The following is a 56,328-nucleotide window of genomic DNA, read 5'->3' as shown; positions in this document are numbered from 1 at the left end:
GTGATCGGCACGATCTCGGCGGCCAGGGAGCCGTCGGCGATGGCGGCCTGGGCACGCTTGAGGGATTCGATGGCGTAGGCGTCCATCTCCTCGCGGGTGACCTGGTAGGTGTCGGCGGTCTCCTGGGCGAAGGAGCCCATCAGGCGGCCAGTGCGAGCGTCTTCGAGGCCGTCGAGGAACATGTGGTCCTTGATCTCGCCGTGGCCCATGCGCAGGCCGGTGCGGGCCTTCTCCAGCACGTAGGGCGCGTTGGACATACTCTCCATGCCGCCGGCGACCATCACGCTGTTACTGCCGGCCTTGAGCAGGTCGTGGGCCAGCATCACGGCCTTCATCCCGGAGCCGCACAGCTTGTTGATGGTGGTGCAGCCGGTGGCGGCGGGCAGGCCGGCGTTCAGCGAGGCTTGGCGGGCCGGGCCCTGCTTGAGACCGGCGGGCAGTACGCAGCCCATGATCACTTCCTGCACGTCCGTGGCGTCGATGCCGGCACGGGCCACCGCTTCGCGGATCGCCGCCGCGCCCAGGTCCACGGCGGAAACGCCGGAAAGGCTACCCTGGAAACCGCCCATCGGGGTGCGGGCGCCGCTGACGATTACGATCTCAGACATCTTGTTCCTACCTCTTCGGGTGATGGGCCGAGACTGGCCGATGGGGCGGATTCTATCTCGTGACCGAAAGTGGCCAAAGGGTCACGTGCAAATCATTCTTTTGACTGATTTATGCCTGGACGCAGGGCCCTAGAGTGCGGAGAAATCAATAACTACATCCCTCGCGCGCAGGTGCATTTCCATGGTGCAGACCCGAGTCATCAAACCGGCCGACAACGCCTACCAGTACCCCTTGCTGATCAAAGGCCTGCTGCTCTCCGGCAGCCGCTACGAGAAGACCCGGGAAATCGTCTACCGCGATCTGGTGCGCTACAACTACGCCACCTTCAACGAGCGCGTCGCGCGCCTGGCCAACCTGCTGACCGATGCCGGCGTAAAGGCGGGTGACACCGTGGCGGTGATGGATTGGGACAGCCACCGTTACCTGGAATGCATGTTCGCCATCCCGATGATCGGCGCGGTGCTGCACACCATCAACATCCGCCTCTCGCCGGACCAGATCCTCTACACCATGAACCACGCCGAGGACCGCTTCGTGCTGGTCAACAGCGAGTTCGTGCCGATCTACAAGGCCATCGAGGGCCAGCTGACCACGGTCGAGAAGACCCTTCTGCTGACCGACGCCGCCGACAAGAGCGCCGACCTGCCGAACCTCGTCGGCGAATACGAAACCCTGATGGCCGCCGCCTCCACCCGCTACGACTTCCCCGACTTCGACGAGAACTCCCTCGCCACCACCTTCTATACGACCGGCACCACCGGCAACCCCAAGGGCGTGTACTTCACCCACCGCCAGCTGGTGCTGCACACCATGGCCATGGCCAGCATGATGGGCTCGGTGCACAGCCCCAGCCTGATGGCCAACGACGACGTGTACATGCCCATCACCCCGATGTTCCACGTGCATGCCTGGGGCGTGCCTTACGTGGCCACCATGCTGGGGGTCAAGCAGGTCTACCCCGGGCGTTACGATCCGGAACTGCTGGTGGAGCTGTGGCGTCGCGAGAAGGTCACCTTCTCCCACTGCGTGCCGACCATCCTGCAGATGGTGATGAACGCCAAGGCCGCCCAGGGCGTGGATTTCAACGGCTGGAAGCTGATCATCGGCGGCAGTTCGCTGAACCGCTCGCTGTACGACGCCGCCAAGGCACGTGGCATCCATCTGACGGCGGCCTACGGCATGTCAGAGACCTGCCCGATGATTTCCTGCGCGCACATGAACGACGAGCTGCTGGCCGGCAGCGAAGACGAGCGCACCACCTACCGCATCAAGGCCGGCGTGCCGGTGCCCCTGGTGGATGCGGCGATCATCGACGCCGAGGGCAAGTTCCTGCCGGCGGATGGCGAGTCCCAGGGCGAGCTGGTGCTGCGTTCGCCCTGGCTGACCCAGGGTTACTTCCGCGAACCGGAGAAGAGCCAGGAGCTGTGGGAGGGTGGCTGGCTGCACACCGGCGACGTCGCCACCATCGACGGCATGGGCTTCATCGATATCCGCGACCGCATCAAGGACGTGATCAAGACCGGCGGCGAGTGGATCTCCTCCCTGGAGCTGGAGGACCTGGTCAGCCGCCACCCGGCGGTGCGCGAAGTGGCGGTGGTCGGGGTGCCCGATCCGCAGTGGGGGGAGCGGCCTTTCGCCCTGCTGGTGCTGCGTGACGGGCAGGCCCTGGATGCCAAGACGCTGAAGGAGCACCTCAAGCCTTTCGTAGAGCAAGGTCACATCAATAAGTGGGCTATTCCCAGCCAGATCGCCGTTGTTACTGAAATTCCCAAGACCAGCGTCGGCAAGCTGGACAAGAAACGCATCCGCGTCGATATCGCCCAGTGGCAGGCCACGGGCAGCACCTTCCTCTCCGCTCTCTGAGCCGCTTTAGGCCGGGTCCCGCAAGGCCCGGCCTGTCTACCAAGCAAACGCTTGGCTTGTTATTTGCTGGCTCCGCGCCAGCTCACCCCGGCTTTACCAATCGCCAGATCGGGCTAGTCTGCAAACCTGCGAGCCAGAGTGCTCGCCGGACTGCAAATCACACTTTAGAGGGATCAAGCACTACTACCTCCTGGCTATAGTCCGCACCAATCCATAACAAAAAAACACACATGGAGTAGCGTCGATGACAACAAGAAAACCGTTCTGGCGCCTGGCACGACTGCCACTGGCCGTCAGCCTCGCATCCACTCTCGCCGCCCCGGCATTCGGCGTAACGTTCAATATCGGCGAGATCGAGGGGCAGTTCGATTCCTCGTTGTCGGTCGGTGCAAGCTGGTCCATGCGCGGTGCAGACAAGGACCTGATCGGTGTGAACAACGGCGGTGATGGCCTGTCGCAGACCTCTGATGACTCCCACCTGAACTTCAAGAAGGGCGAAACCTTCTCGAAGATCTTCAAGGGCATCCATGACCTCGAGCTGAAGTACGGTGATACCGGCGTCTTCGTCCGTGGCAAGTACTGGTACGACTTCGAGCTGAAAGACGAAAGCCGCCTGTTCAAGGACATCGACGATCACAACCGCAAGGAAGGCGCTCAGTCCTCCGGTGCGCAAATTCTCGACGCCTTCGTCTACCACAACTACGCCATTGCAGACATGCCCGGCTCGGTGCGTCTCGGCAAACAGGTCGTTAGCTGGGGTGAGAGCACCTTCATTCAGAACGGCATCAACGCGATCAACCCGATCGACGTCTCCGCCTTCCGTCGCCCCGGCGCGGAGGTGAAGGAGGGCCTGATCCCGGTCAACATGTTCTACGTGTCGCAGAGCCTGACGGACAATCTTTCAGCCGAAGCCTTCTATCAGTTGGAGTGGGACCAGACTGTCACTGACAACTGCGGCACCTTCTTCGCACAGCCAGACATCGTTGCCGATGGCTGTGATGGAAACCTCCGTGTACTGAGAAGTGCCGCTTCCCTCGGGCCGGCACTGGCTGCTCTAACTGGTCGTGGAATCGATGTGAACCAAGAGGGCGTGCTGGTGCGCCGTGGTGGGGATCGTGATGCTCGAGACGGCGGCCAATGGGGGACCGCGCTGCGTTACTTCTTCGAACCGCTGGACACCGAGTTCGGTGCTTATTTCATCAATTACCACAGCCGTACGCCGATCTTCAGTGGCTCGGCACCGTCGCAAGCCGTGTTTATCGACTCTGCTGGCCTGGGCGCTCTGGCCCCCCTCGCCGTTGCTGGGCGGTCGAACTACTTCATGGAATATCCTGAGGATATCCGCCTCTACGGGCTGAGCTTCTCTACCACGCTGCCCACCGGCACCGCTTGGAGTGGTGAGGTGAGCTACCGTCCCAACGCGCCGGTTCAACTGAACTCCACCGATATCCTGTTCGCAGGTGTGGGCCCGCTGGCCGCGCTCAACCCGGCTTTCGCTGCCTACGGCAACGCTTCGGTTCTGGATGGTGTGCCTGGTCAGGATCTCCACGGCTATCGCCGCAAGGAAATCACCCAGTTCCAAACCACCTTCACTCACTTCTTCGACCAGGTCATGGGCGCAAGTCGTCTGACGCTGGTGGGTGAAGTTGGCGTGGTTCATACCGGCGGACTGGAAAGCACAAGTGAGGCCCGCTATGGCCGTGATCCGATCTATGGTCCCGGCCCATTGCCGGCTACTGGTCCTGTGAATACCTGCGTTGCTCTTAATACCAGTACGTTGGGAAGCGCTACCGCAGAGAACGTCAGCCGATACTGCGAAAACGACGGCTTCACCACCAGCACTGCCTGGGGCTATCGCGCTCGCGCTATCTGGGACTACAACGATGCAATTGCGGGTGTGAACCTGAAGCCGAGCATCGCTTGGTCCCATGACGTCAATGGTTACGGTCCCAACGGCTTGTTCACCGAAGGCGCCAAGGCCATCAGCCTGGGCCTGGATGCCGAGTACCAGAACACCTACACCGCCAGCCTGTCCTACACCGATTTCTTCGGTGGCGACTACAACACCCTGATCGATCGCGACTTCCTCGCGCTCAGCTTTGGCGTGAACTTCTAAGCGGCCCGGAACTAAGGAATCACCTATGAAAACAACAAAGAACCTGCTGCAAACCGGTGCGCTGGCGCTGTCCCTGCTGGCCACCGCCGTCATGGCGGCGGCGCCGGCCGACCAGGTGGCCAAGATCGGCACCACCCTGACCCCGCTGGGCGCCGAGAAGGCCGGTAACGCCGATGGCAGCATCCCCGAGTGGACCGGCGGCCTGCCGCAGAACGCCGGCCCGGTGGACGACAAGGGCTTCGTTTCCGATCCCTTCGCCAGTGAGCAACCGCTGTTCACCATCACCGCGCAGAACGTCGAGCAGTACAAGGACAAGCTGACCCCCGGCCAGTACGCGATGTTCAAGCGCTACCCGGAAACCTACAAGATGCCGGTGTTCACCACCCACCGTACGGCCACCGTACCGGCGAACGTGATCGCGGCAGCCAAGGAAAACGCGGCCAACACCAAGCTGGTGGAGGGCGGTAACGGTCTGGAGAACTTCAAGACCGCCAACCCCTTCCCGATCCCGCAGAACGGCCTGGAAGCGATCTGGAACCACATCACCCGCTACCGCGGTGGCAGCGTGCGCCGTCTGGTGACCCAGGCGACCCCGCAGCCCAACGGCTCCTACAGCCTGGTGTACTTCCAGGACGAGTTCACCTTCCGCGACAAGCTGAAGGACTACGACCCGAGCAAGCCGAGCAACGTGCTGTTCTACTTCAAGCAGCGTGTGACCGCTCCTTCGCGCCTGGCCGGTAACGTGCTGCTGGTGCACGAGACCCTCAACCAGGTGAAGGAACCGCGCCTGGCGTGGCTGTACAACGCCGGTCAGCGCCGCGTACGCCGCGCCCCGCAGGTGTCCTACGACGGCCCGGGTACCGCCGCCGACGGCCTGCGTACCTCCGACAACTTCGACATGTACAACGGTGCGCCGGACCGCTACGACTGGAAGCTGGAAGGCAAGAAGGAGATCTACATCCCCTACAACAGCTACCGCCTGGACTCGCCCAAGTTGAAGTACGCCGACATCATCAAGGCCGGCCACATCAACCAGGACCTGACCCGCTACGAGCTGCACCGCGTGTGGCATGTCGTCGCGACCCTCAAGTCCGGCGAGCGCCACATCTACGCCAAGCGTGACTTCTACATCGACGAAGACACCTGGCAAGCCGCCGCCATCGACCACTACGACGGCCGTGGCACCCTGTGGCGCGTAGCCGAGGCCCACTCGGAGTACTACTACGACAAGCAAGTACCCTGGTACGCCGTGGAAACCCTGTACGACCTGCTGTCCGGTCGCTACCTGGCCCTGGGCATGAAGAACGAGGAGAAACAATCCTACGACTTCAACTACAGCGCTTCGGAAAGCGACTACACCCCGGCCGCTCTGCGTCAGGCTGGCGTGCGTTGATCCTGTAATACCGCGTAAACAAGCCGGCCTTCGGGCCGGCTTTTTCTTGTCTGTACTTTCCCAAGGGACTACAAATGGGCGGACCGAAAGGCTAGGCTGCCTCAGCGCTCACGCCCCCGCGGCATAACCATTCCTAGAAGCCGGGTTGATGACCGATCTATCCAGTTCGCGTTCCTTCGCGCCCGCTGCCGTACCGGTAGCCGGCGAACGCTTTTTCCGCCCCCCGCTGCCGGCCGGGCACCTTTCGCGCCCGCGCCTGTGCGACCGCCTGGCCGCCGGCCTGGGCGGCCGCCTGCTGCTGGTCAGCGCCCCCGCCGGTTTCGGCAAGAGCTCGCTCGCCATCGAATTCTGCGAAGGCCTGCCGGAGGGCTGGCAGGCGCTCTGGCTCGGGCTCGGGCGTCGTGACAACGACCCCGGGCGCTTCCTCGAACGCCTGCTGGAAGGGCTGCGCCAGTTCTTCCCAGGGATGGGCGAGGAGGCCATGGGCCTGCTGAAGATGCGCCAGCGCCACCAGCCCTTCGCCTTCGAGGAGTGGATCGACGGCCTGCTCGACGAGCTTGGCCAGCGCCTGGACCGCCAGCAGCCACTGTTGCTGGTGCTCGACGACTACCACCTGGCCCAGGGCGCGGTGCTCGACCGCTGCCTGCAGTTCTTCCTCAACCACCTGCCGGAAGGCCTGGTGCTGCTGGTCACCAGCCGTCAGCGCCCCGACTGGCACCTGGCGCGCCTGCGCCTGTCGCGGCAACTGGTGGAACTCAACGAACATGACCTGCGCCTGACCGACGCCGAAAGCACCGCGTTGCTCCAGGCCCAGGGCGCGCGCCTGGATGGCGCCCACCTGGAGAACCTGCTGCAACGCAGCGAGGGCTGGGCCGCCGGCCTGCGCCTGTGGCTGCTGGCGAGCCAGGACGAGGGCGACGCCCATGCCCTGGCGCGTGGCCCCCATGGCGACGAGGGGCTGATCCGCGAATACCTGCTGGAGGAGGTGATCGACCGGCAGAGTGCCGAGGTGCAGGCCTTCCTTTATGAAACGGCCTGCCTCGACCGCTTCTGCGCCGAGCTGTGCGATGCGGTGCGCGATGGCCACGGCAGCGCCGGCATCCTCCAGCACCTGCAGGCCCACCAGGTGTTCCTGGTACCGCTGGACGAGCACGGCCACTGGTTCCGCTATCACCACCTGTTTTCCGACCTGCTGCGGGCCCGCCCGGCCCACGCCGCGACCATTCCCCTGGCCAGCCTGCACCTGCGTGCCTGTCGCTGGTTCAGCGCCCAGGGCCTGCTGGACGAAGCCATCGAGCAGGCCCTGCGCGCCGGCCAGCCGGACGTGGCCGCCAGCCTGGTGCAGAACCTCTCCGAGGAACAACTGCTGGCCGAGCAGAACATCGCCATGTTGCTGCGCTGGAAGATGGACCTGCCCGACAGCCTGCTGGTGAGCACGCCACGCCTGATCATGCTCTACAGCATGGCCCTGGCCCTGGCCTGCCAACTGGACGCCGCCGAGGAGCTGGGGGCCCAGCTCGCGCGCTTCCTGCCGGCGCCCAACGCCCAGGCCCAACAGGGGCTGATCGCCCAGTGGCTGGCCCTGAGCGGCGTCATCGCCCGGGGCCGTGGCGACATCGTCCTCGCCGAACGGCATTGCGCCGAGGCGCTCACCGTCCTGTCCCAGGAGCGCTATGGCCAGCGCCTGCTGTGCCTGTCCACCCTGGCCAACATCGCCGTCGCCCGGGGCGACCTGTGGCGCGCCCGTGGTCTCAATCGCGAGGCGCTGGAGCTGGCGCAGCGCATCGGCAACCCGCTGTTCGAGGCCCTGGCCCACTACGACCGCGCGCGGGTGCTGCAGGCCCGTGGCGAAATCCTTCGCGCGCTGGAGGAAGTACGCCAGGGGCAGGAGCGCCTGCGTGGCCTGCCGTCCCAGCGCTTCTACGCCGCCCGTGCGCGGCTGATGATCTACGAGGGCTACCTGCTCTGCGTACGCCTGCAACCCCAGGCCGCGCGCAGCCGCCTGCTGGCCGGGATCGCCGAGGCGCGTGCCTGCCGCGACATCAGCCTGCTGATCGGCTACAGCGTGCTGGCCAGCCTGGAGGGCCGTGAAGGGCGCCTGTCGGCGGCCTTCGCCCTGCTCGCCGAGGCGGAGCGGCTGATGCACATCTGGGATGTGCCGCCGGTGTACTACCTGGCCATGGTCACCCTGGTGAAGTGCGAACTCTGGCTGGTGCAGGGGCAGGTCGAGCTGGCCTCGGCCTGGCTTTCGCGCCTGGCGGAAACCTACAGCGGCGAGCAGGCCGCCGCTGCCCCCGAATTCCATCCGCAGTTGCCGCTGCACATCGAATTGCAGCAGGCCGCCCTGGCCCGGATCGAAGGGCGCAGCGGCGAAGCCGAACGGCGTTTACGTGCGCTGGTGCAGCGGGCCAAGGAAAGTGGCGGCGCGCTCATGGCGCAGGTGGCACAGCTGCACCTGGCGCAATTGCTGCGTGTCGGAGGGCGCGACAAGGACGCGCTCGCATTGCTGGGCAGTGCCCTGGAATCCCTGCCCGGTGGCGCGTTGCTGCCCTTCCATGAGCTGTTGTCGCACCAAGGCCCCTGGCTGCGTGAGCAACTGCTGGTGCGCTCGGCCCCTGAGGCCGCGGCATTGCTGGCATTGTTGCCGGAAGCGCAAGCGCCGGCTGCCAGCGAGGCGCCACTGGCCGGGAGCGATGCGTTGAGTACGCGTGAGCTGGCGGTGCTGCAACTGATCGCCCAGGGCTGCTCCAACCAGGAAATCAGCGAGCGGCTGTTCATCTCCCTGCACACGGTCAAGACCCACGCCCGCCACATCAACGGCAAGCTCGGCGTGGAGCGGCGCACCCAGGCGGTGGCGCGGGCCAAGGCCCTCGGCCTGTTGCGCTGAGGGCTACTGCGGCGCAGCCGGTGCCGAGAGATCGAGCGCCGGCTTGGGCTTGCCGGCCGGCAGCGGTTGGGCCAGCTGTCGCTCCACATCCTGCTGGATGGCCGCCAGCATCGGCAGCAGGTCGGCCATGCTGCTGCGCACCTCCGCGTAGGGGTGCTTTTCCGCCAACTCGCCCACCCGAGCCATCAGTTGCGCGCGCACGTCGCTGCGCAGGTGGATGAACAGCTCCGGCATCTGCTTGCCCAGTTCGGCGGCGTAGAGCACCAGGTCCTCACGGTTGAACTGCTTGGTCAGCCCCAGGTAGTCCAGCGCGCTGGAGGTCAGCATCGCCGCGGCGTCCTTGGTTTCCTGCAGGCCCTGCAAGCGCACCGGCTTGCCCTGCTCGCTCTCCGACAGGGTCATCCAGAACTCCACCGTGAGGGTGAAGAGGATCGCCTGCTGGCGCATCGAATAGCTCATCAGCCCCAGGGCTTCGGCGCCGTAGGGCTGCTGCGCGGCCTTGAAGTCGAAGTACAGGCGCATCAGTTCCTTGAGGCGGAACAGCACTTCGCGTGCCTCGTTCTGGCGCAGCTCCAGGGGCGCGTAGATGTTCAGCTGCGGCTTGAAGTTCTCCTCGCTGATCATCCGCGTGTAGATGGGCCCGGTGAACTCGCCGCTGCGCCGGGGCAGGGCGTTGACCTGGGTGCGGTCGACCTTGTCCAGGGCATCGATCAATTGCTGGTAGTCGTGGCTGTTCCACGGGCGCTGGATGTCGGGAATCTTCTGCCCCAGGTAGAACAGTTCGGCGGCCGGGGCAGGCAGCGCCAGGACCAGCAAAAGGATGGCCAGCGGCCAGGGCAGGCGGCGTGATAGCTTCATCGACACGGAAGATTCCAGCGGGAAGGGGCGCGCCAAGAGTAACGGGGCGGTGGCGCCCCGTCACCCGCGCCTTGGTTGGGGTGAGGGTGATGGACGAGAGCGAGCGCGTGGCGATCTTCGCGGTATTCGAAGACCTCGGTGGCTACGGTGCCGTGGCGCGCCAGCAGGCCGAGGCGGAAGGCCCGCTGGTGGGGCACCTGCTGCGTACCAACATCCAGTTGGCGGCCATCCCGGTGTTCGCCCGCAAGGGCATCGGCGAGACCACGGTGAATGACCTGCTGGAAGCGGCCCAGGTCTCGCGGCGCACCTTCTACAAGCACTTCTCCAACAAGATGGATGTGCTGGAAAGCATCTACCAGACCGCCGTGGTGCTGCTGCTCAATCGCTTCCGCGGCATGCGCGCCGCCGCTGGCAGCGACGAAGCCTGGCTGCGCGACATGGTGCGCTGCTTCTTCGACTATCACCTGGCCGTGGGGCCCATCATCCGCCTGATGCAGGAAGAGGCCATGCGCACCGACTCGCCCCTGGCCGCCCACCGCCAGCGCGCCCACCTGGAGATGGCCGCGCTGCTCGCTGAACGCCTCCAGGCCACCGGCCAGGTGGTGGACCCGCTGACCTTCCGCGCGCTGATCTGGGCCCTGGAGGCGGCGTCCATGGACCTGCTCGGCGGTGCCGCCAGCCGCCAGCGCATCGAGCACGCCCGCGCGGTACTGGGCGACCTGCTGATCGCCGCCCTGCGTCCACGCTCTACCTAGGTTGGGGCGCATGGCCAGCAACCCCGTGATCTGATAAGGGCCTCGACAATAACAATCACGAGGTGCCTGCATGTCCGCTACCAGCCTGCCGATGTCGCCGCCGCTCGCGGCCGGCTTTTCCCGCCTGGGCTTCGGCTCCCTGCCACTGGATCGCCTCAAGGCGCGCTACGCCAGCGCCGACAGCGGCTCGCGCTTCATCGAGCTGGACGGCTTCAACGTCCACTATCGTGACGAAGGCAGCCGCGACAAGCCGGTGCTGGTGATGATTCACGGCGTGGTTGCCTCCCTGCACACCTGGGACGACTGGGTACCGGCCTTCGCCCCGCACTACCGCATCATCCGCTTCGACGTGCCCGGCTTCGGCCTTACTGGCCCCAAGCGCAGCGGTGACTATTCCGGCGAGCGGATGATCCGCATCTTCGGCCTGCTGCTGGACCACCTGCGCATCGACAAGGTCTCCATCGCCGGCAACTCCCTGGGTGGCTACATCGCCTGGAACTTCGCCCTGGCCCAGCCCGCGCGCGTCGAGAAGCTGGTGCTGATCGACCCGGCCGGCTACCAGATGCGCAAGGTGCCCTGGATGATCGCCTCTGCCGCGCTGCCCGGCTCCACCGTGGCCATGCCCATGTGGATGCCGCGCGCACTCATCGCCCAGGGCATCAAAGAAGTCTACGGCGAGCCCGGGCGCATCAAGTCCGGCGTGGTGGACCGCTACTACGACCTGAGCCGCCGCCCGGGCAACCGCCGCGCGATGATGGAAATCTTCCGCGTGCTGCTCAAGGTCAACAAGGACGAGCTGGAAGGCACCGGCCAGCGCGTCGCCGCCATCAAGGCCCCGACCCTGCTGATGTGGGGCGAGCGCGACCGCTGGATCTCGCCCAAGCACGTGCCGCTGTGGAAGCGCGACCTGCCGGGCATCCAGGTGCGCACCTACCCCGGCGTGGGGCACATCCCCATGGAAGAGATTCCCGAGCAGACGGCAGCGGATGCGCTGCGCTTCCTGCAGGGCTGACGCCCGCTAGCTAAGGCTCGACCGAGCGCTGCTCCCGGCTGTGGATAACTTCCCGGTGAGCAGCGTTTTTGCGTGGGCGCAGAATCGCAGGATGGTGTGGGGTGGCATGGGGTGGGCGGGGAGGGCGTTGGTGGGCGTAGGCCCACCGTTCTTTTGGCAGTTCGTTCGGAGGGTTTTCGCGAGCAGAGCTCGCTCCTACGGGAGGGACACTCCTGCGCGGAGCTCGAAGCCCCGTCGTAGGGTGTGCTGCGCGCACCGGGAAATTGGAGCGCACACCCATCCAGAACCAGGCGAAGACGTTGGAGCAGAGAGAGTGAACGGTGGGCTGAAGCCCACCCTACGCCCACCCTTCGATTCCCTTCCACCCTAGAAACGACAACGGCCCCGAAGGGCCGTTGCGTATCTCTACCGGAGAATCACGCCGTCGCAGGCACGCCGTCGAACTCCTCGCGGGTCTTGTGCAGCAGTTCGAGGTTGTCGTGCTGCCAGGGATGGAATCCCTTCTTGAAGAAGTCCATGTACGCCGGGATCAGCTGGCGGAACATGCCGTTCTTGCCCCACATCCAGCTCAGGCCGTCGCGCCAGACGCGCCAGTTCCACAGCAGGCCGTCGCGCTTGAGCATGTGGATGAGGCCACGGTGGGTGTCGAGCATGAAGAAGAAGGTGCCCATGATCATCGCTCGGCGCAGCAGGGTGCGGCTGCCGCAGACCTGGTTGTAGACGTCGAAGGCCACCGCCTTGTGCTCGGTTTCCTCCAGCGCGTGCCAGCGCCACAGGCGGGCCAGGGTCGGGTGGGCGCCGGCGATGTGCTCGGGGTTCTTCAGCAGGCCGTCGGCCATGATCGCGGTGATGTGCTCCAGGGCGGCGGTGGCGGCCAGTTGGCGGCGCTTGGAGAACTTCTTCTGGGTGTAGCGGATGCGCGCCTGGGCGCGGCGCTCGATGCGGCCGATGTCGTAGCCGAGGTCGCGCAGCCGGTTGCTGTATTCCAGGTGCTCACGGCTGTGATGGCCTTCCTGGCCGATGAAGCCGCGGATCTGCTCCTTCAGCACCGGATCGGTGATCTCCTCGCGGAAGTTGCGCACCGAGTCGATGAAGAAGCGCTCGCCGTCGGGGAAGAGCACCGACATGGCGTCGAACAGATGGGTCTTGAAGGCGTTGCCACTGTGCCAGTGGCGCGGCAGCGGATTGGGCAGGTCGAAATCCATGTGACGCGGGCGGATTACCAATCCTTCTGGGGTCGTGCTGGTCATGGGGACTCCCTGAGTCTATGCAGAAACCACGCTCCAACTTTGGCTTGCCGGGTTTTGTCGGACAAGGTTATCTTCTGCCAATAACCGGGTCATATCCGGCCACCGCTGATCCAGCTGACCAATAAGAAGAACGATGAAACAGCCACTGACCTTCTCCGCCGAACTGGTGCCCGTCGCCTATGCCGAGGCCCTGCTGAGCCTGGCCGAAGAGCTGGGTGTGCCCCGTGAAACGCTGTTCGCCCAGGCCCGGGTGCGCCCGGAAATCCTCCAGAGCCCCAACGGCCGCCTGTCCTTCATCGACTTCAACCTGCTGGCCAGCGCGGCCCTGGTGCTGTGCAACGAGCCGGCGCTGGGCCTGGTGCTGGGCCAGCGGCTGAATGTGTCCACCCACGGCATCCTCGGCTACGCGGTGCTCTCCAGCGCCAACCTGGGCCGTGCCCTGCAATTCGCCATGAAGTACTACCGGGTGCTCGGTCTCGCCTATGAGCTGGAGCTGGTGGAGCAGGGCGACTGCCTGCAGCTGCGCGCCGCCGAATCCTTTCCCATGGGCCCCCTGGGGCGCTTTGCCGGCGAGGGGCTGATGACCAGCTTCTACACCATCGCCCGCTTCCTCCTGGGCGAGGAGCTGCGCGGCCTCGCGGTGGGCTTCGCGCACCCGGCGCCGGCCCATGCGGCGCGGTATGCCGAAGTGTTCGGCGGCGGCGTGGAGTTCGAGCAGCCCTACCACTGGATGAGCCTGCCCAAGCACTACCTCGACCGCCCCATGGCCCTGGCCAACCCGGCCACGGTGCAGATGTGCGAGCAGCAGTGCGAAGCCCTGCTGGCCACCCTCGACGTGCAGGACGCCCTGCTCACCCGCGTGCGCCGCCTGCTGCTGGCGCGCCCCGGCGACTTCCCCGATCTCGACAGCGCCGCGCGCTCGCTGCACACCAGCGGCCGCAGCCTGCGCCGCCACCTGGCGTCCATGGGCACCAGCTACCAGCAGGTGCAGGACGAGGTGCGCAAGGGCCTGGCCCTGCAGTACCTCACCACCACCCACCTGCCGTTGTTCGAAATCGCCAACCTGCTGGGGTTCAGCGATCCCTCCAACTTCCGTCGCGCGTTCAAGAAATGGACGGGCAAGCTGCCCAGCGATTATCGTGCTGACCCCTGATCCGACCGGCCCGCACAGAGGCCGGCGACCTGGCCTGGAGGACCGGCAATGACCGCAGCGCACCCCACCCTGATCCGCGAGACCTTCCCCGTCGGGCCGTTGCAGTGCAACTGCACGCTGATCGGCGACCCCATCAGCAAGAAGGCCATCGTCGTCGACCCGGGCGGCAACCACGAGCAGATCATCGCGCGGCTGGAGGCCCATGGCCTGAAGCTGGTGAGCATCATCCACACCCACGCGCACCTGGATCACTTCCTCGCCTCCGGCGAGCTGAAGAAAGCCACCGGCGCCACCCTGCACCTGCACAAGGAAGACCAGTTCCTCTGGGACAACCTGGAGATGCAGTGCCGCATGTTCGGCGTGCCCTACAAGCCGCTGCCGGCACCCGACCAGTGGCTGGCCGACGATGAAGAACTGGCCTGTGGCTGCGGCGTGGCCCTGCACACCCCCGGGCACACGCCGGGTTCCATGAGCTTCTGGTTCCCCGAGGCGCGCCTACTGATCGCCGGTGACACGCTGTTCCGCCGTGGCATCGGCCGCACCGACCTGTGGGGCGGCGACTACGCCACCATCGAGCGCTCCATCCGCCAGCGCCTCTACAGCCTGGACGAGGAGGCCACCGTGGTCACCGGCCATGGCCCGGATACCCGGCTGGGCGACGAGATGCGCGAAAACCCGTTCATCCGTGCCTGAGGCCACGGAATTTCCAGCATGGGCCATGCTCTAATCGTCGTCAGTCCATCGGGGCTGTCGATCATTCAGGAGTAGAAAGTCCATGTTCACCACGCGTCGCCTGATCATCGCCGCTACCGCCGTCGCCCTGCTGTCGGGCTGTGCTTCGCAGAACCCCTACGAGAACCAGGGCCAGGCGCCCCGCCAGGGCATGAGCAAGACCGCCACCTACGGCGGCCTGGGCGCGTTGGCCGGCGCCGTCGCCGGTGCTGCCATCAACCACGACAAGCGTGGCAAGGGGGCGCTGATCGGCGCCGCTGTGGCCGGCGCCGCTGGCGCGGGCTACGGCTACTACGTGGACCGGCAGGAGGCGGAGCTGCGTCGCAGCATGGAAGGCACCGGCGTGCAGGTGCAGCGCCAGGGCGACAACATCAACCTGGTGATGCCCGGCAACATCACCTTCGCCACCAACTCGGCAGACATCGCCAGCAACTTCTATACGCCGCTGAACAACCTGGCCAACTCGTTCAAGCAGTACGACCAGAACAACATCGAGATCGTCGGCCACACCGACAGCACCGGCAGCCACCAGTACAACGTCAACCTCTCGCAGTTGCGCGCGCAGAGCGTGGCCAACTACCTGATGGCCCAGGGCGTCAACGGTGCGCGCCTGAGCTCCCGTGGCATGGGCCCGGACCAGCCGGTGGCGAGCAACGCCACCGATGCGGGCCGCTCCCAGAACCGTCGCGTGGAGATCAAGCTCACCCCGCTGCCCAACGCCCAGGTGCCCCAGCAACAGGGCTACTGATTCCCCCGCTCCAGCACAGGGCCCCCATTCGGGGGCCTTGTCGTTTCATGCCGTCCGTCGTCTCCCTGCTGGCGCAAGGCCATGGTGCCGATTCCTGACTAGACTGCCGACATGGTTCCCGCGAACCATGATTTGCCGGTCGGATGCCCCTCCAAGGCGGGCTCCCGGACAAGGAACGGACAGGAGCATTCATGGACGAGCGTACCGGCACCTCCGCGAGGAAACCCTGGTTGCCCCTGGTGGTGGCGCTGGCCTTGCTGGTGGGGCTTGGCGGCCTGGTGCTGTGGCAGTGGCTGGCGCTGGAAAACCGCAACCAGGCGGAGTACCAGCGGCGTTTCGGCCTGGAAAGCGAAGAGATCGCCGAGCGTCTCGCGACCCGCATGCGCGCCTACGAAATGGTGCTGCGAGGCATGTCCGGCCTGCTGGTGGGCAGCTCCGACGTGCTTCCGGATGAATGGGCCAAGGCGGCCGACCAACTGCACCTGCAGGACCGCTACCCGGGCATCCAGGCGCTGGCCTGGGGCCGCTATCTCAAGCGTGACCAGCTCAACGACTTCGTCGGCACCACCCAGGCCGATGGACGCCGCGACTTCCGCGTCTTCCCGCCCGGCCCGCGCGACGAGTATGTGGTGGTGGACTACACCAGCCCGCTGGACTGGCGCAACCGCCGCACCCTGGGCTTCGACATGCTCAGCGAGCCGGTGCGGGCGCAGGCCATCGAGCAGGCCCGGGAAAGCGGCGAGGCACGCCTCACCGGTCCCCTGAGGTTGAAGCAGGAGACCGACCAGGACCTGCAGAGCGGTGTGCTGCTCTACATGCCCGTGTACCGTTCGAACGCCCCGGCGACCACCGCCGACGAGCGGCGCGAGGCCTTCATCGGTGCGGTGGCCGGGGCCTTCCGCCTGCATGACCTGATGAGCGGCATCCTCGGCAACCGGGTGCGCCTGTACCGAGTCGACGTCAGCGACCTGGAGGCCGGAGCCGTGCTGCTCGACGATGCCATCGACAACGGCCTTCCACCGCGCTTCGAAGAGCAGCGCCAGATCAAGCTGTTCGGCCGCACCTGGGCACTGAAGGTGAGCAGCACTGCCGAATATGAAGCGTTGCTGGTGGATGATCGCCTCAGCTACAGCCTGTGGACCGGCCTGGCCGCCGCGCTGCTGTTGTCGCTGCTGGTGGGCGGTTACCTGCACCTGCGCGAGCGCCAACTCGCCGCCAGCGACCAGGCATCCTCGTTGCTGCGCGAGCGCGAGGAGCGCTTGCGCATCCTGGTCGAGCGCCTGCCCGTGGCGACCCTGCTATGCGATGCCCAGGGCCGCATCGAGATGGCCAATCGCAGCGCCGCCGAGCTGCTCGGCTGCGAATCCGACCTGCTTTCCGGCCAGCGTGTGCGTCGCTACCTGCCACGCCTGCTGGACCTCGACGAAGAGCGGCTGCGCAGTGGCGAGGAAGAGTTCCAGATCCAGCGCGACGATGGCGGCGATGGCCTCGCCTCCCTGAGCCTGACCTCCCTGAACCAGCGCGACGGCACGCGCTACCTGATCAACCTGGTGGACCTGCAGGCGCGGCGTGCCGCCGAGGAGCGTTTCCGCCTGGTGGTGGAGGCCTCGCCCAACGCCATCATCCTGGTGGACCTGCGCGGCAGCATCGTCATGGTCAACCGCCAGGCCGAGCAGATGTTCGGCTACAGCCGCCAGGAGCTGCTCGGCGCCACCGTCGAGCGCCTGCTGCCGGAAGCCCTGCGCGAGGCCCATGTGGGGCTGCGCGAAGGCTTCCAGAAGAACCCCGAGCCCCGGCGCATGGGCAACAACCGCGAGCTGTTCGGCCAGCACCGCGACGGCCGCATGATTCCCCTGGAAGTGGGCCTGTCGCCGATCCGCAGCGGCCGCGAGACCTGGGTCCAGGCGGTGGTCATCGACATCAGCGAGCGCAAGGCCGCCGAGCAGCGCCTGCGTGACCAGGCCGAGCAACTGATCCTGGCCAACCGCTACAAGTCGGAATTCCTCGCCAACATGTCCCACGAGCTGCGCACGCCGCTCAACAGCATCCTCATTCTCAGCGACCAGTTGCGCCAGAACAGCGCCGGCAACCTCACCGAGAAGCAGTCGCGCCATGCCGACATCGTCCACCGCGCCGGCAGTGACCTGCTGCAGTTGATCAACGACGTGCTCGACCTGGCCAAGGTCGAGGCCGGGCGCATGCAGCTCAAGCTGGAGCCGCTCAATGTGCAGGATGTGCTGGTGGAACTGGACGCCAGCCTGCGCCCCATGGCCGAGATCAAGGCCCTGCGCCTGATCACCGGGGTGGAGCCCGGCGTGCCCCGGGTCATCCACAGCGACCGCGTGCGCCTGCACCAGATCCTGCGCAACCTGCTCTCCAATGCCCTGAAGTTCACCGAGCAGGGCGAGGTGGAGCTGAGTGTCGGGGTCATCGACCGCACCGATGGCGATGGCCGCGAGATCATCCGCTTCACCGTGCGTGATACCGGCATCGGCATCCCTGCCGAGCAGCACGAGCGTATCTTCCAGGCCTTCCAGCAGATCGACGGCTCCACCAGCCGGCGCTTCGGTGGCACCGGCCTGGGCCTGGCCATCACCCGCCAGCTGGTGCTGGCCCTGGATGGCCAGATCCGTATCACCAGCACGCCGGGGCAGGGCTCCAGCTTCATCGTCGAACTGCCGGTGGCGGTGGGCTTCGAGGCGGAGAAAGAGGCTGACGGCGAGGCCCTGCCTGTACGCAACGGCACCGGGCCGGCGGTGCTCATCGTCGAAGACGACGGTGATTTCGCCAGCGTCATCGCCGAAGCCGCGCAGAGCCATGGCTATGCCACCGTGCTCTGCGGCAGTGGCCGACAGGCGGTCGGCCTGCTGCAGCAGGAGCGCTTCGCGGCGGTGATCCTCGACATCCTCCTGCCGGACGTCAGCGGCTGGCAGATCTACCGGCGCCTGCGCAGCCAGGCCCTGCACCGCGGCACGCCGGTGCACATCATCTCCTGCGTGCCGCAGCCGACAGATTGGTTGGACGATTCCACCCGTTACCTGGTCAAACCCATCGCCCGGGAAGATCTGGAACGGGTCTTCAACGACCTCGAAGCCAATGTGCCCCCGGACCCGCATCGCCTGCTGCTGGTGGAGGACGTCGCCATCGAACGTGATCACTACCGCGACCACCTGGAGGAGCTGGGCTTCTCCGTAACGGCCGCAAGCAGTGCCGAAAGCGCCCGCCAGGCATACGCGGACGGGCGTTTCGCTGCGCTGGTGATCGACCTCGACCTGCCCGACCAGGACGGTTTCGACCTGCTAGATAGCCTCGATCGACAGCGTCCGCTGGCTGACTCGCGTGTGGTGATCAACACTGGGGTGGACGTCACCCTGCAGACCCTGCAGCGACTGCGCCGCTATTCGGCGGTGGTGGTGCGCAAGGCGGGGGATGACCTGGATGGGCTGAGCTCGGCGGTGCAGGGCTTCCTCGGCAGCGTGCGTGCCCTCGCCGGGCAGGCGCCGGGAGAGGCGGGAAGCCGCTCGCTGCAAGGGATGCGCGTGCTGTTGGTGGATGACGATGTACGCAATATCTATGCGCTCAGTGCGCTGCTGGACGAGGTCGGCCTCGACGTCAGCGCCGCGCGGGATGGCCTGGAGGCCATCGAGAGTTACCAGCGTGAACCCTTCGACCTGATTCTGATGGATATGGCGATGCCCAACATGGACGGATACACCGCAACCCGCCTGCTCAAGGACGAGCACGGCTGCAACATCCCGATCATCGCGCTCACCGCCCATGCGATGAAGGGCGACCGGGAGAAGTGCATTACCGCAGGCGCCGACGACTACCTGGCCAAGCCCGTGAGCCGCCAGGAACTGATCGACCTGCTCCATCGCTGGCTGGACGTTTCCGGAGGCAGCGATGATGCAGCCACTGCCTAAGCTCAAGGGACCCGAAAACATCCTCCTGGTGGTCGATGACCGCCACGAGAACCTCGCCGCCATGGAGGCGGTGCTGGACGACTCCACCTGGGACGTACGCACCGTCGACTCGGGGGAGGCGGCCCTGCAATGCCTGCTGGAGGAGGAAGTGGGGCTGGTGCTGCTCGATGTGCAGATGCCGAAGATGGACGGCTTCGAAGTCGCCCGGCTGATGCGCGGCAGCCCGCACACCCGCTACACGCCGATTATCTTCATCTCCGCCATCGCCCACACCCAGGAAGCCGTGCTGCGTGGCTACGCCAGTGGCGCGGTGGACTTCATCCTCAAGCCCTTCGACCCGCAGGTGCTGCGGCACAAGGTGCAGTCGCTGCTGGAGCACGAGCGCAACCGCCGTGACCTGCTGCAGCTGACCCAGCAGCTGGACAGCGCCCGCGCCTTCAACGCCTCGGTGCTGGAGAACGCCGCCGAAGGCATCCTGGTGGTGGGCGAGGACGGCATGGTCAACTTCGCCAACCCGGCCATGGCGCTGATGCTCCAGGGCTCGGTCAGCGACCTCGAAGGCAGCCCCTTCCTCTCGCTGCTCTCCAGCCCCGAGATCGTCGGCGATTGGCGCCTGTCGGAGTTCTACCGCCACTGGAAGCGCGGCGAGCCCTACCGCCTGCACGACGCGGTGCTCAACACCCTCAATGGCGGCACGCTGCCGGTGGCCCTGTCCTGCGCGCCGCTGCCCCGGGCCCAGCGCTCGATGGTGGTGATCAGCCTGGACATGTCCGCAGTGCGCCAGCTGCACGCGCAGCTCGAATCCCAGGCCATCACCGATGCGCTCACCGGGTTGCTCAACCGCCGTGGTTTCCACCAATCGCTGGATGCGGCGCTGGCGCGTATCGAGCGCAGCGGCAAGCGCATGGCGGTGCTCTACCTCGACCTCGACGGCTTCAAGCGCATCAATGATTCCCTCGGCCACGACGCCGGCGACCAGGTGCTGCGGCGCGTTTCCGAACAGCTCAAGACCTGCCTGCGCCCCTACGACATCCTCGCGCGCATGGGCGGTGACGAATTCACCGCGCTGATCGACTCCCTGGAGCACCCGGAAGACGCGGCCAGGGTGGCCGAGAAGCTCATCGAGCTGGTGTCGGTGCGCTACCGCATCGACGGCATCGACATCACCCTTGGCGCCAGTGTCGGCATCGCCTGCTTCCCCGAATGCGGGCAGACCGTGGACGGCCTGTTGCGCGCGGCGGACATCGCCATGTACGAGGCCAAGCGTGCCGGCCGCCAGCAGTACCGCTTCTTCTCCCCGGAAATGAACGGCCGCGCCCGCTCGCGGCTGATGCTGGAAGAGAGCCTGCGCAACGCCATCGAGCAGGATGATTTCGTGCTCGTCTACCAGCCGCAGATCTACCTCGACAGCGGCCGCCTGCGCGGCTTCGAGGCGCTGCTGCGCTGGGAGCACCGGGTCGCCGGCACCGTCGCCCCCAACGTGTTCATCCCGCTGCTGGAGGAGACCCGGCTGATCAACCGCCTGGGCGACTGGATCCTCGAACAGGGGGTCAGCCAATGCACCCAATGGCGGGAGCGCTTTGGCGAGGACCTGGTGATCAGCATCAACTTCAGCCCGGTGCAGTTCGGCATGCCGACCCTGGTGGACGACCTGCGCGAGGTGCTGGCGACGCACGGGCTGAAACCTTCGCAGATCGAAGTGGAGGTCACCGAAAGCGCGCTGATGCAGGACCTCGACAACACCCGGGAGCAGCTGCGCCAGCTGCGCGAGCTGGGGGTGCGCATCGCCATCGATGACTTCGGCACCGGCTACTCGTCCCTGGCCTACCTGCGCCACTTCGAGCTGGACACGCTGAAGATCGACCGCCTGTTCATCTCCAACATGCTGGAGTCGCCCCGCGATGCCGCCGTGGTCAGCACCATCATCGACCTGGGCAGCCACCTGGGGCTGGAGGTGATCGCCGAGGGCGTGGAAACCCTGGCCCAGCGAGACTGGCTGATCGACCACGGCTGCTCGATCATGCAGGGCTTCCTGGTTTCCCCGGGGCTGCCGGTGGCCAAGGCCGAGAGCTTCCCCCTGCAGGTGGACTGGGCGAGCTTCAAGCCACAGGGCTGAGGCCACTGCGCGACGCCCGCCCCGGGCGCCGCGCACATACCCATCCGCGACTACGACCCCATGATGGCAAGCGCCGGTCATGGGGCGACCTACACTTGCCCCACGGCGCGCCCGTGCAGCCGGCCAACCCAAGGAGTTTTCCCATGCATTGCCTGTTTGTGGCCTATCCGAACAACGAGGGCGGCACCTTCGATTTCACCTACTACCTGGAAAAACACATCCCCATGGTCAGCGAGATGCTGGGGGACAACTTCGTCAAGGCCGAAGTCCGCAAGGGCCTCGCCTCCGGTGACGGCTCCGCCGCGCCCTTCCTCTGTGTGGCGAATATCTGGATCAAATCCATCGACAGCCTCCAGGCCTCGCTGCGCAAGCACGGCCAGGCGATCAACGAAGACATTCCCCGCTACACCAACATCGCCCCGCTGCTGCAGGTAGACGAGGTGATCTCGGGTTAAGGCAGACATCCGTAGGTTGGCGCCGAGCGCAGCGAGGCCCAACGCAGTAGGGCCCGGCATCGTTGCATTGGGTGTGTGACGGGTAGGTCGGGTGCAACCCGACGCCTCTCCGTTCGCCACTTCGCGGGTTTCACCCGCCCTACGGGGCTGGCTCATGGAGCCCGCCGATCGAATACTCACCCATGAAAAAGCCCGCCGATCGGCGGGCTTTCGCGTTCCGGGGCGCTGCCTCAGCGGCTCGGCGGGAACTGCTGGTGCAGCTGCTCCAGCTCGGCGTCCTTGGTTTCCCACAGCTGGTTGACCCAGAGCTGGAAGGTCTTGCGGTAGGCCTCGTCCTGGTCGTAGCTGCGGCCGATGAATTCCTGGGGAATCGGCATCGCCTGGATACGCACGATCACCTCGGGGATGTTCCCGGCCATCAGGGTCCAGAAGCTCGGGTTGCCCGCAGGGTAGTGGATGGTGACGTTGAGCAGCGCCTGCATCTGCTCGCCCATGGCGTCGAGCACGAAGGCGATGCCGCCGGCCTTGGGCTTGAGCAGGTACTTGAAGGGCGAGTTCTGCTCGAGGTGCTTCTGCTCGGTGAAGCGCGTGCCTTCGAGGAAGTTGAAGATGCCCACCGGGTTGTCGCGGAACTTGTCGCAGGTGCGGCGGGTGGTTTCCAGGTCCTTGCCCTTCTTCTCCGGGTGCTTGGCCAGGTAGGCCTTGGAGTAGCGCTTCATGAAGGGGAATTCCAGCGCCCACCAGCACAGGCCGATCACCGGGACCCAGATCAGCTCCTGCTTGAGGAAGAACTTCAGCGGGCGGATGCGGCGGTTGAGCACGTACTGCAGCACCAGGATGTCCACCCAGCTCTGGTGGTTGCTGGTGACGAGATAAGAGTGCTGGTAGTCGAGGCCTTCGAGGCCTTCCACCCGCCAGCGGGTGTCGCGTACCTGGTTCATCCACACCTTGTTGCAGCTCACCCAGCCCTCGTGGATGAAGTTCACCACCCAGTTCAAGGCCAGGCGCACGGGGCGGAAGGGCAGGGCCATCTTCAGCAGGCTGACGGCGAACAGCGGCCAGCACCAGAACAAGGTATTGAGCGCCAGCAGCAGGGAGGCGATGACGCCGCGCACGGAAGCGGGAAGGAAACTCAGCATGAAAGGTCGGGACCTCGTTCCTGGACGGTCTCTGCCGCCCTGTTGAGGGGACGCTGCGAACGCAGCAGGGCCAGTGGTGGCACAGGTTAACGCCTGTTCACTGAACTGCAAGCGGCAAGGGTGACCGCCCGGTCGGGCAGCGCGGCCACCCGCCGGGCAGGGTGCTCAGTCGCGGGTCGCCGCCTGGATGGCGGTGAGGGCGATGGTGTAGACGATGTCGTCCACCAGGGCGCCGCGGGAGAGGTCGTTCACCGGTTTGCGCAGGCCCTGCAGCATGGGGCCGACGCTGACCACCTGAGCGCTGCGCTGCACCGCCTTGTAGGTGGTGTTGCCGGTGTTCAGGTCGGGGAACACGAACACCGTGGCATGGCCGGCCACCGGGCTGTTGGGGGCCTTCTGCCGGCCGACGCTGTCGATGGCGGCGGCGTCGTACTGCAGCGGCCCGTCGATCAGCAGGTCGGGGCGTGCGGCGCGGGCCAGGCGGGTGGCTTCGCGCACCTTCTCCACTTCCTCGCCACTGCCGGAGTCGCCGGTGGAATAGCTGATCATCGCCACCTTGGGCTCGATGCCGAAGGCGGCGGCCGAGTCGGCGCTCTGCAGGGCGATCTCCGCCAGCTCGGCGGCGCTCGGGTCGGGGTTCACCGCGCAGTCGCCATAGACCACCACCTGCTCCGGCAGGAGCATGAAGAACACCGAGGACACCAGCTTGTAGCCGGGCGCGGTCTTGATCAGCTGCAGGGCCGGGCGAATGGTGTTGGCGGTGGTGTGCACGGCGCCGGAGACCAGGCCGTCCACCTCGCCCAGGGCCAGCATCATGGTGCCCAGCACCACGCTGTCCTCCAGCTGCGCAGCGGCCATGGGGGCGTTGAGGCCCTTGCCCTGGCGCAGCTCGACCATGGGCTCGACGTAGCGCGGGCGCACCAGGTCCGGGTCGAGGATCTCCAGCCCCTCGGGCAGCACGATGCCCTGGGCGACGGCCACCGCCTGCACCTCCTCGGGCTTGGCCAGCAGCACGCAGCGGGCGATGCCCCGCGCTTGGCAGATGGCGGCAGCCTGCACGGTGCGCGGCTCGGCGCCTTCGGGCAGGACGATGCGCTTGTCGGCCAGCTGCGCGCGCTTGACCAACTGGTGGCGGAAGGCCGGGGGCGACAGACGCAGCTCGCGCGGGGTGCCGCAGCGGTCGCGCAGCCAATCCTGGTCGAGGAAGCGGGCGACGAACTCGGTGACCTTCTCCGCGCGCTCGCGGTCGTCCACCGGGATTTCCTTGTTCATGCGGTTGAGGTTGGTGGCCGTGTCGTAGGAGCCGGTGGCCACGGCCAGCACCGGCAGGCCGCCCTGCAGGGCGCCGCGGCACAGTTCCATGATGCGCGGGTCCGGCGGGAAGTCGCTGCACAGCAGCAGGCCGGCCAGGGGCACGCCGTTCATGGCGGCCAGGCTGGCGGCGAGGATGATGTCGTCGCGGTCCCCCGGGGTCACCACCAGCACACCGGGCTTGAGCAGCGGCACGGTGTTGGGCACGGCGCGGGCGCAGAGGACGATGGTCTGCACCCGGCGCTGTTCGTAGTCACCGGCGTTGATCACCCGCGCGCCCAGCAGGTCGGCCACGTCGCGTGTGCGTGCGGCGTTCAGCTCGTCTTCCCAGGGGATGCAGCCGAGCAGGCGGAAGTCGTCGCTGCGCAGGAGCGAGGAGTTCTCGCGGATCTGCTCGGCGAAGTCCGCCTCGCGCACCTTGTTGAGGATCACCCCGAGCACCTTGGGGTCGCGCGGCCCGCCGAACAACTGGGCCTGGATCTCGATGCGGTCGGAGAGCTCGGTGATGGTTTCGTTTTCCGGGGCCGAGACCAGGATCACCTCGGCGTCCAGGCTCTTGGCCAGGTGGAAGTTGACCCGTGCCGCGTAGCTGGCGTGGCGGGTGGGCACCATGCCTTCGACTATCACCACGTCCTTGCCTTCGGCGGCCTGCTGGTAGCGGCTGACGATCTCTTCCAGTAGCTCGTCGAGCTGGCCGTCGCCGAGCATGCGCTCGACCTGGGACAGCTCCAGCGCCTTGGGCGCGGTGAGGCCGTGGGTGCGCGCGATCAGTTCGCTGGAGCGCTCGGGGCCGCGGTCGCCCGGGTGGTGCTGGGCGATGGGCTTGTAGAAGCCGACCTTGAGGCCGGCCAGCTCCAGGGCACGGACCAGGCCCAGGCTGATGGAGGTGAGGCCGACGCCGAAACCGGTGGGGGCGATGAAGAATGTATGCATGGAGCCGCCTTAGTTGAGCAGGGCGAGGGTGTCGAGGGCGATCTGCCGCTCCTCGTTGGTCGGGACCACGAGGATGCGCGTATGACCGTATTTGTGGATCGGGCCGGCGATGCCACGGATGCAGCGGGCGTTGGCTTCCTTGTCGATGGCCAGGTCGAAGAGCTTCAGGTGCGTCACCGTCTTGCTGCGGATCAGCGGCGAGTTCTCGCCGATGCCGCCGGTGAAGATCAGACCGTCCAGCTGGGGCAGGGCGCAGCTCATGGCCGCGAGGCTCTTGGCCAGGCGGTAGCAGAACACCTCGATGGCCAGGGTGGCGCCGGGGTGGCCCTGCTCGCGGGCCTGTTCCAGGGCACGCATGTCGTTGGAGAGCCCGGACAGCCCCTTGAGGCCGCTCTCGCTGTTGAGCACGCGGGTGATCTCTTCGAGGCTCCAGCCCAGGGTGCTGGCCAGGTGGCTGTGCAGGTTGGGGTCGATGTCGCCGCTGCGGGTGCCCATCGCCAGGCCTTCGAGGGGCGTCAGGCCCATGCTGGTGTCGCGGCTCTGGCCGTCGACGATGGCGCAGGTGGAGCAGCCGTTGCCCAGGTGCGCCGAGAGCCAGCTGCTGTCGCCGATGGACAGCCCGGCGATCTCCGCCGCGCGGTGGCTGACGTAGCGGTGGCTGGTGCCGTGGAAGCCGTAGCGGCGCACGCCGTGGTCGCGGTAAAGGTGTTCCGGAACGGCGTAACGGTAGGCGTGCTCGGGCAGGCTCTGGTGGAAGGAGGTGTCGAACACCGCCACCTGGGGCAACTGCGGGTAGACGCTCATGGCGGCCTCTATGCCCTGCAGCGCCGCCGGGTTGTGCAGCGGGGCAAGGGGGGCGATGGCGCGGATCGCCGCGATCACCTCGTTATCCAGGCGGCGCGCCGAGGTGAAGCGCTCGCCGCCGTGCACCACGCGGTGGCCGATGCCGTGCAACTTGCCGCCGGTGGCCGCCTGCACCAGGGGCAGCAACTGCGACAGGGCGACGCGGTAATCACCGTTGGGAATCATCAGGCTGTCCTTGTCGCCGCCACGCTGCCAGCGCAGTTCGGCGTCGCGGCTGCCCAGGCGCTCGGCGATGCCGAACAGGGGGAACTGCGAATGGGCCTCGCTGACCAGGGCGAACTTGATCGACGAACTGCCACAGTTGATCACCAGAATGTTGCGTGAGGGCATCATTGCTCCTTGGTTGGTTCGGGGTCCGCGCCACGGGCGCACCAGCCGCAGGAAAAGGGCTGTCCACGCCGTGCTTCGCGTTGTGCCGGGTCCAGCACCCAGGCGCGCGACTGCCAGGGCGGCTGGTGGCGCAGGTGCTGGGTATGGCCGCAGGACAAGACTGCCACCCAATGGCCTTCGTCATCCTGGCGGAAGTCAAGTAAGCGTACGATCCGTCCGTCAGCCTTCGGGTCGCAATCGGCCGTCTTGGCAGTTAGACTTGCACGTTCTTCAATCTTCTCCAAAAGGTCTTGCACCATGCTGATTGCCGCCAACAAGGCTGTCTCCATCGACTATACGCTCACCAACGACGCCGGTGAGGTCATCGACAGCTCCGCTGGCGGCGCGCCGCTGGTGTACCTGCACGGTTCCGGCAACATCATCGTCGGCCTGGAAAAGGCCCTCGAAGGCAAGCAGGCCGGTGATGCGATCAAGGTCGCCATCGAACCGGAAGATGCCTACGGCGAATACAGCGCCGAACTGGTTGCCACCCTCAGCCGCGCTATGTTTGAAGGCGTCGATCAGCTGGAAGTCGGCATGCAGTTCCATGCGTCCGGCCCGGACGGCGGCATGCAGATCGTCACCATCCGCGACATCGATGGCGACGATGTGACCGTCGACGGCAACCACCCGCTGGCCGGCCAGCGCCTGAGCTTCGACGTGAAAGTGGTCAACGTGCGTGAAGCCAGCGCCGAAGAGATCGCCCACGGCCATATCCATGGCGAAGGCGGTCACCACCACTGATCGGCGGGCAGCCAGGCGACTTGCGGCAACGCTCGGTCGCCTCGGGGCTGCTAAGCTCTGATCAACCGAAAAGGCGCCCACGGGCGCCTTTTTTGTCCCGCTGCGATGTTCCCTTGCGACGATCCAGGAGTTTGTCATGAGTGCATTCCACGACCTCAACCTGCGTGCCCTCGACGGTCAGGAGCTGCCTCTGGCGCCCTACAAGGGGCAGGTGGTTCTGGTGGTCAACGTCGCCTCCAAGTGCGGGCTGACACCGCAATATGCCGGGCTGGAAAAGCTCCACCAGCAGTACCGCGACAAGGGTTTCACCGTGCTCGGCTTGCCGTGCAACCAGTTCGCCGGCCAGGAGCCTGGCAGCGAAGACGAAATCCGCGAGTTCTGCAGCCTCAACTATGGCGTGAGCTTCCCCCTGGGCAGCAAGCTGGAGGTCAACGGCCCCGGCCGTCATCCGCTGTATCGCCTGCTGGCGGGCGAGGGCGCCGAATTCCCCGGTGACATCACCTGGAATTTCGAGAAGTTCCTCGTCGGCCAGGACGGCCGCGTGCTCGCCCGCTTCTCCCCGCGCACCGCCCCGGACGACCCGGCCCTGGTGCTGGCCATCGAGAAGGCGCTGGGCTGAGGCGCTCCTTCCCCTGATGGCGGGACCTGCGTAGGGTGGATGGCGCTTTTTCATCCACCAGGCGGTGCTGCAGGAAAGCGCCGGAGATTGGCAGTCCTGCGGCCTGCTTGGCGACTGAAGTCGCCCCTACATGGGCCGTGGTGGGGCTTGTAGGTCGGGTGCAACCCGACAACGCCGCACCCACCCTTCGCGGGTTTCACCCGCCCTACGGCCTGAAGTCGCCCCTACATGAGTCGTGATTGGGCGGCACATTCCGTGGGAGCGAATTCATTCGCGATGGAGCCCCCAGTCGCTCGCAGCCAGGTGCCGGCGAGGGGTCTTTCGCGGCTGAAGCCGCTCCCACAGGGGGCTCGCAGCGGGGCCGAACATCGCTGCGTTGGGCCTCGCTGCCCTCGGCGCCAACCTACAACGCCCCAACCGCCCTTACCTTCACGACAGGTCATTACCGCCGGGTAAGGCGCGCCTGCTTTCTGACCCAAAATCACCCTGATCAATAGTGCTGTGCCGAGCGAGACGACCGGTCATATGCTCGGCGCCATGAACAGCATCCGACTCGACAAACGTGACCTGATCCTGGCCAAGGGCACCGGCGTGATGACCCGCGCGGGCTACCACGGTACCGGCGTGCAGGAGATCGTCCAGGCAGCGGGGATTCCCAAGGGGTCCTTCTACCACTACTTCGCCAGCAAGGAAGATTTCGCCCTGCAGGCGCTGGACTACCTCTACTCGCCGCGCCTGGAGCGCTACGCCCAGGCCCTGTCCGATCCGGCGAAGAGCCCGGCCCAGCGCATCCTCGACTACTACGGTGAGCTGGTCAGCCATTTCACCCGCCACGAGAAGCTGGAGTACCACTGCTTCATCGGCAGCCTGAGCTTCGAGATGGCCGAGCTGTCGCCCGCCATCGGTGCCCAGGTGGACGCCATCCTGCAGCGCTCGGCGGACATCCTCCAGGCCTGCCTGGAAGAGGCCCAGCGTGCCGGTGAGCTGCCGGCGGACGAGGACTGCGCCAACCTCGCCGGTTTCATCGCCAACGCCTGGCAGGGCGTGCTCACCCGCCTCAAGGTCGGTGCCGGCGCCCGGCCGCTGTTCGATTTCATGACCCGCCTGCAGCGCCTGCTGCGGGTGTGACCCCTAAAAAGCCCATAAACGAGACGACCGGTCACTTGGCCGGAATCAGGAGACCCCGATGACCGCATCCGCAGACGCCCTGTTCGCCCCCTTCCGCCTCGGCGCCCTCGAGCTGCCGACCCGTGTGGTGATGGCGCCCATGACCCGCTCCTTCTCCCCGGGCGGCGTGCCCACCGAGCAGGTGGTCGAGTACTACCGCCGTCGCGCTGCCGCCGGCGTCGGCCTGATCGTCACCGAAGGCACCACCATCGGCCATCAGGCCGCCAACGGTTACCCCCACGTCCCGCGCTTCTATGGCGAAGACGCCCTGGCCGGCTGGAAGACCGTGGTCGACGCCGTGCACGCCGAAGGCGGCAAGATCGTCCCGCAGCTGTGGCACGTGGGTAACGTCCGCCGCCTGGGCACCGAGCCGGACGCCAGCGTTCCCGGCTACGGCCCGAGCGAGAAGCTCAAGGACGGCCAGGTGGTGGTCCACGGCATGACCCAGCAGGACATCGACGACGTCGTCGCCGCCTACGCCCAGGCCGCCCGTGACGCCAAGGCCATCGGCATGGACGGCGTCGAACTGCACGGCGCCCACGGCTACCTGATCGACCAGTTCTTCTGGGAAGGTACCAACCAGCGCACCGACGGTTACGGTGGCGACCTGGCCCAGCGCTCGCGCTTCGCCATCGAAGTGGTCAAGGCCGTGCGCGAGGCCGTCGGCCCCGACTACCCGATCATCTTTCGCTTCTCCCAGTGGAAGCAGCAGGACTACACCGCCCGCCTGGTGCAGACCGCCGAAGAACTGGGCGCCTTCCTCAAGCCGCTGTCCGATGCCGGCGTGGATATCTTCCACTGCTCCACCCGCCGCTTCTGGGAGCCGGAGTTCGAAGGCTCCGACCTCAACCTGGCCGGCTGGACCCGCAAGCTCACCGGCAAGCCCACCATCACCGTCGGCAGCGTCGGCCTGGATGGCGAGTTCCTGCAGTTCATGGTCAAGACCGACAAGGTCGCCCAGCCGGCCAATATCGAAGGCCTGCTGGAACGCCTGAACAATGAGGAATTCGACCTGGTGGCCGTGGGCCGCGCCCTGCTGGTGGACCCGGACTGGGCGACCAAGGTCCGCGAAGGCCGCATGCAGGACATCCTGCCGTTCAGCCGCGACGCCCTGACCAGCCTGGTCTGAGCATTCGTCCCCCGGTGCGTCGGCCCTGCCGGCGCACCCATTTCCAGCCCCGTCTCGTGCGGGGCTTTTTTATGCCTGCGAGCCGGTGAAACCCTCAATCGGTTGGGCTGACTTGCGGGCGGGCAAGGCGCAAGGTCGCGAACATCACAACAAGCGCCGGTTCACCGGCCGAAGGAGTAGTCGTCATGCGCACTGGACTGGTAGTGGATGCCACTTGTGACCTGCCTCAGGAATTCCTCGCTGCCCACGGCATCCGTGTGCTGCCCATCCGTATCCACCTGGGGCGCGAGGCCCTGGTGGACCGCCGTGTACCCGAGGCCACCCGGCAGTTCTACGCCGAGCAGCTGGCCAAGGTCGGCCCGGAGGACCACAGCGACGCGCTGTCGGTGGCGGAGATGCAGCAGTGGTTCCTCGAAGAGCTGGTCACCGCCTACGACCATGTCATCTGCCTGACCATCTCCAGCCTGCGCAGCCCGATCTTCGAGCACGCCACCCAGGCCTCCTTCAGCCTGCTCCAGCACTACCGCGAACGCCGCGCCGAGGCTGGCCTCAACAGCCCCTTCGCCATGCGCGTGGTGGATGGCCGCAGCATGTTCGCCGGCAGCGCCGTACTGGCTGCCGAGGCGGCCCGGCTGGTCGCCGCCGGCGGCCACCCGAGCGCGGTGCGGGCGCGGCTGGAACAACTTTCGGAGAGCGTCTGCACCTTCCTCATCGCCGACGACCTCGGCCACCTGCGCCGCCGTGGTTTCCAGAAGGGCGAGCGTGGCGGCCTGCTCGACCGTATGCGCGGCGCAGCCCTGGGGCTGGGCTCGCTGCTGGATGTGAAACCGGTGATCAGCGTGCAGCAGGGCGAGGACAAGCCGGTGTCCCTGGCGCCGAGCTTCGAGCGCGCGGCGGAGAAGCTGCTGGCCCATGCCACCGCCCAGGTGCTGGCGGGCGAGTTGCTGGCGCCGCAGCTGTGCCTGAGCTACGCCGGGGACCTCTCGGTGGTGCGCGACCTGCCGGGCTTCGCCCAGCTGGAATCGGTGTGTGCCCAGCGCGAGGTGAACCTGCAGGTGGCGATGCTCAGCCCCACCGGTGCCATCAACCTCGGCAGGGGCGCGCTGAGCCTGGCCTTTGCCGCACCGGCCCGGCCTTTCGGCTGATCAGCGCTGGAGGCGGTCCAGCCCCGCTGTCACGCGGGGTTCGGGCAGCGCCTGGTGGACATCGTGCAGGTGCTGTTCGAACTGCTGGATGATCGCCTCCCAGCCCTGGCGGCCCGCATGCTGGCGCGCGTTCAGGCGCACCCGGCGCAGGGTTTCGCTGTCTTCCAGCAGCCAGCAGGCGGCATCGCTGAAGGTCACCGGCACGTCCGGCATCGCCAGGGCGCCGTTGTGGCCGTGGCGGATGTGCTGCGCCGCCGCGGCCTGGTCGAAGGCCACCACGCCGAGCCCGGAGGCGAGGGCTTCGAGCACCACGTTGCCGAAGGTTTCGGAGAGGCTGGGGAACAGGAACAGGTCGCTGGAGGCGTAGTGCCTGGCTAGCTCCTCGCCCCGCTGCAGGCCGAGGAACAGGGCCTCGGGCAGCTCTGCCTGGAGCTGTGCGCGCTGCGGCCCGTCGCCCACCAGGATCAGCCGCATGGTCTTCTGTGGATACGCCTGCTGCAGGGCGTGGAAGGTCGGGCCGAGCAGCCTGAGGTTCTTCTCCGGGGCCAGGCGGCCGACATGCAGCACGGCGATATCGTCCGGCCCCAGGCCCCAGGATTCCCGCAGCGCCGCGCAGCGCCTGGCGGGGTTGAACAGCCGGCCGTCGACCCCGCGGGAAAGCAGGGCCAGGCGCTCGAAGCCACGGCGCTGCAGCTCCTCGCGCTGGCTGGCGCTGGGCACCAGGGTCAGTTGCGAGGCGTTGTGGAACCAGCGCAGGTAGTTGGTCATCAGGCGGGTCAGCAGGCCGACGCCGTAGTGCCCGGTGTATTGCTGGAAATTGGTGTGGAAACCGCTGATCGCCGGGATGCCCAGGCGCCGCGCGGCACGCAGGGCGGAGAGGCCGAGCGGGCCTTCGGTGGCGATGTAGAGCACGTCCGGGCGCTTGCGCTTCCAGCGCGCGATCAGCTTGTGCAGGCTCGACTGGCCCCATTGCAGGCCGGGGTAACCGGGCAGCGGCCAGCCGCGCACCAGCAGCAGTTCGTCGCTGCTCTTCACGCCCTGGTCGCAGGCCTGGCGCGGGCGCACCAGCTGCAGGCGGTGGCCACGGGCGCGCAAGCCGTCGCACAGGCGCGCCAGGGTGTTGGCAACGCCGTTGATCTCCGGCAGGAAGGTTTCGCTGATCAGCGAGATGTTCAGGGGCAGCAGGCTCATGGATGCAGTGTCGAACAGCGCCATGTAGCCAGTGTGAAATTTGTATGACGACTGGGTGACAGCCCCGGCGCCAGTGGCCGGGGCGGAGGGATTCAGGCCTGCGGCAGGGCCTTTTCGCCGCCTTCGCGCACCCAGAACAGGGTGGCGCCGGCGACGGCGGCGGGCATCATCACGATGTTGACGAAGGGGATCAGCAGCGCCAGGTACACCGAGCCGCCGAAACCCAGGCTCTGCCAGCGTTTTTCGCGCAGCCAGGCGAGCATTTCGTTCCAGCCCAGCTTGTGGTTGTCCGCTGGGTAGTCGATGTACTGCACCGCCATCATCCACACGCCGAAAAGGAACCACAGCGGTGTCGCCACCAGGTTCACCCCGGGGATGAAGCTGAGGATCAGCAGGCCGATGGCCCGTGGCAGGAAGTAGCCCAGCTTGCGCAGTTCGCGGCCCACGGTGCGCGGCACCATGGCGGTGAGTTCGGCCCAGCTGAAGGGGGGGAAATCATCCTGGCCACGCACCACCACTTCCACCTTCTCGGCGAGGAAGCCGTTGAAGGGCGCGGCGATGATGTTGGCGATCATGGTGAAGCTGAAGAACACCATCAGCAGCACCAGGATCACGAACAGCGGCCAGATCAGGTATTCGAGAAAGCTCGCCCAGCTCGGCAGGCTGGGCATGAAGGCTTCGACCCAGCCGCTGAACTGCTGCATGGCGAAGCCGATCAGGGCGATGAACAGCACCAGGTTGAGGGTCAGCGGCAGCAGCACGAACAGGCGCAGGCCTGGGCTGAGGATGAGTTTCAGGCCTTCGCCGAGGTATTGCGGGCCGGACAGGGCGGGGGCGGGCATCGAGGGCTCCAGAGAGTGGACATGGCGCGACCTTACCGGCTTTGCGTGACCGGTAAAAGCGCCTGAGTCGCGCTTCCCACCGAGCGATAGGACGGCCCTATGGTCGGGATAAGGAATACACATTTCCCGGCCCCCGGGGCGCTCGGTAGCCTTGCCAGCAATTTCGGGGCTCCGGCAGTCGCCAGGCCGGCCCCACCGGTTCGCGAGATCGCTGCATTCCTGAAAGCCTTCCCCAAGTGCCCGCAGCGATCTCCTTTTATTTCACGAGGTGTCATCCATGTCCGCCACGCGCCATTCACGGGTCATCATCCTCGGCTCCGGCCCCGCCGGTTACAGCGCCGCCGTCTATGCCGCGCGCGCCAACCTCAAGCCGCTGCTGATCACCGGCATGCAGGCCGGCGGCCAGCTGACCACCACCACCGAAGTCGACAACTGGCCCGGCGACCCCCATGGCCTCACCGGCCCGGCGCTGATGCAGCGTATGCAGGAGCACGCCGAGCGCTTCGAGACCGAGATCGTCTTCGACCACATCAATGCCGTGGACCTGGCCGGCAGGCCCTTCACCCTGCGCGGTGACAGCGGCACCTACACCTGCGACGCGCTGATCATCGCCACCGGCGCCAGCGCCCGTTACCTGGGGCTGCCCTCGGAGGAGCGCTTCATGGGCAAGGGCGTGTCCGCCTGCGCCACCTGCGACGGCTTCTTCTACCGCAACCGCGAAGTGGCGGTGGTGGGCGGCGGCAACACCGCCGTGGAAGAGGCGCTGTACCTGGCCAATATCGCCAGCAAGGTGACCCTGGTGCACCGCCGCGAGACCTTCCGCGCCGAGAAGATCCTCCAGGACAAGCTCAAGGCGCGCATCGCCGAGGGCCGCATCGTGCTCAAGCTCAACGCCCAGGTGGATGAGGTGCTGGGCGACGACATGGGCGTGACCGGCGTGCGCCTGCGCAACCACGACGGCAGCGCCGATGAGCTGAAGGTGGACGGCCTGTTCGTCGCCATCGGCCATACGCCCAACACTTCGCTGTTCGAGGGCCAGCTGACCCTGCGCGACGGCTACCTGGTGGTCAACGGCGGCCGTGACGGCAACGCCACCGCCACCAACATCCCCGGTGTGTTCGCGGCGGGCGACGTGGCCGACCACGTGTACCGCCAGGCCATCACCTCGGCCGGTGCCGGCTGCATGGCGGCGCTGGATGTGGAGCGCTACCTCGACGAGGCCTGATGAATCAGACTGTCCGGGTGTTGAGCCTCGCCGCGCTCGGCGCCAGCCTACGGTTGCTCGTCATCCACGTGAACAAAAAGCCCCGCTTCGGCGGGGCTTTTTCATGGCGGGTGATTCACACCAGTGTGCTGATGGGCAGCTCGTCCAGGGTCAGGGTGCGGGCGGCGAGGCGCAGGAACTGGTCGGTGGCCTTGAGCACCAGGCCGTTGCGGTCGAGGGCCAGCTCGCTGCTGTGGCGGCCCTGGGGTTCGCAGCGGTAGAGGGTCTGCTCCCCTTGCTGGCGCAGGCATTGATAGCGTTGGCCACGGGCCTGCACGGCGAGGCTGGGCAGGTCGATGAAGGCGACCTGGAGCTCTTCGCTCTGGCCGCATTCGAGGGCGCTGCGCTGCAGGATCGGTGTGTGGGCGAAGGGGCTGGCGGAGAGCAGCACCTGCTGGCAGGCGTCGAGGTCGCCGCGCGGCTGGCCGTCCAGGCGCCACTGGCCACGGATGTCGCGCTGCAGGCGCAGGCTGCTCTGGCCGTGGTTGTCGACCTTTATCCACAGGCTGCGGAAGCGCCAGCAGGGGTCGTAGTCGAGCACGTAGGTGGCGGCGAAACTCTGCCCGCCGGCGCTCAGCATCAAATGGCTGCTGGCATGAATGCCCGCGGCATCGATATGCAGACGCAGGTTCTCGATGCCGGGGTTGGTCCAGGGTTTCCACACGAGGGTCTGTTGCATCCATGCGACTCCGAAACTGCACGGGAAGGGGCACGCACAACGGGCGTATATGCGTAGGACACCGTCCCTGGTGTTCCCGTTACGTCGCGCAGGATACGTTGTTCCCTTTGTGACGTATGTCAGCCTTTTCTGACAGATGAACGGCGCTGCGAGCGCCGTTCCGACCCGCCTCAGGCCTTGCGCTTGAGCGGCTCGCCGTCGAGGCGCACACCGGCCAGGCCGGTTTCCATCAGGGCGCGGATGTTGCCGTGGTCACTGCCTTCCGGGGTGGCGAGCACCGCGCGGTAGTGCTCGCCGAAGGCCAGCAGCGCTTCGTCCAGGCCCAGGCCTTCGAGCAGGACCAGGCCGAGGGTCTTGCAGGAGCCCTCGTTCTGGCCGGCGGCGTTCTCCACCTTGCCGTTGACGAAGGCGGTGGGCTGGTAGTCGTAGCCCTCGGCGATGAACGCCAGGGTGTCGGCGAAGGCGTGCTGGCCACTACGCAGGCGGGCGCGGAAATCGATCAGGGTCATTCTTTGTTCGCTTTGTTGAAGGCCGCTTGCTGCTCGGCACTGGCTTCTTTCTGGTACTTGGTTTTCCACTCGGCATAGGGCATGCCGTAGATCTCTTCGCGGGCCCGGTCCGGGGTGACCTCGACACCGAGGTCGTCGGCGGCGGCCTTGTACCACTTGGACAGGCAGTTGCGGCAGAAGCCGGCTAGGTTCATCAGGTCGATGTTCTGCACGTCCGGGCGGCTGCGCAAATGCTGGACCAGCTGGCGGAAGGCGGCGGCTTCGAGTTCGAGGCGTTCTTGCTCGTTCATCGCAGGTTCTCCTGGGCTCGGGATGGCGGGGCGTCGGGATGATATGAGCGGCTCCCGGCGGCGGCAATGCCCGGCGAGTGGCCGGGCATCACGGGTTCTGTCAGCGGTGGCCGGCGAGGGTGATGGACACCGATTCGGCGAAACGCAGGGCGTGGGGCTTGTCCACTTCCACTTCGGCGTAGCGCACGCTGGGGTTGGCCATGACCAGGTCGAGAATCTCCTGGGTCAGGCGCTCCAGCAGGGCGAAGCGGTTCTCTTCGACGTGGCGGATGATCGCCTTGGTGATGGTGCGGTAGTTCAGCGCGTGCTCGATGTCGTTGCCTTCCACGGCCTCCACGGCGGGGTAGAGGATGGTCAGGTTGATCAGCACGTCCTGCTTGTTGAGGATCTCTTCTTCCTTGATCCCGATGAAGGTGCGCAGGCGCAGGTCCTTGACGCGGATTCGCGCCATTCCGGGCTCCAGTCGCGGCATTGTTACTTGCTCCGTCCAATCAGTTGCAGGAATTCGTGGCGGGTGGTCGAGCTCTCGCGGAAGGCGCCGAGCATCACCGAGGTGAGCATCTGCGAGTTCTGCTTCTCCACGCCACGCATCATCATGCACATGTGCTGGGCCTCGATGACCACGGCGACGCCGGCGGCGCCGGTCACGCTCTGGATCGCCTCGGCGATCTGCCGGGTGAGGTTCTCCTGGATCTGCAGGCGCCGCGCGAACATGTCGACGATGCGCGCCACCTTGGACAGCCCCAGCACCTTGCCGGTGGGAATGTACGCCACATGGGCCTTGCCGATGAAGGGCAGCAGGTGGTGCTCGCAGAGGGAATAGAGCTCGATGTCCCGCACGATGACCATCTCGTCGTTGTCGGACGCGAACAGCGCACCGTTGACGATCTCGTCCAGAGATTGCTCGTAGCCGTGGCACAGGTAGCGCATGGCCTTGGCGGCGCGCTTGGGGGTGTCCAGCAGGCCTTCGCGCTGCGGGTCTTCGCCCAGGCCGAGAAGGATTTCCCGGTAATGGTGGGGCAGTTGTTCGCTCATCGATGGTTTCCTCGCGGCCGCCTCACTTGAGGTGACGGCCACCGTTCAGTGTCAGGGTGGTGCCGGTGACGTAGGGGGTGTCCAGCAGGTAGCGCAGGCCCTGGTAGACCACCTCGGCGCCCGGCTCGATGCCCAGCGCGGATTTGGCCAGGGTCTTCTCGCGGTACGCCGCGTCGTCGTTGTCGTTGAACATCACCAGCGCCGGCGCGATGCCGTTGACCTTGATGGCCGGGGCGTAGCGCGCGGCGAAGGAGAGGGTGAGGTTGTCCAGCCCGGCCTTGCTGGCGCAGTAGGCGATGCGCTTCTCGCTGCCCTTGCGCGCCACGTCGTCGCTGATGTGGACGATGTCGGCCGGGCCGCCGTGGCGCAGCAGCGCTTCGGCATGCAGGTTGATCAGGTAGGGCGCCAGCATGTGCACGCTGAACATCCGCTGGAAGGCCTCGGCTTCGTGGCCGGGGGCTTCGGTGAGCCAGTCGGAGGCGTTGTGCACGATGGCCCGCAGGTGCGGGGTGGCGGCCTTGAGACGTTCGATGAAGGCGAGGATCCCGGCTTCATCCGAGAAGTCCGCCGCGATCACGCAGGCCCCGCGTCACGCAGGCGGTGCACGCTATCGCGCTCGGTGCGGTAGCTGATGATCACCGGCTGGCCGTCGTCCAGCAGGCGCTCGGCGCAATGCAGGCCCACGCGCTGGCTGGCGCCGGTGATCAGGATGGGAGCGGCCGAAGGGCTCATGAGGGGCCTCGAGGCAGGACGATGCCCGGGGAGGGGCGGAATGCTGAAAACTTATACCAGAAGCCCGTATTTGTACAATTGTTGGCGCCGCAAAAATACGGATTCCGACTGTGATTTCAGCCAAGGCCTTGATTTATGTGGGGTTATAGAAGAGCTGAGCGCTTTTCTTGGTTGTACAGGTGTGGCGCCTGTACAACCTTTGTGACGTTATCGCGAGGGAGCGGTGGCGCCTGGGCGGCGGGTGCGGGAGGCTGGTGCGTTGAGCCAGAAGGCCAGCAGGCGGGTGGACAACGGGATGAACCAGTAGGTCATCAGCGGCGTCAGCGCCAGGGTGCTGATCAGGACGCGCACCACCAGCGGCAGGTCGGTCAGCCAGGGACCGAAAGCACAGGTTGAAACCCAGCGACACCGGGAAGAACGCCAGCCAGATGGCCACGCTCTGCTTCCAGCGTGGCGGGCGGCGATCGGCACTGCCGAACCACGCGTCCAGGCCCAGGGCGCGGTGTTCATGGGGCTGCTCGAAGAGGCCGGTGCCGCGCTCCAGCCAGGCGCGGCGCGAAGCGGAGTGCTCCCAGGCCGACAGGGTCGACTCGTCGGCAAAGCGGAAGATCATCTGGAATTCGTCGTCTTCAGGAGGCGGCGCGAGCACGCCGGAGCCGAGGTAGCCGGGGAAGTCGGCAGCCAGTTGCTCGCCTTCGCGCAGCCAGGCCATGAAAGCGGAGTAGCGCTCGCGGGAAACGCGGCGCGCCACCATGAGGGTGACGGGATCGGCAGACATCGTGTATCTCCACTGAACGGGCACCCGGCCGGGTAGGCGGGGCGCGAAACGCAGCCCGGGGTGATGGGCTGCGTATTCGAAGAGGCAAGGATTATTCCGGATTCGCGAAAAATCGCCAGGGGTACGTCTCCTTGCGGGGTGCAGGCAGACAGCCGGTCGCTGGCGTCGCGCGGGGCGGCATGCGCTGCACCGGGCTGGTGCAGCCCGCCCGTCAGAGATGCATTCGAGCGCGAGGCCCGTGCTGGGTTAAACTCAGGCGCATCGTCCATCCACCGCAGCCGATCATGATCGAACCCGCCGCCGCCCCTCAGGCCGATATCGCCATGCAGCAGGAAGAACTGTTCCCCATCCGCGAGGTTTCCCGCCTCACTGGCGTCAACCCGGTCACCCTGCGTGCGTGGGAGCGGCGCTATGGCCTGATCAAGCCGACCCGCACCGACAGCGGCCATCGTCTCTATTCCTTCGCCGACATCGAGGCGGTGCGCAACATCCTCGCCTGGATGGATCGCGGCGTGGCGGTGAGCAAGGTGGGCACCATCCTGGCCCGCAGCGCCCAGGCCAAGGCACCGGCGGTGCCGGCCTACCAGGGCGTGGCGAGCGCCGAGTGGGTCGAACTCCAGGCGCAGCTGCGCCGGGTCCTGGCGAGCTTCGATGAAGCGGGCGTGGAGCGCCTCTACGGCCAGGTGTTCTCCACCTACCCGGTCCCGGTGGCGTTCCAGGATGTCCTGATGCCGGTGTGGCGCGACCTGCTGCTGCGCCAGGACGAATACGGGGCGGCCAGCGAATGGGCCTTCCTCGACGCCTTCCTGCGCGCGCGGGTGCTGCAGCGCCTGCAATTGGCGCGCAATCTCGCGGGTGACCGTGTGCTGCTGGCCCCCATTCCCGGCGAATGCCGTGAGCTGGAGCTGCTGGTGGCCGGCCTGCTGATGGGCAGCGATGAGGTGGCAGTCAGCGTCCTGGGGCTCGAGCAACCCCTCCAGGAGCTGGCGCTGGTCTGCGAGAAGATGCGGCCCCAGGCGCTGGTGCTGTTCTCCAACCACCCGCCGCAGGACGATGCGGCCAGCCGCCTGTCACGTCTCGCCCTGACCCTCGATTGCCCCCTGGCCCTGGCCGGTGAGGCGGCGGACCTCCTGGGAGACAGCCTCGATGGCTCGCCCGTCGCCTGCCTGGGCAGCGACGGTCGCTCGATGCAGCGGCGTCTGGCGCAGTTCCTTGCGGGGCACCTGGACACCTGATTTGGATGCGTGTTTAAAAATTGTCGATGCGATTCCTGTACAAAACAATTTTATGTACAAGAATTGGCTGTGAGCCTTCCAACTGCGCAACCGGCCGCCAACGCGTCCCCCTCCTTGTTCCTCTTCGGCCGCCGGTCTTTTATTCCCACAAGACGCCCCGCCTCGCGCGGGGCGTCTCGTTCCGGCTCGGCAGCTCAGCCCTTGGCCGCCAGCTCCGCCTTCAAGGCCGCCACTTCCGCCTCCAGTTCGCGGACACGCTGCCGTGCCTCGATCTCGGGCGTGACGTTCTTCTGGATGCCGATGAAATAGGTCAGCTGGTCACCCTCGTTGAACACCGGGGTGATGGACAGCTCGTTCCAGAAGGGGCTGCCGTCCTTGCGGTAGTTGCGCACGATCTGCCGGCACGGTTCGCCCTTGCGAATCGCCTGGCGGATGGCGGCGAGGGCGACCTGGTCGCGGTCCTCGCCCTGCAGGAAACGGCAGTCCTGGTAGAGGATGTCGTCGCGGGCGTAGCCGGTGAGTTGCTCGAAGGCGCGGTTGGCGTAGATGAGGATGTTGTCCTCGCCCTCCTGCTCGGCGACGACAATGCCGTCGTTGGACGCGTCGATCACCAGTTGCAGCAGCTTGGCGTTGATCATGTAGGGGCTCTCGGTTCGGTGGCTCCGAGATTCTAAGACATCGGCCCAGGCTTTCCACTTGCGGCATAATGCGCGCCGTTTGCCAACGTTTCAGGAGTTGTCATGAAAGTCGCCATTCTCTCCGGGTCGGTCTATGGCACCGCCGAAGAAGTAGCCCGCCATGCCGAGCGCCTGCTCAAGGCCGCCGGTTTCGAGGCCTGGCACAAGGCCCACATGGGGCTCGACGAGCTCAAGGCCTTCGCCCCGGACGCCTTCCTCACCGTGACCTCGACCACCGGTATGGGCGAGCTGCCGGACAACCTGCTGCCGCTGTACCACAGCATCCGCGACCAGCTCCCCGACTGGCGCGGTCGCCCCGGTGCCGTGCTGGCCCTGGGTGACTCCAGCTATGACGTGTTCTGCGGCGGCGGCGAGCAGGTGCGCGAGCTCTATGCCGAGCTGGGCATCCGCGAAGTGGTGGACATGTTGCGGGTGGATTCCAGCGAAACCGTGACCCCCGAGGTCGACGCCGAGCCCTGGATCGCCGAGCTCATCCAGGCCCTGCGCAGCGCCTGACCTTCCCCGACACGCGGCCCGGTCAGTCCCGGGCCAGCGGTCCCTTCTCCCGCAGCAGCGCCAGCCAGGCCTGCGCCGCATTCGACAGATAACCCCCGCGGCGCCAGACGAAGGCGATGTCCCAGCGCAGGTCCGGTTCGCGCAACGGCAGCCGGACGATGCCCGGGCGCTCCAGGTGCCGGGCGACGATGCGCGGCAGCAGCACCACGCCCTGGCCGGCCGCCACCAGCGCCGCGAGGAAATCCGCCTGGCCGCTGCGCCCGGCTTCCCGTGGGCTGAAGCCGGCCTGCTTGCACGCCTGCAGCAGGCGGTCGTTGAGGGTGAAGCTCTGCTGGTAGAGCAGGAAGGCCGAGTCGGCGAGCTGGGCCAGGGCCAGGCTCGGCTGGTCGTGCAGCGGGTGGTCGGCCGGCAGCAGCACATCCAGCGGTTCGTTGCAGAACGGTTGGTGGTCGAAGGCCGGGTCGCTGGGAGTCAGACCGCCGCTGAGCTCCAGCTCGCCCTGGAGGATCGCCTGCTCCAGCAATTTGCTGCCGCCCTCGGCCAGGTGCACGTTGATGTTCGGGTAGCGCCGGCGGTATTCGCTGAACAGCTCGGCGAAGAGCACTTCGCCCCCCAGCAACGGCAGCCCTAGGCGCAGCTCGCCGCGCTGCAGCTGGCTGAGGTCGTGCAGCTCGCTCTGCAGGTCCTGGCGCAGGCGCAGCATCTCCTCGGCGCGGCGCAGCACCAGGGCGCCGGCTTCGGTGAGGCGCAGGTGCGGGCCGTTGCGCTCCAGCAGTTGCACGGCCAGGCGCTGTTCGAGCTGGGCCACCTGCTTGCTGATGGTCGACTGGGTGGCATGCAGGGCGCGCCCGGCCTGGGTGAAGCCGCCCTGGCGGACGACTTCGACGAAGCTGCGGAGCTGGTTGAATTCCATCGCTGTATTCCAATATCGAATGGCTGCAAGTCGAACAATTCGCTTTTGGGATGATAGGCGTGGTTCTAAGCTGGTGGCCAGTTCCGGAGTCACCCGCCATGCCCCGTCTCATGCACCTTTCCCGCCTCTGCCTGCAACTCGCCGTGCTCATCGGCCTGTACCTGCTCGGCTGCCAGATCGCCGCCTGGCTGGCCTGGCCGATTCCGGGCGGGGTGATTGGCCTCGGCCTGCTGCTCGCCGCCTTCGCCAGCGGTCGGGTGCAGCCGGGCGCCCTGCAACTGGGGGCCGGCCTGCTGATGGCGGAGATGCTGCTGTTCTTCATTCCTGCGCTGATGAGCCTGCTGGACTACGGCGCCCTGTTGCGCAGCGAGGGCTGGCGCATCCTCCTGGTGATCGGCGCCAGCACGCTGCTGGTGATGCTCGCCACCGCGCTGACCGTCGAATTCGTCTGCCGCTGGAGCGATGGCCGTGAACATTGAACCCATGTCCTGGTTCTGGCTGGCGCTGACCCTGGGCGGCTACCTGCTCAGCCGCTGGCTGTACCGGCGCAGCGGGCGCTACCTGCTGTCGCCGCTGATCCTGGTGCCGGCGCTGCTTCTGGCCGTGGCGGTGCCGCTGCACACCGGCTACGCCGAATACTCCGGCGCCACCCACTGGCTGATGCTCTTGCTCGGCCCGGCCACCGTGGCCTTCGCCGTGCCCATCTGGCAGCAGCGCGCCTTGCTGGCGCGGCATTGGCCGGCGCTGTCGCTGGGCATGCTCATGGGCAGCACGGTGGCCATCGCCAGTTCCTGGTGGCTGGCCCATGCGCTGTCCTTGGAAACCTCGGTGAGCTTGTCGCTGGTGCCGCGCTCGATCACCACGCCCTTCGCCATGCCGCTGGCCCAGGGGCTGGGTGGCGTGCCGGAGCTCACGGCGGTGTTCGTGATGATCACCGGCGTCTTCGGCGCCCTGGCCGGCAGCCTGCTGATCCGCTGGCTGCCCCTGCGCAGCACCCTGGCGCGGGGCGCGCTGTTGGGCGTTGGCGCCCATGGCGCGGGGGTCAGCCGGGCCCAGGAAGTGGGCCGCGAGGAAGGCACCGTGGCCGGCCTGGTGATGGTGCTGATGGGTCTGCTCAACCTCTTCGCCGCGCCCCTGGTGGCCGTCCTGTTGTGACTCCTGCGGTCATTCGGATGGCTGCCAAGGCGACTATCGGATCGCCACGCCCTCGCTAGACTCCTGGGTCATCGCACACAACAAGAACCGAGGTGATCACCGTGACCGCTGCCCAATCCCTGCACCCGAACGCCGTCAAGAACCAGGTTTCCGCCGCCGAGTGGCAGACCCGCGTCGACCTCGCCGCCTGCTACCGGCTCATCGCCCTGTACGGCTGGGACGACCTGATCTTCACCCACATCTCCGCCAAGGTGCCCGGCACCGAAGACTTCCTCATCAACCCCTACGGGCTGATGTTCCACGAGATCACCGCCTCCAGCCTGGTGAAGGTGGACCACTCCGGCAAGAAGCTGATGGACAGCCCCTACGACATCAACCCGGCCGGCTACACCATCCACAGCGCCGTGCACGAGGTGCGCCACGACGCCAACTGCGTGCTGCACATCCACACCGCCGCCGGCATCGCCGTGTCGGCACAGAAGCAGGGCCTGCTGCCGCTGTCCCAGCAGTCGCTGTTCGTGCTCGCCAGCCTGGCCTACCACCAGTACGAAGGCGTGGCGCTGAACCACGAGGAGAAGGCCCGCCTGCAGGCCGACCTGGGCAATGCCAACTTCCTGATCCTGCCCAACCACGGCCTGCTCACCGCCTTCGGCAGCATCGCCGACGCCTTCCTCGGCATGTTCACCCTGCAGCGCGCCTGCGAGATCCAGGTGATGGCCCAGAGCGGCGGCGCCGAACTTATCCACATCCCGCAGCAGATCCTCGACGGCGCCCGGGCGATGATCGCCGGCGTGATGAAGACCTCCCAGGGCATGGGCGGCTCGCTGCCCTGGCCGGCGCTGCTGCGCAAGCTCGACCTGCAGAACCCGGGATACGCCGACTGATGGCCCTGGCGGGCATTCCCCTGGGCGACTGGCGCGCCCAGGGCCGCGACCTGCTGTTCCATCGCCACCGCATCCGTTACTGGGAAGCCGGGCAGGGCGAGCCGCTGCTGCTGATCCACGGCTTCCCCACGGCCTCCTGGGACTGGCACTACATCTGGGGCCCGCTGGCCGAGCGCTACCGGGTGATCGCCTGCGACATGCTCGGTTTCGGCGATTCCGACAAGCCCCGTGGCCACGACTACCGGCTGCTGGAACAGGCCGACCTGCAACTGGCGCTGCTGCGTCACCTGGGCATTGCGGGGCCGGTGCACCTGCTGGCCCACGACTACGGCGACAGCGTCGCCCAGGAGCTGGTGGCGCGGCACCACGAAGGGCGCTGTGCCCTGGGCAGCTGCGTGTTCCTCAATGGTGGTTTGTTCCCCGAGACGCACCGCCCGGTGCTGGTGCAGAAGCTGTTGCTCAGCCCGCTGGGGCCGCTGATCGGCCGGGGCTTTTCCCGCGCCAAGCTGGGGGCGAACTTCGGCAAGGTGTTCGGCCCCGCGACCCAGCCCAGCGAGGCGGAGCTGGACGACTTCTGGAGCCTGATCGCCCAGCAGCAAGGGCCGCGCGTGATGCACCGGTTGATTCGTTACATCCCCGAGCGCCGCGAGCAGCGCGACCGCTGGGTGGCCGCCATGCAGAAGGGTGGGCTGCCGTTGCGGGTGATCGACGGCGCGGTGGACCCGATCTCCGGGGCGCACATGGTGGCGCGCTACCGCGAGCTGATCCCGCAGCCGGACACGGTGCTGCTGGACGGCATCGGCCACTACCCGCAAACCGAGGCGCCCGAGGCGGTGCTGGAGCATTACCTGGCCTTCCGCCAGGCCCTGGAGGCACGTTCGTGAACCGTCGGCAGCTACTGAAATTCACTGCCCTCGCCGGTGTGGCCGGCGCCGGGGCGGGCTTCTGGGCGCTGCCCCGTGGCCCGAGGCCCGGCACCACGGACCTCGCCGACGCCCAGCGGGTATTGGCGGGCCTGGTCGACAAGGTGCTGGTGAGCACCCGTGGCTGGAGCCCGGCCGAAGTGTTCAACCACTGTGCCCAGAGCATCGAGTACTCCATGAGCGGTTACCCCGAGCTCAAGCCGGCCTGGTTCCGAGGCAGCGTCGGGCCTGTGGCCTTTGGCCTGTTCACGGCGCGCGGGGCCATGCGCCACCCGCTGGATGAAGCCATCCCCGGTGCCCGGCCCCTGGATGCGCCCGCGTCCCAGGCCGAAGCGCTGGGCCGCCTGCAACTGGCCTTCGCCGACTTCGCCGCCTACCAGGGCGAGCTCAAGGCGCATTTCGCCTACGGCGCGCTAAGCCATGAGGACTACGCCCGGGCCCATGTCATGCACTTGTACGACCACCTGAGCCTGATCCACCTGGCCTAAGGCCACGCCCAGTATCCGAGCCATCCGTCAGCGCCTGTCGAACCGCCCTGGCAGCCGCTGACGGGGCGGGGCCTTAGCATCGCGACTCCACTCAATGACGCAGCGCCGGGCTCGCCCCGGCGCCTGGAGATCGCGATGCTGTACAAGTTGCTGGTGTTCCTCCACCCCTTCATCCATGGCGTGGGGCGGCCCTTGGCGCTGCTCCTGCTGCTCGCCAGCATCGGCCTGGTGTTCTATGGCTGCTATGCCGAAAGCAGCCCGCGCATCTGGTGGTCGGCGGCCGGTTCCTTCTTCGCCTGCCTGGCGCTGACGCTGCTTTGCACCTTTCATAACTGGTGGCTGTTCAAGCTGCGGCCACGGGGCAGCATCTTCATGCCCTTCGAGTAGCGGCGCGGGTCGCTGACGGGGCGGTTTTCAGCGGCCCGCTATCCCCTGGCGTTATCGGCCACCATTCATGCCCGCCGCCTTTCCTTGTGGGGCGGGGCCGGGCTGCAGGAAACTCGGCCGATACCAAAAACTGCCCTGGAGTCCATTGCATGAGCGAGTCGATCCGTTTCGAAGACAAAGTGGTCATAGTCACCGGCGCCGGTGGCGGCCTGGGTCGTGCCCATGCGCTGTTGTTCGCCAAGCACGGCGCCAAGGTGGTGGTGAACGACCTGGGCGGCAGCACCCACGGTGAAGGCGCCAACGCCTCGGCTGCCGACCGCGTGGTGGCCGAGATCCGCGAAGCCGGCGGCACCGCCGTGGCCAACCATGATTCGGTCACCGACGGCGACAAGATCGTGCAGACCGCCCTCGACACCTTCGGCCGTATCGATGTGGTGGTGAACAACGCCGGCATCCTGCGCGACAAGACCTTCCACAAGATGGAAGACGCCGACTGGGAGCTGGTCTACAAGGTCCACGTCGAAGGCGCCTACAAGGTGACCCGCGCCGCCTGGCCGCACCTGCGCGAGCAAGGCTTCGGCCGGGTGATCTTCACCTCGTCCACTTCCGGCATCTACGGCAACTTCGGCCAGTCCAACTACGGCATGGCCAAGCTCGGCCTCTACGGCCTGACCCGCACCCTGGCCATCGAAGGCCGCAAGAACAACATCTTCGTCAACGCCATCGCCCCCACCGGCGGCACCCGCATGACCGAAGGCCTGATTCCGCCGCAAGTGTTCGAGCAGCTCAAGCCCGAGCTGGTCAGCCCGCTGGTGGTCTACCTCGGCAGCGAGCAGTGCCAGGAAACCTCCGGCCTGTTCGAAGTGGGCGGCGGCTGGATCGGCAAAGTGCGCTGGGAGCGCAGCCTGGGCGCCGGCTTCGACCCGCGCGAAGGCTTCAGCGTCGAGGACGTGGCCGCCAGCTGGAAGCAGATCTGCGACTTCGAAGGCGCCGCCCACCCGGCGGACAACGTCGAAGCGCTGAAGGAAATGATGGCCAACCTGCAGAAATACGTGGGCTGATCCCGCCAGACTCCTTGGGAGTTCCGCCAGTGGGCTGAACATCTCCCCGGGGACGCACTATGTTGAAGGCCGGCAATCTTGCCGGCCTTTTTCATGCCCGCGTTTCAACCCGAGGAGTCCCGATGAGCATCCGAGTCGAGAAGAACGGCCCCGTCACCACCCTGATCATCGACCGTCCGCAGGTGCGCAATGCCGTCGACCGGCCCACCGCTGAGGCGCTGGCCGACGCCCTGCGCGTCTTCGAGGCCGATGACGCGGCGCGTGTGGCGGTGCTTACCGGCGCGGGCGGTACCTTCTGTGCCGGGGCGGACCTGGCGGCGGTGGCCGAGGATGGCGAGCGGCGCAACCGCCTGGAGGTGGACGGCGACGGGCCCATGGGGCCGAGCCGCATGCAGCTGGCCAAGCCGCTGATCGCCGCCATCGAAGGCTATGCCGTGGCCGGCGGCCTGGAACTGGCGCTGCTGGCGGATATGCGGGTGATGGCCGAGGACGCCGTGTGCGGGGTGTTCTGCCGGCGCTTCGGCGTGCCGCTGATCGACGGCGGCACCGTGCGCCTGCCGCGCATCGTCGGCCAGGGTCGGGCGCTGGACCTGATCCTCACCGGCCGCCCGGTGCAGGCCGAGGAAGCACTGGCCATGGGCCTGGCCAACCGCGTGGTGCCATCCGGTACGGCACGCGAGGCGGCGGAGCGGCTGGCCCTGCAGATCGCCGCCTTCCCGCAACGCTGCATGCTCGCCGACCGTGCCAGCGCCTACGCCCAATGGCAGCTGCCGTTCGACGCGGCCATCGCCAACGAATTCGAAGGCGGGCTCGAGGTTATCCACAGCGGCGAAACCCGCACCGGTGCCCAGGCCTTCAGCGGCGGCAAGGGGCGCCACGGGCAGTTTTCCTGACGACGGGCCAGGGGCGCGAACCCATCCGCCGAACCCCGTCAGTGGAAATTCATTGGCTCTGTCTGCGTTAGCTGTTGTGGTTTTAATGCAAGCGCTCAAGCTCGGCCCTTTCCGGGCGGCCAAGGGTTCGTACCACCTCCACCGCATGGGTTTCGCTTCGCTCTACACCATCCTACGAAAGCCTGTGCGCACCACGTGGCAATGCGCTGGATGAAGAAAGTTGGAGCAGCCGCCAACGCCCCTCCAGGAGGCCGAACGCAGTCGTTGCGCCGGGGGACGAGCGGCATGGATGCCGCGAGAGGCGCGCCAGGCCATGGATGGCCCATCGCGCCGGCCCCCAGAGCGGCGATGGAGTGAGGGAACCCGACGCAGTCGGGCCGGATGATGGGGCAAGCCCTTTTGGTTCCTTTTGAGGCGATTGTCAAAAGGGACTCGCCCGGGTGGGCGAAACCAGAAACATCATCAGATCTCGGCAATCAGCTGGACTCAAATCCTCTAGCAACACTTAATGCAGACAGAGCCAACTCATTCGCGAATGGGCAGGCTCGGTGCGTCGGGTTGCACCCGACCTACGGCGTATGGCTCATTCGCCCAGGAGCGCGCCGCGCTCCCAGGCTGTACCGCCAGAGTCAGCGGCTGATAATCACGTAGGTCTTGCGCAGGGTTTCCTTCACATCCCAGATGCCCAGGCTGTTGGCGGGGAGCAGCAGGGCGTCGCCGGCCTTGATCTCGATGGGCTCGCCGCCGTCCGGGGTGAAGGTGCAGCTGCCGTGGGTGAAGTGGCAGAATTCCTGCTCGACGATCTGCCGGCGGAACTTGCCGGGGCTGCATTCCCAGACGCCGGTTTCCACACCGTCGGTGCGTTCCACCGAGTGCACGCGGGTGTGCGGCACGGGCTCGCCCACCGGGACGGGCACCGGGGCCGGTTCGGAGAGTGGCAGGTCGTGGGTGTTCTTCAGCAGGGTGGCTTTCATGCAAGGGCTTCCAGTCGAGTTGTGGTTTGGGGTCGCGTGAGCGGGCGTCGCCCGGCTCAGCGCATCAGGCTTTCCATGAACCCGGCCAGGCGGCTGGCCAGGGCGCGGCGCCAGGGGGCGCTCTGAGGGTTGGCCAGCACCCGGTCCTCGTGGACGAAGCTGCGGATGATGGCGTTGTAGCCGAGCCAGCGGCAGGGCTCCGGCTCCCAGGCGGAGAGCCGGTTCAGCGGCCCGTCGCCCAGCACCCAGGGCTGGCGGGTGAGCAGGGTCTCGCGGCCGAGGATCAGGTCGGCCAGGGTGCGGCCGCCGAGGTTGGTGGCGCCCACGCCTTCACCGCCGTAGCCGCCGGAGAGGGCGATGCCGCTGGCACGGTCCACCAGCATGTGCGGCTGGAAGCGCCGCGCCATGCCCAGGTTGCCGCCCCAGCTGTGGGTCAGGCGCACGTTGCGCAGCATCGGGAACAGCTCGCCGAACAGGTAGCGGCGCAGGGCGATCTCGTCGTCGTCAAGCTGGAAGTTCTCCCGCAGCTTGCCGCCGAAGCGGTAGCCGCCGCGGGCACCGAACACCAGGCGGTTGTCGGCGGTGCGCTGGCCATAGGTGACCTGGCGGCTGTTCTCGCTGAAGGCCTGGCCCCGTTCCAGGCCGATCTCGGCCCAGGTGGACTCCGGCAGCGGCTCGCTGGCCACCAGCAGGCTCTGCACCGGCAGCTGGTAGCGGCCGAGCGGGGGCAGGGCGGCGGCGTAGCCTTCGATGGCGGGCACCACCCAGTGGGCCTTCACCTCGCCCTGCAGGGTGGTGATGCGGCCGGGCTGCCAATCGGTGACGCGGCTCTGTTCGAACAGCTGCACGCCCATGCGCTCGACAGCGCGGGCCAGGCCGCGCACCAGGCGCGCCGGCTGGATGGTGGCGCAGTGCGGCGTGAAGATTCCGCCCAGGGCGCCGGCCACGCGGATCTGCCGGCCCAGCTCCGGCGGGGTCAGCCAGCGGTAGTCGTCCTCGCCCAGGCCCTCGGCGTGCAGGTCGCGCAGTTGCTGGCGCAGGCGCACTTCCTGCTCGGGGTAGCGGGCCGCGCAATAGAGCACGCCGCCCTTGCGGTAGTCGCAGTCGATGCCTTCGCGCTGCAGCACCTCGGCCACTTCGTCGGGAATGCCGTGGAGCAGGTCCAGGGAGGCGCGGCGTTCGTCGCGGGAAAGCTTCGCCAGGGCGCGGTCTTCGCCCAGCAGGTTGCCCATCAGCCAGCCGCCGTTGCGCCCGCTGGCGCCGAAGCCGGCGATCTCGGCTTCGAGGATGGCGATGCGCAGTTGTGGTGCCTGGCGCTTGAGGTAGTAGGCGGTCCACAGGCCGGTGTAGCCGGCGCCGATGATGGCGACATCCACCTCCAGGCTGCCGCCCAGGGCGGGGCGCGGGGTGAGCGGCTCGTCGAGCTGGTCCATCCACAGGCTGATCGATTGCCAGGCCGGCATAGCGGGGCTCCCAGTTGGAAAGGTTCGGATGGCGGCAAGACTAGAAGCTGGCGCGGGCGCTGTCGTGTGTGCGTGCACGCCGGGACTCGGCGTGCCGCTCAGAGAGAGGCTTTTAGCTGCTTCAAGTAAGCCTTCGGCGACAACCCCGTGTGCTGGCGGAAGCAGCGATAGAAGGCCGAGAGGGAATTGAAGCCGGCGGCGAAGGCGAGTTCGTCGATGCGCGGCGAGGCGGGCCCTTGCTCCAGCTGCGCCAGCAGGTGGTCCAGGCGGGCCTGGTTGACGTACTGGTAGAAGCTCTGGCCGAGCATCTGGTTGAGCAGGTAGGAAATCTGGTTACGGGTGTAACCGGTGGCGGCGGCGACCTGGTGCAGGTCCAGCGCCGGATCGAGGTAGGGCTGGCTGTGCTGGAAGTAGTCCTCCAGGTCCCGCGCCAGCAGGCTCAGTTGCCGGGCCGAAAGCCCCAGGCGGCTGGCGGCGGGGCGTTGCAGGCGGTCGCCGGCCTCGCGCTTGCCCTGGATCAGCAGGGCGTATTCGTTGATGCGCCAGATCAGGCCGTCACGGACGGTAATGGCCTCGCTGGTACGAAAGGTACCGCTGTGGCCCAGGCGCAGGCTGTACTGGATGAACGCGGTATCGCCGTCCACGCGGATGCGGTCGCTGTGCTCCAGGTACTCGTCCGGCCCGCTGGGCATGGTGGCGCGCACGTAGTCGCCGAGCTCCGCACGGTGCAGGCAGCGGTTCTGGAAGTAGTCGTTGTATTCCACGTCCGGGTGGTAGAGCGCCAGCACCGCGTCGATATCGCGGGCCTTCCAGCTCAGGTGGTAACGCATCACCACTTCGCGGGTGGCGGCGGTGTTGTGGTCGGGCTCGGTCATGGTCGTTCGATAGTCGGCAAGTGGCTCAGGATGCCAAAGCCATGGCCCTGAGGGTAGGGGGAGGCGAAGGTTCCATCCATGCTCTCGATGGTGCGCCATAGCGCTGCCGGATAATGGCCCGGCAAGGAGTGTTCCAGAGCATGGATTCACTCTTTCGAGCTATAGGATGAATCCCTCCTTGGTGCGCTTATCGCCTGTGCGGGTGACTGGTTAGGGTGTGCTCCTCCTTCACCAACCAGGAAAGCCGCATGACAAAAACAACAATGCGCGCAGTTTTCCGGCCGCACGCGCTGGCCGCCGCCGTAGCCTTGGGATTTGCCACCCAGGCCCACGCCGTCAACTTCAACATCGGCGAGATCGAAGGGCAGTTCGACTCCTCGCTGTCGGTGGGTGCCAGCTGGTCCATGCGCGGCGCCGACCCGGATCTGGTCAGCACCGTTAATGGCGGTAAGGGCCAGTCGTCCACCGGTGACGATGGCCGCCTCAACTTCAAGAAGGGCGAAACCTTCTCGAAGATCTTCAAGGGCATCCACGACCTCGAACTCAAGTACGGCGACACCGGCGTGTTCGTCCGTGGCAAGTACTGGTACGACTTCGAACTGAAGGACGAGAGCCGCCAATTCAAGGACATTAGCGACCACAACCGCAAGGAAGGCTCCAAGTCCTCCGGCGCGCAGTTGCTGGACGCCTTCGTCTACCACAACTACAGCATCGCCGACCTGCCGGGTAACGTGCGCGTGGGCAAGCAGGTGGTGAGCTGGGGCGAAAGCACCTTCATCGGCAACAGCATCAACTCGATCAACCCGGTCGACGTCTCCGCCTTCCGCCGCCCCGGCGCGGAGATCAAGGAAGGCCTCATCCCGGTCAACATGTTCTACGTCTCCCAGACCCTGACCGACCAGCTCAGCGTCGAGGCCTTCTACCAGCTGGAATGGGACCAGACGGTCCTGGACAACTGCGGCACCTTCTTCGGTGGTGACGTGGCCTCCGATGGCTGCGAAACCGGCTACACCGTGGGCTCCCCGGCCATAGCGCCGCTGCAGCCTGTGGCGGCTGCCTTCGGCCAGGGCTTCGAGGTCACCTCCGAGGGTGTGATCCTGCCCCGTGGCGGCGACCGTGACGCCCGTGACAGCGGCCAATTCGGCACAGCCCTGCGCTGGCTGGGCGACGAAACCGAATACGCCGCCTACTTCATGAACTACCACAGCCGCACCCCGTTCGTGGGCACCAAGACGGCCAGCGCCGCGACCCTCGCCGCACTGCCCAGCATCATTTCCACCGCCAACGGCATCGTCCCTGGCTCCGGTGCAGGCCTGGCGCAGAGCACCATGCTCGGCAATGGCCAGTACTACCTGGAATACCCCGAGGACATCCAGCTCTACGGCCTGAGCTTCTCCACCACCCTGCCCACCGGCACGGCCTGGAGCGGCGAGATCAGCTACCGCCCGAACGCCCCGGTCCAGCTCAACACCAATGACGTGACCCTGGCCCTGGTCAACCCGATCGCCGGCGGCACCGCCTCGCCGATCGCCACTGCGCCGGGCGCCGACAACACCGGCTACAAGCGCAAGGAAATCACCCAGGTACAGACCACCCTGACCCACTTCATCGACCAGGTACTGGGCGCCGAGCGCCTGACCCTGGTGGGCGAAGTCGGCGTGGTGCACGTCGGTGGCCTGGAGAACGCCCGCGAGCTGCGCTACGGCCGTGACTCGGTGTATGGCGCCTACGGCTTCGGCGGCGACACCCATGGCTTCGTCACCAGCACCTCCTGGGGCTACCGCACCCGCGCCATCCTCGACTACAGCAACGTCATCGCCGGCATCAACCTGAAGCCGAACGTGGCCTGGTCCCATGACGTCGACGGCTACGGCCCCAACGGTCTGTTCAACGAGGGTGCCAAGGCGCTCAGCATCGGTGTCGATGCCGACTACCAGAACACCTACACCGCCAGCCTCAGCTACACGGACTTCTTCGGTGGCAAGTACAACACCCTGGTCGACCGCGATTTCCTTGCCGTCAGCTTCGGCATGAACTTCTGAGTGAACAGAGAACATGACTATGCGTAAGACGATCCTGCACAGCACCGCCCTGGTTCTCAGCCTGCTCGCCGCCAACGTGATGGCTGCCGTGTCCGCTGACGAAGCCGCCAAGCTCGGCACCACCCTCACCCCGCTGGGTGCGGAGAAGGCCGGCAACGCCGATGGCAGCATTCCCGAGTGGACCGGCGGCATCGGCAAGGACGCCGGCGCGGTGGACGCCAAGGGCTTCCTCGCCGACCCCTTCGCCAGCGAGAAACCGCTGTTCACCATCACCGCGGCCAACGTCGACCAGTACAAGGACAAGCTGTCCGACGGCCAGGTGGCGATGTTCAAGCGCTACCCCGAGACCTACAAGATCCCGGTGTACCCGACCCACCGCACCGTCGCCGTGCCTGCCGCGGTCAACGAGGCAGCGAAGAAAAGCGCCGTCACCGTACAGCCGATCAACGACGGCAACGGCCTGGCCAACTTCGCCGACAGCCGCTACTACGCCTTCCCGATTCCGAAGAACGGCGTGGAAGTGATCTGGAACCACGTCACCCGCTACCGTGGCGGCAACCTGCGTCGGATCATCACCCAGGCCACTCCCCAGGTGAACGGCTCCTACACGCCGATCCGCTTCGAGGAAGAAGTGGCCGTGCCCCAGGAGATGCCGGACCTGCCGGCAGGCAAGGGCGAGAACGTACTGCTGTTCTTCAAGCAGCAGGTGACCGCGCCCTCGCGCCTGGCGGGTAACGTCCTGCTGGTGCACGAAACCCTGGACCAGGTGAAGGAGCCGCGCCTGGCGTGGATCTACAACGCCGGCCAGCGCCGTGTGCGCCGTGCGCCCCAGGTCGCCTACGACGGCCCGGGTACCGCCTCCGACGGCCTGCGTACCTCCGACAACTTCGACATGTTCTCCGGCGCCCCGGATCGATACGACTGGAAGCTGGTGGGCAAGAAGGAGATGTACATCCCCTACAACAGCTACAAGCTGGACTCGCCCTCGCTCAAGTACGACGACGTGATCAAGGCCGGCCACATCAACCAGGACCTGACCCGTTACGAGCTGCACCGCGTCTGGGAAGTGGTCGCCACCGTGAAGAGCGGCGAGCGCCACATCTACGCCAAGCGCCACATGTACATAGACGAGGACAGCTGGCAGGTAGCCCTGGTGGACCATTACGACGGTCGCGGCCAACTGTGGCGCGTCGCCGAGGGCCACGCCCAGTTCTATTACAACCAGCAGGTTCCGGCCTACACCCTGGAAGCCCTGTACGACATCATCGCCGGCCGCTACCTGGCCCTGGGCATGAAGAACGAAGAGAAGCACAGCTTCGAGTTCGGCTTCGTCGGCAAGGCTGCGGACTACACCCCCGCCGCGCTGCGTAACGCCGGCGTCCGTTGATGTCCCACGCGCACAGGGACGTGCGCGCCCCCATCTTGTGATTGCGACGCTCCCACATTCGAGGCGGCCATTGGCCGCCTTTTTTATGGGCTTGGATCATTGCCCTGAATGATCCTTCAAGAGGCCCGGGCCAGAGACCTAGGCTGGCGCCCTGAGCAGCCGAACAAGAACAATGAGGCGTGCCGCATGTCCGCCATGACCCGTTTCGATTCCCACGCCTACCTGCCGCGCCTGCCCGCGCTGCATGTGGAGCGCCCCCGCCTGAGCGGCCCCCTGGTCAGCTCCACGGCGCGCCTGCGCTTGCTCTGCGCGCCCGCTGGCAGCGGCAAGAGCGTGCTGCTGATGGAGTGCGTGCAGCGTTGCCCCGCCGACTACTCGGTGCACTGGCTGCCCCTGGGTGGCGTCACCCTCTCGCCCGCCGGCTTCTGTGCGGGCCTGGCCGCGGTGATGGGGCTGGAGGAGGCCGACGAGGCCAGCGTGCAGCGCGCCCTGGCGCAATGGGCGATGCCCGGCTGGATCATCCTCGACGACTACTGCCGGCAGCCCAACCCCGAGCTGGATGCCTGCCTCGACCGCCTGCTGTCCACCAGCAGCCCCGCGCTGCAGTGGTGGATCAGCGGCCGACGGCGCCCGGCCTGCAACCTGCCCCGGCTGCTGATAGACGGCGAACTGCTGGAGATGGATGCCGCCCAGCTCACCCTTGAAACCGACGAGCTCGCCCGCCTGCTCGAGCTGTCGCGCCACGGCTGGCCCCACGATGCCCCCTCGCGCCTGCTGGAAAGCACCGGTGGCTGGTGCGCCGGCGTGCGTATGGCGCTGCTGGAACCGGTGGACTGGGGCTTCGCCGACCCGCTGCAGCGCGGCGGCCACTCCGCCACCCTGGCGGCGTACCTCGATCACGAACTCTTCGCCGGCCTCGGCCCCGAGCAGGCCGAAGCCTGGCTCGCCCTGGCGCACCTGCCGCGCTTCAACGCGGCGCTTTGCGAATACCTGTTCGGCCCCGGCGAAGGCGCCCGGCTGCTGCGCGAGCTGGATGCCCTGGGCAGCTTCATCGAGCCCCTGGGGGATGCCCCCGGCTGGTTCCGCGTCTTCGCGCCGCTGGCGGTGCAGATGCGCCACCGCGATGCCCACTCCGGGCGTGGCTGGCACCTGCGCGCCTGCCAATGGTTCGCCGCTGAAGGCGACTGGCAGGCCGCTGCCGAACACGCCCTGGAAGCCGAGCAGCCCGAGGCCGCCGTCAGCCTGCTGCAGCACTTCGGTGTGCAGCACCTGTTCCAGGGACGCAACGTCGCCCTGTTGCTGCGCCTGCACCAGGAAGTGGAAGAAAGCCTGCTGCTGGTCTCCCCGCATTCCCTGCGCCTGCTGGCCGGGGCGCTGCTGTTCTCCGGCAAGCTCGATGAGGCCGCGCGCTGCATCGCCGAGCAGGGCCGCTTCCTGCCCCAGCCCGATGCCGAGCGGCAGCGCGAGCTGGTGGCCTACTGGCAGGCCCAGTACGGCCTGCTCGCCCACCTCCAGGGCGACGGCCCCGGCGCGCGCCTGCACCTGACCGAGGCGCTGGCGACCCTGGGCGACGACGCCTGGGAACAGAAGCTGATCTGCTATTCCGGCCTCACCCAGCAGGCGTTGCTGGCCGGTGATCTGGATGTCGCCCAGGAGCTGAGCCGCGAGGCCCTGCAACTGGCGCGCAGCCACGGCAGCCTGCTGCTGGAGGCCTTCCTCGAACTGGACCACTCGCAGCTGCTGGAACATCGCGGCGCCCTGCTGCGCGCCGACGCGGTACTCGAGCGCGCCCAGGAATTCCTCATGGGGCAGGGCCGCAACGCCAGCCCGCTGCTCGGCCGCCTG

The 56,328-nt window shown here is 66.8% G+C and carries 50 protein-coding genes and 2 pseudogenes (2 of these 52 running past the window's edge); 31 read left to right on the top strand and 21 right to left on the bottom strand.

Annotation, left to right across the window (positions count from 1 at the left end; translation table 11 throughout):
- Window positions 1-608, bottom strand: partial view of a thiolase family protein gene (locus ACXI0U_RS19130; RefSeq protein WP_431482675.1) — the 5' portion only. It extends 568 nt beyond the left edge of the window; 608 of the gene's 1,176 nt are visible here — the first part of the coding sequence; it begins with the start codon at window positions 606-608; its stop codon lies beyond the left edge, outside the window.
- Between the two features lie 181 nt (window positions 609-789).
- On the opposite strand from ACXI0U_RS19130, the gene ACXI0U_RS19125 reads away from it, so the two are divergent.
- The 4 genes from ACXI0U_RS19125 (at window position 790) to ACXI0U_RS19110 (ending at window position 8,868) form a co-directional block, all read left to right on the top strand.
- Window positions 790-2,472, top strand: a complete 1,683-nt coding sequence (locus ACXI0U_RS19125) for a fatty acid--CoA ligase (protein WP_479550695.1) — start codon at window positions 790-792, stop codon at window positions 2,470-2,472.
- Window positions 2,473-2,716: 244 nt separating this feature from the next.
- A complete protein-coding gene (locus ACXI0U_RS19120) occupies window positions 2,717-4,588 on the top strand; it encodes a DUF1302 domain-containing protein (protein WP_031288845.1) in 1,872 nt (623 codons plus the stop codon).
- 25 nt (window positions 4,589-4,613) lie between these two features.
- Entirely contained in the window at window positions 4,614-5,981 is a 1,368-nt protein-coding gene (locus tag ACXI0U_RS19115) for a DUF1329 domain-containing protein (protein ID WP_021222283.1), read from the top strand.
- Between the two features lie 148 nt (window positions 5,982-6,129).
- On the top strand, window positions 6,130-8,868 hold the full coding sequence (locus ACXI0U_RS19110; RefSeq protein ID WP_479550694.1) for a winged helix-turn-helix domain-containing protein: 2,739 nt from the start codon (window positions 6,130-6,132) through the stop codon (window positions 8,866-8,868).
- A 3-nt stretch (window positions 8,869-8,871) separates the two neighbouring features.
- Here the strand turns inward: ACXI0U_RS19110 and ACXI0U_RS19105 are convergent, their stop codons facing one another.
- A complete protein-coding gene (locus tag ACXI0U_RS19105; protein WP_431482673.1) occupies window positions 8,872-9,726 on the bottom strand; it encodes a hypothetical protein in 855 nt (284 codons plus the stop codon).
- An 89-nt stretch (window positions 9,727-9,815) separates the two neighbouring features.
- Here ACXI0U_RS19105 and ACXI0U_RS19100 point away from each other — a divergent pair, with 89 nt between their 5' ends.
- Window positions 9,816-10,481, top strand: a complete 666-nt coding sequence (locus tag ACXI0U_RS19100) for a TetR/AcrR family transcriptional regulator (protein WP_479550693.1) — start codon at window positions 9,816-9,818, stop codon at window positions 10,479-10,481.
- A 70-nt stretch (window positions 10,482-10,551) separates the two neighbouring features.
- Window positions 10,552-11,493: an alpha/beta fold hydrolase gene (locus tag ACXI0U_RS19095; protein WP_021222287.1), complete on the top strand. Its 942-nt coding sequence runs from the start codon at window positions 10,552-10,554 to the stop codon at window positions 11,491-11,493.
- Window positions 11,494-11,909: 416 nt separating this feature from the next.
- Here the strand turns inward: ACXI0U_RS19095 and ACXI0U_RS19090 are convergent, their stop codons facing one another.
- Complete coding sequence (locus ACXI0U_RS19090) at window positions 11,910-12,743, bottom strand: metal-dependent hydrolase (protein ID WP_479550692.1); 834 nt, start codon at window positions 12,741-12,743, stop codon at window positions 11,910-11,912.
- A 133-nt stretch (window positions 12,744-12,876) separates the two neighbouring features.
- On the opposite strand from ACXI0U_RS19090, the gene ACXI0U_RS19085 reads away from it, so the two are divergent.
- The 6 genes from ACXI0U_RS19085 (at window position 12,877) to ACXI0U_RS19060 (ending at window position 21,870) form a co-directional block, all read left to right on the top strand.
- The gene (locus ACXI0U_RS19085) at window positions 12,877-13,896 is read left to right on the top strand and encodes an AraC family transcriptional regulator (RefSeq protein WP_021222289.1); all 1,020 of its coding nucleotides are present in this window, start codon (window positions 12,877-12,879) and stop codon (window positions 13,894-13,896) included.
- A gap of 48 nt (window positions 13,897-13,944) precedes the next feature.
- Window positions 13,945-14,589, top strand: coding sequence for an MBL fold metallo-hydrolase (locus ACXI0U_RS19080; protein ID WP_479550691.1), 645 nt, complete (start codon window positions 13,945-13,947; stop codon window positions 14,587-14,589).
- Window positions 14,590-14,671: 82 nt separating this feature from the next.
- Window positions 14,672-15,376, top strand: a complete 705-nt coding sequence (locus tag ACXI0U_RS19075; RefSeq protein ID WP_271658977.1) for a YiaD family glycine zipper/OmpA-like lipoprotein — start codon at window positions 14,672-14,674, stop codon at window positions 15,374-15,376.
- Window positions 15,377-15,567: 191 nt separating this feature from the next.
- Window positions 15,568-19,299 (top strand): response regulator, encoded by a 3,732-nt coding sequence (locus ACXI0U_RS19070; protein ID WP_479550690.1) that lies wholly within the window; start codon window positions 15,568-15,570, stop codon window positions 19,297-19,299.
- Complete coding sequence (locus tag ACXI0U_RS19065) at window positions 19,280-21,415, top strand: putative bifunctional diguanylate cyclase/phosphodiesterase (protein WP_374978898.1); 2,136 nt, start codon at window positions 19,280-19,282, stop codon at window positions 21,413-21,415. Before ACXI0U_RS19070 ends, ACXI0U_RS19065 begins: the two co-directional genes overlap by 20 nt.
- Before the next feature lie 143 nt (window positions 21,416-21,558).
- Window positions 21,559-21,870: an EthD family reductase gene (locus tag ACXI0U_RS19060; protein WP_043239894.1), complete on the top strand. Its 312-nt coding sequence runs from the start codon at window positions 21,559-21,561 to the stop codon at window positions 21,868-21,870.
- A gap of 230 nt (window positions 21,871-22,100) precedes the next feature.
- Here ACXI0U_RS19060 and ACXI0U_RS19055 read toward each other — a convergent pair whose 3' ends face one another.
- From ACXI0U_RS19055 to ACXI0U_RS19040, 4 genes are all read right to left on the bottom strand, one after another.
- Entirely contained in the window at window positions 22,101-23,009 is a 909-nt protein-coding gene (locus ACXI0U_RS19055) for an acyltransferase (protein WP_479550689.1), read from the bottom strand.
- Window positions 23,010-23,174: 165 nt separating this feature from the next.
- Window positions 23,175-25,253 carry a phosphate acetyltransferase gene (gene pta, locus ACXI0U_RS19050; RefSeq protein WP_479550688.1) on the bottom strand — a complete coding sequence of 693 codons (2,079 nt, stop codon included), beginning with the start codon at window positions 25,251-25,253 and terminating at the stop codon, window positions 23,175-23,177.
- A gap of 9 nt (window positions 25,254-25,262) precedes the next feature.
- Window positions 25,263-26,447: an acetate kinase gene (locus ACXI0U_RS19045; protein WP_479550687.1), complete on the bottom strand. Its 1,185-nt coding sequence runs from the start codon at window positions 26,445-26,447 to the stop codon at window positions 25,263-25,265.
- Window positions 26,447-26,746 carry a DUF3565 domain-containing protein gene (locus ACXI0U_RS19040; protein WP_021222298.1) on the bottom strand — a complete coding sequence of 100 codons (300 nt, stop codon included), beginning with the start codon at window positions 26,744-26,746 and terminating at the stop codon, window positions 26,447-26,449. Before ACXI0U_RS19040 ends, ACXI0U_RS19045 begins: the two co-directional genes overlap by 1 nt.
- On the opposite strand from ACXI0U_RS19040, the gene ACXI0U_RS19035 reads away from it, so the two are divergent.
- The 5 genes from ACXI0U_RS19035 to ACXI0U_RS19015 all read left to right on the top strand — a co-directional run bounded on the left by ACXI0U_RS19035 (window position 26,745) and on the right by ACXI0U_RS19015 (window position 31,290).
- Window positions 26,745-27,230, top strand: a complete 486-nt coding sequence (locus ACXI0U_RS19035) for an FKBP-type peptidyl-prolyl cis-trans isomerase (RefSeq protein WP_021222299.1) — start codon at window positions 26,745-26,747, stop codon at window positions 27,228-27,230. The two genes, ACXI0U_RS19040 and ACXI0U_RS19035, sit on opposite strands and share 2 nt — an antisense overlap.
- A 136-nt stretch (window positions 27,231-27,366) precedes the next feature.
- Complete coding sequence (locus ACXI0U_RS19030; RefSeq protein WP_021222300.1) at window positions 27,367-27,849, top strand: glutathione peroxidase; 483 nt, start codon at window positions 27,367-27,369, stop codon at window positions 27,847-27,849.
- Window positions 27,850-28,386: 537 nt separating this feature from the next.
- The gene (locus ACXI0U_RS19025) at window positions 28,387-28,977 is read left to right on the top strand and encodes a TetR/AcrR family transcriptional regulator (RefSeq protein ID WP_031286925.1); all 591 of its coding nucleotides are present in this window, start codon (window positions 28,387-28,389) and stop codon (window positions 28,975-28,977) included.
- 58 nt (window positions 28,978-29,035) lie between these two features.
- Complete coding sequence (locus ACXI0U_RS19020; protein WP_043239903.1) at window positions 29,036-30,145, top strand: NADH:flavin oxidoreductase; 1,110 nt, start codon at window positions 29,036-29,038, stop codon at window positions 30,143-30,145.
- 185 nt (window positions 30,146-30,330) lie between these two features.
- Window positions 30,331-31,290, top strand: a complete 960-nt coding sequence (locus ACXI0U_RS19015) for a DegV family protein (protein ID WP_043239906.1) — start codon at window positions 30,331-30,333, stop codon at window positions 31,288-31,290.
- On the opposite strand, the gene ACXI0U_RS19010 is transcribed toward ACXI0U_RS19015, so the two are convergent.
- Window positions 31,291-32,505 (bottom strand): glycosyltransferase family 4 protein, encoded by a 1,215-nt coding sequence (locus ACXI0U_RS19010; protein WP_479550686.1) that lies wholly within the window; start codon window positions 32,503-32,505, stop codon window positions 31,291-31,293. It lies immediately after the preceding gene.
- A 68-nt stretch (window positions 32,506-32,573) separates the two neighbouring features.
- Window positions 32,574-33,323 (bottom strand): sulfate transporter CysZ, encoded by a 750-nt coding sequence (cysZ, locus tag ACXI0U_RS19005; RefSeq protein WP_021217037.1) that lies wholly within the window; start codon window positions 33,321-33,323, stop codon window positions 32,574-32,576.
- 277 nt (window positions 33,324-33,600) lie between these two features.
- Between cysZ and trxB the strand changes: the two genes are divergently transcribed.
- On the top strand, window positions 33,601-34,548 hold the full coding sequence (trxB, locus tag ACXI0U_RS19000) for a thioredoxin-disulfide reductase (RefSeq protein WP_374978894.1): 948 nt from the start codon (window positions 33,601-33,603) through the stop codon (window positions 34,546-34,548).
- A 115-nt stretch (window positions 34,549-34,663) separates the two neighbouring features.
- On the opposite strand, the gene ACXI0U_RS18995 is transcribed toward trxB, so the two are convergent.
- The 7 genes and pseudogenes from ACXI0U_RS18995 to ACXI0U_RS18965 all read right to left on the bottom strand — a co-directional run bounded on the left by ACXI0U_RS18995 (window position 34,664) and on the right by ACXI0U_RS18965 (window position 38,610).
- Entirely contained in the window at window positions 34,664-35,266 is a 603-nt protein-coding gene (locus ACXI0U_RS18995; protein ID WP_479550685.1) for a putative glycolipid-binding domain-containing protein, read from the bottom strand.
- 170 nt (window positions 35,267-35,436) lie between these two features.
- The gene (locus ACXI0U_RS18990) at window positions 35,437-35,775 is read right to left on the bottom strand and encodes a HopJ type III effector protein (protein WP_021217034.1); all 339 of its coding nucleotides are present in this window, start codon (window positions 35,773-35,775) and stop codon (window positions 35,437-35,439) included.
- Window positions 35,772-36,065, bottom strand: a complete 294-nt coding sequence (locus ACXI0U_RS18985; protein ID WP_021217033.1) for a DUF1244 domain-containing protein — start codon at window positions 36,063-36,065, stop codon at window positions 35,772-35,774. Before ACXI0U_RS18985 ends, ACXI0U_RS18990 begins: the two co-directional genes overlap by 4 nt.
- 100 nt (window positions 36,066-36,165) lie before the next feature.
- Window positions 36,166-36,537 (bottom strand): dihydroneopterin triphosphate 2'-epimerase, encoded by a 372-nt coding sequence (folX, locus tag ACXI0U_RS18980; protein WP_031286921.1) that lies wholly within the window; start codon window positions 36,535-36,537, stop codon window positions 36,166-36,168.
- Between the two features lie 2 nt (window positions 36,538-36,539).
- Entirely contained in the window at window positions 36,540-37,100 is a 561-nt protein-coding gene (gene folE / locus ACXI0U_RS18975) for a GTP cyclohydrolase I FolE (protein WP_021217031.1), read from the bottom strand.
- Between the two features lie 22 nt (window positions 37,101-37,122).
- Window positions 37,123-37,832 (bottom strand): annotated as a pseudogene (gene folM / locus ACXI0U_RS18970) (dihydromonapterin reductase).
- Between the two features lie 207 nt (window positions 37,833-38,039).
- A pseudogene (locus ACXI0U_RS18965) lies at window positions 38,040-38,610 on the bottom strand (antibiotic biosynthesis monooxygenase).
- 284 nt (window positions 38,611-38,894) lie between these two features.
- Between ACXI0U_RS18965 and ACXI0U_RS18960 the strand changes: the two are divergent.
- Entirely contained in the window at window positions 38,895-39,845 is a 951-nt protein-coding gene (locus ACXI0U_RS18960; protein WP_043239916.1) for a MerR family transcriptional regulator, read from the top strand.
- 194 nt (window positions 39,846-40,039) lie between these two features.
- Here ACXI0U_RS18960 and ACXI0U_RS18955 read toward each other — a convergent pair whose 3' ends face one another.
- A complete protein-coding gene (locus tag ACXI0U_RS18955) occupies window positions 40,040-40,483 on the bottom strand; it encodes a PAS sensor domain-containing protein (protein ID WP_021217027.1) in 444 nt (147 codons plus the stop codon).
- 102 nt (window positions 40,484-40,585) lie between these two features.
- Here ACXI0U_RS18955 and ACXI0U_RS18950 point away from each other — a divergent pair, with 102 nt between their 5' ends.
- Complete coding sequence (locus ACXI0U_RS18950) at window positions 40,586-41,038, top strand: flavodoxin (protein ID WP_021217026.1); 453 nt, start codon at window positions 40,586-40,588, stop codon at window positions 41,036-41,038.
- A gap of 22 nt (window positions 41,039-41,060) precedes the next feature.
- On the opposite strand, the gene ACXI0U_RS18945 is transcribed toward ACXI0U_RS18950, so the two are convergent.
- Window positions 41,061-41,951 carry a LysR substrate-binding domain-containing protein gene (locus ACXI0U_RS18945; protein WP_479550684.1) on the bottom strand — a complete coding sequence of 297 codons (891 nt, stop codon included), beginning with the start codon at window positions 41,949-41,951 and terminating at the stop codon, window positions 41,061-41,063.
- A 98-nt stretch (window positions 41,952-42,049) separates the two neighbouring features.
- Here ACXI0U_RS18945 and ACXI0U_RS18940 point away from each other — a divergent pair, with 98 nt between their 5' ends.
- The 8 genes from ACXI0U_RS18940 (at window position 42,050) to ACXI0U_RS18905 (ending at window position 47,742) form a co-directional block, all read left to right on the top strand.
- A complete protein-coding gene (locus tag ACXI0U_RS18940) occupies window positions 42,050-42,430 on the top strand; it encodes a CidA/LrgA family protein (RefSeq protein ID WP_021217024.1) in 381 nt (126 codons plus the stop codon).
- Complete coding sequence (locus ACXI0U_RS18935; RefSeq protein ID WP_271658968.1) at window positions 42,420-43,106, top strand: LrgB family protein; 687 nt, start codon at window positions 42,420-42,422, stop codon at window positions 43,104-43,106. Before ACXI0U_RS18940 ends, ACXI0U_RS18935 begins: the two co-directional genes overlap by 11 nt.
- A 101-nt stretch (window positions 43,107-43,207) precedes the next feature.
- Window positions 43,208-43,990 (top strand): class II aldolase/adducin family protein, encoded by a 783-nt coding sequence (locus ACXI0U_RS18930; RefSeq protein ID WP_031286918.1) that lies wholly within the window; start codon window positions 43,208-43,210, stop codon window positions 43,988-43,990.
- On the top strand, window positions 43,990-44,874 hold the full coding sequence (locus tag ACXI0U_RS18925; protein WP_021217021.1) for an alpha/beta fold hydrolase: 885 nt from the start codon (window positions 43,990-43,992) through the stop codon (window positions 44,872-44,874). Before ACXI0U_RS18930 ends, ACXI0U_RS18925 begins: the two co-directional genes overlap by 1 nt.
- Window positions 44,871-45,401, top strand: a complete 531-nt coding sequence (locus tag ACXI0U_RS18920) for a DUF1569 domain-containing protein (protein ID WP_184487430.1) — start codon at window positions 44,871-44,873, stop codon at window positions 45,399-45,401. Before ACXI0U_RS18925 ends, ACXI0U_RS18920 begins: the two co-directional genes overlap by 4 nt.
- A gap of 135 nt (window positions 45,402-45,536) precedes the next feature.
- Entirely contained in the window at window positions 45,537-45,788 is a 252-nt protein-coding gene (locus ACXI0U_RS18915; RefSeq protein WP_021217019.1) for a hypothetical protein, read from the top strand.
- Between the two features lie 149 nt (window positions 45,789-45,937).
- Window positions 45,938-46,849: an SDR family oxidoreductase gene (locus tag ACXI0U_RS18910; RefSeq protein ID WP_021217018.1), complete on the top strand. Its 912-nt coding sequence runs from the start codon at window positions 45,938-45,940 to the stop codon at window positions 46,847-46,849.
- A 122-nt stretch (window positions 46,850-46,971) separates the two neighbouring features.
- Window positions 46,972-47,742 carry a crotonase/enoyl-CoA hydratase family protein gene (locus tag ACXI0U_RS18905; RefSeq protein ID WP_479550683.1) on the top strand — a complete coding sequence of 257 codons (771 nt, stop codon included), beginning with the start codon at window positions 46,972-46,974 and terminating at the stop codon, window positions 47,740-47,742.
- A gap of 629 nt (window positions 47,743-48,371) precedes the next feature.
- Here ACXI0U_RS18905 and ACXI0U_RS18900 read toward each other — a convergent pair.
- From ACXI0U_RS18900 to ACXI0U_RS18890, 3 genes are all read right to left on the bottom strand, one after another.
- Entirely contained in the window at window positions 48,372-48,716 is a 345-nt protein-coding gene (locus ACXI0U_RS18900) for a cupin domain-containing protein (RefSeq protein ID WP_021222016.1), read from the bottom strand.
- Window positions 48,717-48,772: 56 nt separating this feature from the next.
- Window positions 48,773-50,179, bottom strand: coding sequence for an NAD(P)/FAD-dependent oxidoreductase (locus tag ACXI0U_RS18895; protein ID WP_479550682.1), 1,407 nt, complete (start codon window positions 50,177-50,179; stop codon window positions 48,773-48,775).
- Between the two features lie 98 nt (window positions 50,180-50,277).
- The gene (locus ACXI0U_RS18890; RefSeq protein WP_031288746.1) at window positions 50,278-51,009 is read right to left on the bottom strand and encodes an AraC family transcriptional regulator; all 732 of its coding nucleotides are present in this window, start codon (window positions 51,007-51,009) and stop codon (window positions 50,278-50,280) included.
- A gap of 293 nt (window positions 51,010-51,302) precedes the next feature.
- Here ACXI0U_RS18890 and ACXI0U_RS18885 point away from each other — a divergent pair, with 293 nt between their 5' ends.
- The 3 genes from ACXI0U_RS18885 to ACXI0U_RS18875 all read left to right on the top strand — a co-directional run.
- Window positions 51,303-53,096: a DUF1302 domain-containing protein gene (locus ACXI0U_RS18885; protein ID WP_479550681.1), complete on the top strand. Its 1,794-nt coding sequence runs from the start codon at window positions 51,303-51,305 to the stop codon at window positions 53,094-53,096.
- Window positions 53,097-53,115: 19 nt separating this feature from the next.
- Window positions 53,116-54,483 carry a DUF1329 domain-containing protein gene (locus tag ACXI0U_RS18880; RefSeq protein ID WP_374978885.1) on the top strand — a complete coding sequence of 456 codons (1,368 nt, stop codon included), beginning with the start codon at window positions 53,116-53,118 and terminating at the stop codon, window positions 54,481-54,483.
- Window positions 54,484-54,669: 186 nt separating this feature from the next.
- On the top strand, window positions 54,670-56,328 hold the 5' portion of the coding sequence (locus tag ACXI0U_RS18875) for a LuxR C-terminal-related transcriptional regulator (protein ID WP_479550680.1). 891 nt of this gene lie beyond the right edge of the window; the window shows 1,659 of its 2,550 coding nt (coding positions 1-1,659); it begins with the start codon at window positions 54,670-54,672; its stop codon lies beyond the right edge, outside the window.

This window comes from Pseudomonas sp. C9D1, from assembly GCF_056491235.1.
This window is presented reverse-complemented; position numbering and strand designations above follow the sequence as displayed.

Coding starts and splice junctions, on each gene's coding strand:
- ACXI0U_RS19125 (WP_479550695.1), top strand. CDS start 790: ATGGTGCAGACCCGAGTCATCAAACCGGCCGACAACGCCTACCAGTAC.
- ACXI0U_RS19120 (WP_031288845.1), top strand. CDS start 2,717: ATGACAACAAGAAAACCGTTCTGGCGCCTGGCACGACTGCCACTGGCC.
- ACXI0U_RS19115 (WP_021222283.1), top strand. CDS start 4,614: ATGAAAACAACAAAGAACCTGCTGCAAACCGGTGCGCTGGCGCTGTCC.
- ACXI0U_RS19110 (WP_479550694.1), top strand. CDS start 6,130: ATGACCGATCTATCCAGTTCGCGTTCCTTCGCGCCCGCTGCCGTACCG.
- ACXI0U_RS19105 (WP_431482673.1), bottom strand. CDS start 9,726: ATGAAGCTATCACGCCGCCTGCCCTGGCCGCTGGCCATCCTTTTGCTG.
- ACXI0U_RS19100 (WP_479550693.1), top strand. CDS start 9,816: ATGGACGAGAGCGAGCGCGTGGCGATCTTCGCGGTATTCGAAGACCTC.
- ACXI0U_RS19095 (WP_021222287.1), top strand. CDS start 10,552: ATGTCCGCTACCAGCCTGCCGATGTCGCCGCCGCTCGCGGCCGGCTTT.
- ACXI0U_RS19090 (WP_479550692.1), bottom strand. CDS start 12,743: ATGACCAGCACGACCCCAGAAGGATTGGTAATCCGCCCGCGTCACATG.
- ACXI0U_RS19085 (WP_021222289.1), top strand. CDS start 12,877: ATGAAACAGCCACTGACCTTCTCCGCCGAACTGGTGCCCGTCGCCTAT.
- ACXI0U_RS19080 (WP_479550691.1), top strand. CDS start 13,945: ATGACCGCAGCGCACCCCACCCTGATCCGCGAGACCTTCCCCGTCGGG.
- ACXI0U_RS19075 (WP_271658977.1), top strand. CDS start 14,672: ATGTTCACCACGCGTCGCCTGATCATCGCCGCTACCGCCGTCGCCCTG.
- ACXI0U_RS19070 (WP_479550690.1), top strand. CDS start 15,568: ATGGACGAGCGTACCGGCACCTCCGCGAGGAAACCCTGGTTGCCCCTG.
- ACXI0U_RS19065 (WP_374978898.1), top strand. CDS start 19,280: ATGATGCAGCCACTGCCTAAGCTCAAGGGACCCGAAAACATCCTCCTG.
- ACXI0U_RS19060 (WP_043239894.1), top strand. CDS start 21,559: ATGCATTGCCTGTTTGTGGCCTATCCGAACAACGAGGGCGGCACCTTC.
- ACXI0U_RS19055 (WP_479550689.1), bottom strand. CDS start 23,009: ATGCTGAGTTTCCTTCCCGCTTCCGTGCGCGGCGTCATCGCCTCCCTG.
- pta (WP_479550688.1), bottom strand. CDS start 25,253: ATGCATACATTCTTCATCGCCCCCACCGGTTTCGGCGTCGGCCTCACC.
- ACXI0U_RS19045 (WP_479550687.1), bottom strand. CDS start 26,447: ATGCCCTCACGCAACATTCTGGTGATCAACTGTGGCAGTTCGTCGATC.
- ACXI0U_RS19035 (WP_021222299.1), top strand. CDS start 26,745: ATGCTGATTGCCGCCAACAAGGCTGTCTCCATCGACTATACGCTCACC.
- ACXI0U_RS19040 (WP_021222298.1), bottom strand. CDS start 26,746: ATGGTGCAAGACCTTTTGGAGAAGATTGAAGAACGTGCAAGTCTAACT.
- ACXI0U_RS19030 (WP_021222300.1), top strand. CDS start 27,367: ATGAGTGCATTCCACGACCTCAACCTGCGTGCCCTCGACGGTCAGGAG.
- ACXI0U_RS19025 (WP_031286925.1), top strand. CDS start 28,387: ATGAACAGCATCCGACTCGACAAACGTGACCTGATCCTGGCCAAGGGC.
- ACXI0U_RS19020 (WP_043239903.1), top strand. CDS start 29,036: ATGACCGCATCCGCAGACGCCCTGTTCGCCCCCTTCCGCCTCGGCGCC.
- ACXI0U_RS19015 (WP_043239906.1), top strand. CDS start 30,331: ATGCGCACTGGACTGGTAGTGGATGCCACTTGTGACCTGCCTCAGGAA.
- ACXI0U_RS19010 (WP_479550686.1), bottom strand. CDS start 32,505: ATGGCGCTGTTCGACACTGCATCCATGAGCCTGCTGCCCCTGAACATC.
- cysZ (WP_021217037.1), bottom strand. CDS start 33,323: ATGCCCGCCCCCGCCCTGTCCGGCCCGCAATACCTCGGCGAAGGCCTG.
- trxB (WP_374978894.1), top strand. CDS start 33,601: ATGTCCGCCACGCGCCATTCACGGGTCATCATCCTCGGCTCCGGCCCC.
- ACXI0U_RS18995 (WP_479550685.1), bottom strand. CDS start 35,266: ATGCAACAGACCCTCGTGTGGAAACCCTGGACCAACCCCGGCATCGAG.
- ACXI0U_RS18990 (WP_021217034.1), bottom strand. CDS start 35,775: ATGACCCTGATCGATTTCCGCGCCCGCCTGCGTAGTGGCCAGCACGCC.
- ACXI0U_RS18985 (WP_021217033.1), bottom strand. CDS start 36,065: ATGAACGAGCAAGAACGCCTCGAACTCGAAGCCGCCGCCTTCCGCCAG.
- folX (WP_031286921.1), bottom strand. CDS start 36,537: ATGCCGCGACTGGAGCCCGGAATGGCGCGAATCCGCGTCAAGGACCTG.
- folE (WP_021217031.1), bottom strand. CDS start 37,100: ATGAGCGAACAACTGCCCCACCATTACCGGGAAATCCTTCTCGGCCTG.
- ACXI0U_RS18960 (WP_043239916.1), top strand. CDS start 38,895: ATGATCGAACCCGCCGCCGCCCCTCAGGCCGATATCGCCATGCAGCAG.
- ACXI0U_RS18955 (WP_021217027.1), bottom strand. CDS start 40,483: ATGATCAACGCCAAGCTGCTGCAACTGGTGATCGACGCGTCCAACGAC.
- ACXI0U_RS18950 (WP_021217026.1), top strand. CDS start 40,586: ATGAAAGTCGCCATTCTCTCCGGGTCGGTCTATGGCACCGCCGAAGAA.
- ACXI0U_RS18945 (WP_479550684.1), bottom strand. CDS start 41,951: ATGGAATTCAACCAGCTCCGCAGCTTCGTCGAAGTCGTCCGCCAGGGC.
- ACXI0U_RS18940 (WP_021217024.1), top strand. CDS start 42,050: ATGCCCCGTCTCATGCACCTTTCCCGCCTCTGCCTGCAACTCGCCGTG.
- ACXI0U_RS18925 (WP_021217021.1), top strand. CDS start 43,990: ATGGCCCTGGCGGGCATTCCCCTGGGCGACTGGCGCGCCCAGGGCCGC.
- ACXI0U_RS18915 (WP_021217019.1), top strand. CDS start 45,537: ATGCTGTACAAGTTGCTGGTGTTCCTCCACCCCTTCATCCATGGCGTG.
- ACXI0U_RS18910 (WP_021217018.1), top strand. CDS start 45,938: ATGAGCGAGTCGATCCGTTTCGAAGACAAAGTGGTCATAGTCACCGGC.
- ACXI0U_RS18905 (WP_479550683.1), top strand. CDS start 46,972: ATGAGCATCCGAGTCGAGAAGAACGGCCCCGTCACCACCCTGATCATC.
- ACXI0U_RS18900 (WP_021222016.1), bottom strand. CDS start 48,716: ATGAAAGCCACCCTGCTGAAGAACACCCACGACCTGCCACTCTCCGAA.
- ACXI0U_RS18895 (WP_479550682.1), bottom strand. CDS start 50,179: ATGCCGGCCTGGCAATCGATCAGCCTGTGGATGGACCAGCTCGACGAG.
- ACXI0U_RS18890 (WP_031288746.1), bottom strand. CDS start 51,009: ATGCGTTACCACCTGAGCTGGAAGGCCCGCGATATCGACGCGGTGCTG.
- ACXI0U_RS18885 (WP_479550681.1), top strand. CDS start 51,303: ATGACAAAAACAACAATGCGCGCAGTTTTCCGGCCGCACGCGCTGGCC.
- ACXI0U_RS18880 (WP_374978885.1), top strand. CDS start 53,116: ATGCGTAAGACGATCCTGCACAGCACCGCCCTGGTTCTCAGCCTGCTC.